The sequence below is a fragment of the Paenibacillus sp. GM2FR genome (genome assembly GCF_002803325.1).
Taxonomy (GTDB): domain Bacteria; phylum Bacillota; class Bacilli; order Paenibacillales; family Paenibacillaceae; genus Paenibacillus_AQ; species Paenibacillus_AQ lautus.
On sequence record NZ_MKZM01000008.1, the window covers coordinates 230,686 to 288,356 of the forward strand.

A 57,671-nucleotide genomic window follows, 5' to 3' on the forward strand; every position below is an offset into this window, starting at 1 on the left:
GCGGGACAGGCCAAATCGGTGACTCTGGTTGACGTATCGCCAGGAGGAGCCCCCGTGATCGAGGAGCTGTTTCTTAGCAGCGGCCGCCCGCTTGTTCGCTGGAAGGCCAAGGGCGGCTTGGAAGAAGTGTATCGTTGGCTTGATGAGGGGCGTGATCCCGAAGCCTTCATAGATCTGGAGGTATCCCTAACGGATGCCATGGGGCTTGCCGACATTCAGCGACTCCGAAAGAGCAGGGACGGCATTGTTCACATCCGTCCGGTATACCCGGAGATGGAGGCGCTGGAGCTGGAGAGCGAGCGCTCCCGACTGCCGCTGCCGGATCTGTTCCGAAAGTTCTACCAGCGGCAAACCGGCGGGGCGGAGCCCGAGGATCATCTGGTCGATTTGTTTCTGGAGCTTGTAGAGGAAGAGGAGTCTGACGGGATGGAGGTGAAGTCGTAGATGAAACCAATCTTGTTGAAGTTATCCGGACTGCAGAGTTACCGAGATACGCAGGAGATTGATTTTGAGACGTTGTGCGAAACCGGACTCTTCGGTATTTTCGGACCGACGGGAAGCGGGAAATCCACGCTGCTGGATGCTATTACCTTAGCCATGTACGGAAAGGTGGAGCGTGCGGTTAACGGAACCCAGGGCATCATGAACCATTCAGAGGACAGTTTGTCCGTTTCCTTTACGTTTGAGTTGTCTTCCGCTGCCGGGCTGGAGCGATACCGGGTAGAGCGCCGATTCAAACGGGTCAACGAGCTCTCTATAAGCAATACAATAAGCCGTTTTATCCACGTTACTCCCGATGGGGATCAAGTGATGGCGGATAAACTGGCCGAGGTCACCCGCTGCGTAGAAGAGAAAATCGGACTGAAAATGGATGATTTTACCCGCGCGGTTGTCCTTCCTCAAGGAAAGTTCGCCGAATTCCTCTCTCTGAAGGGGAGTGAGCGTCGGCAGATGCTTCAGCGGCTGTTTCATTTGGAACGGTACGGAGACCAGCTCGCAATCAAGCTCAGCCGGCGTGTTAAGGATACAGAGGGTTCGCTGAAATCCGTCGAAGCTGAACAGCAGGGGTTGGGCAGTGCAGGGAAAGAAGCTTTGGCGGAAGCCACTATGGTGCTGGAAGATGCCAAGAATCACGCGGCGTCATCCCGGAATCTTCTCCGGGCCGCCATGGAAGCCCATGAAGCTATGGGGAAAATCCGTGAGCTGGATATGGAAAAACGGCGGCTGCAGGGGAAGCTGGATGAACTCGCCCTTCATGAGGAAGAGATGAAGGAGCTGGAACGACGGCTTGAGCTGACAGGGGCGGCAGCCGCTGTTCTCCCTGCGCTTGAAGCATGGCGCGAATCCGGCAAGGCCTGGGATCATCGGCGGCAGATTGCCGAAGGACTCACCGCACAAGCTGCATCCGCTCAGCAGGCGGCGGAGCAGGCTGTAAAGGCGGATGAAGCAGCCCAGGCAGCCCTTCGGGCCGAGGAGCCGAAGCTGGTGCTTCGGGAGCAGCAGCTGGAGCAAGCTGTTTTATTGCAGCGGGAACGTGATGGATTACGGGACGAACTGATTAGACTCGACGCACAGCGAGTGAATGCCCGTAAAGAGCTTGATGGGGTAACTGCCCAACTGCAGAAGGAGCAGGAGCTGCTCGAACGAGGGCGAAAGCGGCAGGAGGAGCTGCAGGACAAGCTGAAAGGGCTTGAGACTAGCTCTGGTGATCGCCAGGTGCTTCATATGGCGATGCAGAAGGTTCAAGCGCTTGAGTCAGCCGGCAGACAGAAGCAAAAGGCTGAGCTCGAGTTAAAGTCGCAGGAGAGCAGGCTGAAGGAGCAAGAGGCTAGACGTGTTGCCCTGCAGAAGCAGGAGCAAGAATTGCAACGGCACTACATACAGCTCTCCGTGCAAGCTGACAGCTTGCAGCGTGATGCAGCCGAAGCCTCGTCGTTTGCCGATCGGATGGCAGCCGCGGCAGCTCATGTAAAACAGGCGATGAGCCAATCGCTTCGCGACAAACAGCTTCGTGCGCTGTCCCTTTCACTGGCCGCCGAGCTTCAGGAAGGAGCGCCTTGTCCGGTTTGCGGAAGTGAACATCATCCTCTCCCTGCCGCCTCATCAGGGCAGCCTGAAGATGATCTTGATGAGAGCATGGATCGGCTGACGCAGATCACTCATCAGATCCAGGAGGTCAGATTAACCCTGCGGGGGCAGCTTAACGAAGCGGAAGCGCTGGCAAGCCAAGCGCGTTCGCAAATTGAGCCGTACGCAGATGACGACCTGCTTGCCGTCAAACCCGACGGGCAGGAACAGGAACGCGGATGGATGGAAGCGGCAGTGTCAGCTATACCTGCCGATGATAAAGCGTACGATGTCGAAAGGCTTGCCTCCGATACGGCCCGGCTCATGAAAGCAGCCGAAACTCAGGCTGCTGCCATCGGGCAATGCCGTACGGAAGCGTCCAAGGTACAGCAGAGCCTCTTTACATGCCAGCAGGAGCTAATGAAACAGAACGCTGCGCTTGAGAATGGTCAAATGATATGGAACCAGCTGCGCGATCAGCTTGCAGGATTGGAAGCAGAAGCTGAGGGCATTCTGAATTCCTGGCAGGAAGGCAAGCCGGATTTCTCTCTGGAGGAGGCAGTCGGCCGTTTTCAGCTCATGCAGGAGAAGGATGCGGAATCCGAGTCGATTAAGGAAGGGCTTGAGCGCAGCGTACCATTTATTGAGGAGAAGAAGCAGGCCGTCCTTCGCTTGGAGCAGCAGCTTCGTGAGCTGGAGAAGCAGCTGATTCAATGGGACGCGCAGCGTGAAGGAAAGACGGAGGGGCTGAAGGATAAAGAAGAGCGGCTTCAGGCATGGATTGGTGACCGGTCGGCTGAGGAATTGCTGAGCGAATGCCGGACCAGGATGTCGATGCTGAAGGAATCCGCTGAACAAGCCAGAAGCGAGTGCAGGAAGGCGGAAGAGAAGGCTCAGCATGCAGCCAAGGAAGCGGCTCTTGCAGAACAGGCTGAGAGAGCTGCGCAGGAGCAGCATCAAGCCGCCAAGCTTGCTTGGGAGAACCAACTGGCAGCCTCACCGTTCGCTACGGAGCGTGCCGTCATGGAAGCCTGTTTAACCGCGGAAGAAATTGAACGTTGTGTCCAGTTAGTGAAAGCACACCGGGAAGGACAGCGGGAATGGACGCTGAGACTTCGCGACGTCGAACAGAAGCTTGGCGCCAGCCCTTTTCATGAAGAGGAGTGGGAACGGTGCTCAGCCGAGCTTCAGGCGGCCCGTACAGCCGATGAGGAGGCTCTTCAGGCGAGGGCCCGAGCCGAGCGGGACTTGGAAGACCTGAATAAACGTCACATCCGGTTTATGGAATTGGAAGAGCAGCGTCTTAGCCTTCAACGGGAGAGCGAGCGCTTGTCCAAACTGCAGTCCTGCTTGCGCGGAAACGCGTTTGTTGAATACATTGCGGAGGAACAGCTGATGCAGGTAAGTCAGTCGGCTTCCCAGCGTCTTCGCTACTTGACCAAGCAGCGCTACTCGCTTGAGGTGGATTCCGGTGGAGGATTCGTCATTCGGGACGATGCCAACGGCGGCGTCCGGCGACCGGTATCCACACTATCCGGCGGCGAGACATTCCTGACCTCATTAGCCTTGGCTTTGGCACTCTCGGCACAGATTCAGCTGCGCGGGCAATATCCGCTGCAGTTCTTTTTCCTCGACGAAGGCTTCGGTACGCTGGATCCGGAGCTGCTGGAGACGGTTATTACCGCGCTTGAGCGCCTCCATACGGATAAGCTGACCGTCGGCATCATCAGTCATGTGCCCGAGCTTCGGGCACGTCTGCCGCGCAAGCTGGTCGTACGGCCGGCAGAGCAAGCGGGTGCGGGCTCGAAGCTTGCAATCGAATCGATGTAGCAGCGAACCATGGATGATGTGATCTAAATCACGGAAACAGCAACATGGCCCTGTTATAGTACAGATAAGCCGACATATATAAGAAGCACCGGGCAGGCGCTTGATCATGAGAGATTCCTATCTTTTCCCTTGCTCTCGTGATGAAGCGCCTCCTTACTGGACAGCTGCGTTCCAGGGGTGCTTCTCTTTTTTTTGTGTCGTCCCTAATTGTCATCTATTGGACGCATTGCCTAATTTCTTATATGATAAAAGCATGTAAACGTATGAAAGGGGTAACCGTGATGGATTGTCTTTTTTGCAAAATCGTAGAGGGTGAGCTTCCTTCCACGAAGGTACTCGAAAATGATAAGGTGCTTGTATTTCAAAACATTAATCCGGAGGCGCCGGTTCATGTCCTGATTATTCCCAAGAAGCATATCGCATCCATGAACGATATTCAGGATGAAGATTTGCTGCTGATTGGCGAGATGCACAAAGCGGCTAAAGAAGCCGCTGCGAAGCTGGGCATTGCGGAGAGCGGTTACCGATTAATTAACAACTGCGGACCCGATGGGGAACAATCCGTGTTTCATGTGCACTATCACCTGATGGGCGGTCGCCGTTTAGGCGCTTTAACAGGCATTTCGCCCGCTCATACATAACATCGGGCCAATGAAGAAATAGATCAGCCTCGCTGTCCAATGTCGCAGCGGGGTTGTTCCAATTCTTTCGACTATCGTAAAATAGACGCCTAAGGTTGACACCTTATTTCCGTTTGCCCTATAATGAAGTTTGATGAACCGTGTTAATGCTCTTGGACGGTCTGGTCGGAGGGAGGGAAAACTGGTGTCTGAAACTAAAGTTCGCAAAAACGAGACAATTGATGCTGCACTTCGTCGCTTCAAGCGTTCCATTGCTAAAGATGGCGTATTGGCTGAAGTGAAGAAACGCAAGCATTATGAAAAGCCAAGCGTAAAGCGCAAGAAAAAGTCCGAGGCTGCTCGTAAGAGAAAGTTTTAGGAGGATCTGAACTAGCATGAATCTTAGCGAACGATTGAACGAAGATATGAAGCAAGCGATGAAGAGTAAGGACAAGTTCAAACTCTCAACGATTCGAATGGTTCGTTCGACGATAAAAAATCTTGAAATAGATTTGAAACGAAGTTTGGATGACAACGAAGTGCTTGATATTTTTAGTCGTGAAATCAAACAGCGCAAAGATGCCCTCCAAGAATTTGAAAAAGCGGGACGCGACGATCTTGCCGCCGATGCAAAAGCAGAAATTGAGCTCCTTAGCGCCTACCTCCCGGAACAGCTTACTGAAGAAGAAATTAAAGTCATTGTACAGCAGACCATCCAGGAAACCGGTGCTTCTTCAAAAGCCGAGATGGGTAAAGTAATGAGCGCTCTCATGCCGAAAGTTAAAGGGCGTGCAGATGGAAAGCTTGTCAATCAAGTTGTTCAACAATTTCTGTAACAACATAAGTGAAACACCCCTTGTTTTCTCAAGGGGTGTTTTTTCTTTTTATCCGAGGGATGTTTTCGAGAATCGCCTTTTCGCGATGGTTTTTTTTAAGGATGGGCATACTTTTTGAAACGAAATCGTTTCTGATTCGTAATAACTACCATATGAGGGCAAGTAGATACATATGCTTATGCAAAAGGCAGGTCGCTGAACCCTTTTTGTCGAAGTTAGGGTACAGATGGCTTAATACGTCGAAAAGGAGGGGAACAGATGAGCAGACCGTTTTGGATCCGCAAATTGCTGACATTCACGGCAGCAGCCATTATGATGCTGATATCGATCGGAATGTATGTAGGTCCGGTGAAATCCGCGGTGGCTGCGAACATCGGGTCGGTGTATGTCATTCCGGTCAAGCAGCAGATCGAGCGCGGCTTAACCAGCTTTATGGAGCGTGGATTTAAGGAAGCCGAGGAGATGGCGGCAGGACTGATCGTCCTGGAAATTGATACGCCGGGAGGTCTGGTTGACCAAGCGGGTAAAATTGCAGCCTTGATGAAGGGCAGCGATATTCCGGTTGTGGCTTACATCACGGGTAATGCCGCATCGGCCGGGAGTTACATTGCGCTGAACGCAGACAAGATTGCCATGTCGCCGGGCAGTATGATTGGCGCGGCTTATATGGTGGATGCCAGGGGGAATCCGATCGAGGATGCCAAGATGGTTTCCTGGTGGAAAACCAGCATGGCTAGTGCTGCTGAAGCTTCAGGCCGAAATCCGGAGATCGCCAAAGGAATGGCTGACCTCAATTTAAAGGTTGAAGTGCCTGAAATCGGTTTGACAAAGCAGCCAGGCGATATCATATCCTTGACGCATGATGAAGCGCTGAAGACGGGTTATGCGGATACGATTGCGAACAGCACGGAAGAAGTCATCACGTGGATGGACTACTCCACGCAGGACGTATTTCGGATGGAGCAGACCTTCTCAGAGAAGCTGGCTACCTTCCTCACGCATCCCGGTGTCATGGCGCTCCTGCTCTTCATCGGTATTGCAGGTGTCATTATCGAAGTGATCGTTCCGGGCTTTGGTGTGCCGGGAATTCTTGGTGTGGTTGCATTCGTACTGTATTTCTTCGGTAACCAGGTCGCCGGATTTGCCGGTTGGGAGAATTGGCTGCTGTTTGTGATCGGTATCGTGATGCTGGCGATGGAGCTGTTTGTGCCAAGCTTCGGGATACTGGGCATCATTGGATCAGCCAGCTTGATTGCCGGCGTTGTTATGGCGGCCTACAGCACGTCTCATGTGGCTCTATCCCTAGGTATTGGGGCGGCTTGTGCTCTGGTGGCTATCATCGTGGTCGCTCTCGTATTTAAGGAACGGGGAATATGGCGGAAGTTTATTCTCAGTGACAGCTTATCCAAAGAGCAGGGGTATATTCCGAATGAAGACCGGGATGTACTGATCGGTCTGGTCGGAACTTCGATTACGCCGCTTCGACCGGCTGGAACGATGGAGCTTGAGGGACGGCGGCTTGATGTGGTTACCCTCGGAGGATTCATCGATTCCGGTCGACCGGTCCGCGTCATCAAAACGGACGGCACCAGAATTGTGGTAGAGGAAGAAAAAGGGTGAACCTCGTCACGGAATTGTGTAGTATTAAAAGGGCTAGTGTTTAAACGATCCAAGTGATGAAGGCAAATATTTAATAATGGAGGGTAAACGAATATGGAATTGGATGGTTCATTGGTACCGATTCTTCTAATCGGTGTTGTCGCGATTATCGTGCTTAGCGTGTTTTTCAGTTTCTTCCCGTTAATGCTCTGGATTTCGGCGCTCGCTTCCGGCGTGCGCATCGGGATTATTACATTGGTGGCCATGCGCCTGCGGCGCGTAACCCCAAGCCGGATTGTGAATCCGCTCATCAAGGCAACCAAGGCAGGACTTGGCCTTAACATCAACCAGCTGGAGAGTCACTATCTCGCAGGCGGTAACGTAGACCGGGTGGTCAACGCCTTGATTGCAGCCCAACGCGCCAATATTCCGCTCGAGTTTGAAAGAGCTGCGGCGATTGACCTTGCCGGACGTGATGTTCTGCAGGCGGTGCAAATGAGCGTTAACCCTCGTGTTATCGAAACGCCGGTTGTAGCAGCCGTAGCCAAAGACGGTATTGAAGTCAAAGTTAAAGCCCGTGTAACCGTACGTGCCAACATTGACCGTTTGGTCGGGGGTGCTGGCGAAGAGACGATTATTGCTCGTGTCGGTGAAGGTATCGTAACGACGGTAGGTTCCAGTAATTCGCATAAAGATGTCCTTGAGAACCCGGACCTGATCTCCAGAACGGTCCTGTCCAAGGGACTCGACGCGGGAACAGCATTTGAAATTCTGTCCATCGATATCGCGGACGTGGATGTAGGTAAGAATATTGGTGCATACCTGCAAACAGAACAGGCGGAAGCCGACAAGCGCATTGCCCAGGCGAAGGCCGAAGAACGCCGCGCGATGGCGGTAGCCCAAGAGCAAGAGATGAAAGCTCGCGTCGTAGAGATGAGAGCGCGCGTTGTGGAATCGGAATCCCAAGTTCCATTGGCTATGGCTGAAGCCCTTCGCAGCGGTCAACTGGGCGTGATGGATTATATGAACCTGAAGAATATCGAAGCCGACACGCAAATGAGGGGTTCCTTCGGTAAGATGGGTGAAAATAATGACAATCCCGGAGACAACAAAAACAAGTAACGATGAGGTGAGCCTATAGTGAGCTGGTTAATCGAAAATTTTTACATTGTAGCTGTTATAGGCTTCTTCATCATCTCCGCCCTCGGAAGACGCGGCAAGAACCCTGAGGAGGGGAAAAATCCCCGTATGCCGTCCTTCGGCGGCGAAGGGGACCGTCCTGCAAGACCGGGGCAGCAGCGGCCTCAGCGGCCTGAAGTTAGACGGGTGCAGACGACTCCGCAAGTCTCCCGTCCGGCACCTGTTCAGGAAAGCACCCGGATCGAGCGGATGGATGAAGAAGAAATGGATACCGGGAACGGATACTCTCTGGAACATCAAGAGATTGATCGAGCGAGACGTGAGGAAGAGATGAGATCTCACCCCGATAGCATAGATCATAGAATCGAGATGATGGAGAGGGATTTGAACCGGATTCACTCGAATTTGAACCAGATGACTATCGCATTACCTGAAACGGTTGTCGAAAGCCGAGATGAAGATCGTGAACAGTCTAGGGGCAGTGGATCGTTTCTTGCAGAACAAGCTCGAAACGGCATTGTTTGGGCCGAAATTCTGGGAACTCCGCGTGCCAAGCGCCCCATGAATCCTCGCCGTTAAATTAGCGGATTCTTTCGAGCTCTTCGAGCCAAATTTCTTGTACAAGATCAACGTAAATTAGACTCAATTCATAGATTTATAGAAGCGGGAGACCGCCTCGTCAGATTTTTTTGACGGGGCGGTCTTTTTACTTTTGATCTCATAAAACAGCTTCTTGGGGCATAAGGTGTACAGTACAGGAAGGGGGAAAGTCTCCATATGTCCCGCATCAGCCGCAAGCTGCAGAAATGGACCCAAGAAATGCTTGATTTGCCACAGGACCTGTTATTTGATTTGCCGCGGTTGACCCTGATTGGCAATAAAGAGCTGCATATCGAAAATCATCGCGGAGTCCGGCATTTTTCCGAGGAACGACTTGTGTTGTCTTTAACGCAGGGTTCTTTGGAGATTTCGGGGACCGGACTTGCGATTCAGGCTATTCAAAGTCATGAAGTGACCATCATTGGCACCATTCATCATATTCAATACATAGGAACGGGGGAGAAACCGTGAAGATTCCGACGATGATCCATCTTCGAGGATATTTGAAGCTCGCTGTTCGCGGTGAGCATGTGGAAGCATTCATTAATTCATTGGCGGAGGCGGGGATTCCGGTTTGGGATGTAACACCGACAGGAGCCCACTCAGCAGAGCTTAAGCTGCTGCTGAAGGATTTCAGAGGGCTCCGTCCGCTGTTAAAACGGACAGGCTGCCGTACGCGTATCAAGGGGCGCTACGGATACCCCTTCAAAGCCCGCCGCCTGTTGAAACGCAAAGCGTTTGTTATTGGCGTTGTTGCGTTTTTTATGATTCTGTTGACGCTTTCCTCGATGGTGTGGAACGTAGAAGTCGAGGGGAATGAAACGATCGCTTCGGAAGATGTGCTTGATGCGGCGAAGCAGGAAGGCATCTACCCGTTTCAATGGATATTCAAGTTGCAATCGATGGACAAGCTGTCCGGGAATATGACCGCCCGCCTTCCGGGAACTTCATGGGTAGGGGTGGAACGCAATGGGACACGCATACGCATACAGATTGTGGAGGCGGCCGTACCGGAGAAACCGCCGCTCCAGAGTCCGAGGCATCTGATCAGTACGCAGGACGCTGTCATCACCTATATATACGCTGAGAAGGGGGTTCCCAAAGTAGGGATCAACAGCCGGGTGAAGAAGGGCGATATTCTGATCTCCGGTGTCCTTGGGGATGAGGAAAATTCGGAACAAATTGTAGCCAAAGGGGAAGTGAAAGGCCTTGTATGGCATGAATACGATATCGAAATCCCATTGGTAAAGACCCATAAGGTGTATACGGGGGAAGGGAAGAAGCGCTCCTATATCGTTTTTGGCGATCGGGCCGTTCAGTTGTGGGGCTACGGGGATATTCCGTTCTCCCAGCAGGAGACCTTGACCTTCTATGATCCGCTTACGTGGAGGACGCGCGTGCTTCCGCTGGGCTGGATGACCGAAAAGATTATGGAGGTTACCGAGGTCCAGCGGACCATAAGCGAGGAAGAAGCGAAAAAAGAGGGAATCGAGGGGGCACGCCGGGATATTTTGGCGAAATATGGAACAGATTCAAAATTCGTAAGCCAAAAAATTTTGCATGATAAGAAAGAGAATGGTAAAGTTTATATGAAAGTGCTTTTTGAGGTGGAAGAGACCATCGCAAAAGAACTTCCCATAGTATACGATCAAGGAGAATGAGGCTATTTGTCACAGCAAACGACCAGCATTCAAATTTTACTTCAAAGCGCGTCAGAGGGTCTGTCCTTATTCGGACCACAAGATACATTTCTTAAATTAATCGAAAAAGAAATTCCTGCGACGATTGATTCACGGGAAGCGGTCATCACGATTCGGGGACAACATCGAAATGTGGAGAGTCTTCAGCAGCTGTTTGAAGTGCTGCTCCAGCTTGTGCGCAACGGCTACATTTTGACCGAGCGTGATATTCTTTATGCTGTGGAACTCGCCAAGGATCTGAGGGCCGATCAGCTGCTGGATCTGTACAAGGGCGAGATTACGACAACCTTCAAGGGTAAGCCTATTCGTGTAAAAACCATCGGTCAGAAGCACTATGTGACCACCATCAAGAAGCGGGATATTGTATTCGGTATCGGTCCTGCAGGTACAGGGAAAACTTACCTGGCCGTCGTTTTGGCTGTTGCCGCACTAAAGGAAGGATCCGTCAAAAGGATCATTTTGACAAGGCCGGCTGTAGAGGCTGGAGAGAGCCTGGGCTTCCTGCCCGGAGACCTGCAGGAGAAGGTCGATCCTTATCTCAGACCATTGTACGATGCCTTATACGATGTGATGGGCCCGGATCAAACGGCCAAGGCGCTAGAGCGTGGCTTGATTGAAATCGCGCCGCTTGCTTACATGCGCGGGCGGACGCTGGATGATTCATTTATTATTTTGGATGAAGCACAGAACACCACGCCGGAACAGATGAAGATGTTTTTGACACGGCTTGGATTCGGCTCGAAGATGGTCATTACAGGGGACGTGACCCAGATTGACCTGCCGCGGGGCAAAAAATCAGGACTTATCGAAGCTAAAACGATATTAAGCGGAATTGAGGAAGTCGGCTTCGTCTATTTTGCCGAACAGGATGTTGTACGTCACTCTTTAGTACAAAAAATCATCGTCGCTTATGATAAAGCAGCAGAAAACCAAGATTAAAGGGGATTGTCGCAATGGCCTCCAAAGAACCATCGACGGACAAGTCCATATGGGGTAAAAACAGCGGATGGAAATATAGCGTGGCAACACGCTATATTCTGTTTTTGCTGCTTGCTTTACTCTTTTATATCAGTCTAGCATCCAAGCTTTTGCCGGAGCGGTATGACATACAGGTCAATACGAAAAGCGAAAAAAATATCGTAGCACCAGTACAAATTGAGGATAGCAAGGCAACGCTGAAGGCACAGGAGGCGGCTGCGGAGAACGTCCAGCCGATTTACCCTCTCGTTCCTCTGCGAAACGACGTTCTGGTCACGCAAATCCTTGACCGGATTGAACGTTTGAACCAGGACGTGGATATCAGCTCCGCCGAAAAAGTTGAAATTTATCGAAATGAAATTCCGAGAATGGCTAGAGAATTCGTGCAAAATTTCGTGTCGGCCAACAGCACGAACGAAGCCTATTCCAAAGAGCTGCTTCAGGAAATGCAGCGGGTCATCGAAGAACAAACCTATCGGATTCCAGAGGAAACATTCATTAAGATGCCGAGGTTGAATTCCGAAGATATTATTCAGATGAAGCCTGTAGCTCGCGAGATCGTATCCAGGCTGATGCTAAACGAGATCGTCGATGCCGATACGGCCCGTACCCGCGTGGCTGAGAGAGTGAACACAAGTTCGTTGAATGATCGGACCGCCAGGGAAGTCGTTCAGGAATTGGCGAGTTTAACGATTACGGCCAATAAGTTCTACGATGAGGTTGCCACGAAGAATGCGAAGGTTGAGGCCCGGGAGAATACCCCGCCCGTATTTATCAAACAAGGGGACATCCTCGTGGCGAAAGGCCAGCTTATCACACCGGAGCTGTATGAGCTGCTTGGTAAAAACGGCCTGCTGAAGGACGATATTAATTACTGGCCGGAGCTGGGCGTGCTGCTACTGTCCGTCTTGCTGTCTCTTGGCATACTGACTTTCATCCGGCAGTCGGAACCCGGCAAATTCAAATATAACAACTCGCAGCTGCTGATGCTGGTCTTGGTGTATGTGATCACGCTGATCACCATGCATTTGACCGCATTTCTGCAAAGCGATTCCCAGATGTATGTGGGATATCTTGCGCCGGTCGCGATTGGCGCGATTCTGGTTACCCTGCTGCTGGAAACCTCGTTGGCCTATTTCAGCGTCATCATTTTCAGCATCATGGCAAGTGTCATATTGAACGTCCAAGGCGAATTGTTTGACTTCAAATTCGGGTTATTCGCAGCCGTGACTTCCTGCGTGGCGATCTTCTCGATTCACCGCGCAAGCCAGCGGTCGACGATGTTGAAGGGCGGCATTATGGCGTCTCTCTTCGGCGCCTTGATCGTGTTCATTATGCTGCTGCTCAATAACGATACATGGACTACGAGCGAAACGCTGTATTCGATCGGTTTTGCCATCGCGGGCGGATTGTTAACGGCCATCCTGGTTATCGGGTTAATGCCGTTCTTCGAAGTCACCTTCGGTATTCTGTCGGCACTGAAGCTGGTGGAATTATCGAACCCGAACCATCCGCTGCTTCGTAAACTGCTGACGGAGACGCCAGGAACTTATCATCACAGTGTCATGGTCGGAAACTTGTCCGAAGCTGCGGCGGAAGCGATAGGCGCCAACGGACTGCTGTGCCGCGTCGGTTCCTACTATCATGATATCGGAAAAACCAAGCGGCCGATCTATTTTATCGAGAACCAGAACAATATGGAGAACCCGCATGATTCCATTGAACCGAAGCTGAGCAAATCCATTATCGTTGCTCACGCAAGGGATGGCGTGGAAATGCTCAAGGAGTACAAGCTCCCTAAACCGATACGGGATATCGCAGAGCAGCATCATGGTACAACGTTTTTACACTATTTTTATCATAAAGCGGTTCGCCAGGCTGAGGAGCAGGGCATCGAACCGGATTTCACTGAAGATGATTTCCGTTATCCAGGGCCGAAGGCTCAATCCAAGGAGTCTGCAATTGTCGGCATTGCCGACAGCGTGGAAGCGGCTGTCCGTTCATTGCGTAAACCGACGGTGGAACAGGTTGAATCGATGATCGAGAAGATTATCAAAGGCCGCCTGGATGACCATCAGTTTAATGATTGCGATTTAACGATGAAGGAATTGGATATTATCGCCAAGACGTTAAAGGAGACGGTGATGGGGATTTTCCATTCCCGGATCGAATACCCGGAAGATGTGAAGCGTCCCAAGCCGTCCGCCCCAAATGGCGATATATCGACTGCTTCCGAGACATCCGCAACGAGTGAGGAACAGAGAAGGAGCGTATAAGAATGAGCCTGCAGCTGGCATGGAATAATGAACAAGAGGATTTTCAGATTAGCGAGGAATTGATCGCCCTGCTTGAAGTGATTCTTCAGAAGGCCGGAGAGGCTGAAGGAGTAACCGATGGAGAGGTGGATCTGACCTTTGTCGATGATGAACAGATCCATGAATTGAACCGGGAGTACCGGGGAATCGATCGTCCGACCGACGTCCTCTCCTTTGCGATGAATGAAATTACGAACGATGAGCTCGAGATCATTTATGAGCTGGAAGAGGGAGAAGAACTGGAGAGCGTTCCGGATGTTCTGGGAGATATCATTATCTCGGTTCCTCGGGCCAAGCTGCAAAGCGAAGAATACGGCCATTCGTTGGAACGGGAACTCGGTTTTCTGTTTGTTCACGGATTTCTACATTTGCTCGGATATGATCATCAAGATGAGGCGAGCGAAGCGGAAATGATGGGCAAACAGGAGGCTGTACTTGCAGAAGTAGGATTGACAAGATAGTGAAGCCGCACAGACAATCGTTATACAGGGCATTTGGGTGCGCGATGCGAGGCATCTTGACGGCTGTACAAACGGAACGCAATATGAAAATCCACATTGCTGCTGCCTTGATTGTATTCATCGCAGCAGCTTTGCTGCAATTGGACCGAGTGAGTTGGTTGTTTTTGGTATTGGCGATTGCCCTCGTATTTATCGCGGAGCTGGTAAATACTGCGGTAGAGGCCGTTATCGATCTGATCTCGCCAGAAGAACATGTATTAGCTCGGGTGGCTAAGGATACAGCAGCCGGTGCAGCGTTAGTTGCAGCGGTGTTTGCCGTCGTGATCGGCATTCTGGTCTTCTATGAACCGGTATGGGAATGGATGCAATCAATGACAAGTTGAATAAATAGGAGGAACTAGACATGGAAGCAGGATTGTTAATGCAGGAAGCGATTAAAGCACGTACGCGGGCTTACATACCCTATTCAACATTTGGTGTGGGAGCAGCCCTGCTCGATTCGCGCGGAGAGGTACATCTTGGCTGTAATGTAGAGAATGCCGCATACGGTCCTACCAATTGTGCTGAGCGCACCGCATTGTTCCGTGCGATTGCCGACGGTCATGAAGCAGGGAGCTTCCAAGCCATTGCCATTGTTGCCGATACGGACGGCCCGTGCACGCCATGCGGGGTATGCCGGCAAGTGCTGGTGGAGCTGTGCAAGCCGGATATGAAGGTGATCATGGGCAATATGAAGGGTGATATCAAGGAGACGACCGTCAGCGAACTGCTGCCGGGAGCGTTCGGTCCATGGGATTTAAACAAGTAAGTCTGCAAATGAATAGGATCAAATCAAGGTTTACACAACACGTAGATACAGGAACAGTAGCGGAGGAATGGTATGCAAAAAAAACAATTTAAGTCCGGGTTTGTGGCTATTATCGGGAGACCGAACGTAGGAAAATCAACGCTGATGAATCAGGTGATCGGTCAGAAGATTGCCATCATGTCGGACAAACCGCAAACAACAAGAAATAAAATTCATGGCGTATATACGACCAACGATTCCCAAGTGGTTTTTCTGGATACGCCGGGGATTCATAAGCGTCAATCCAAGCTTGGGGATTACATGAATCAGACTGCTTTGAGCACGCTAGGTGAAGTGGAAGCCGCCTTATTTCTGGTAGACGCTTCGGAGGGCATCGGCGGGGGAGACCGTTACATCGCCGAGCAGCTGCAAAAGATCAAGACTCCGATCATCCTGGTGATGAATAAAATCGACAAGATTGAGCCGCCCGCACTGCTGCCTCTGATTGAGCAGTATCGGAAGCTGCATGATTTTGCAGAGATCGTCCCGATTTCCGCGAAGCTCGGCAGCAATGTTGACACGCTGCTAGAACAGATACAGAAGTATTTGCCTCCTGGCCCACAGTATTATCCTGAAGATCAGGTGACGGATCATCCGGAGCAGTTCGTGTGCGCAGAGCTGATTCGCGAGAAAATTTTGCACATGACAAGAGAGGAAATTCCTCATTCCATAGCGGTTACCATTGAGGATATGCGGGTGGAGGAGAACGGAACTGTATATATTTCAGCCGTTATTTTTGTTGAACGCGACTCCCAGAAGGGTATCATTATCGGCAAGCAGGGTGCTCTGCTAAAAGAAGTTGGCAGACAAGCCCGTCAGGATATTCAAAGGCTGCTCGGATCCAAGATTTTCTTGGAGCTCTGGGTTAAAGTTAAAAAAGATTGGCGCAATCAAGAACGCGTTCTTCGCGATCTCGGATTTCACCGCGGGGAGTAATAAAGCCGCAGTGCAAATCGGAGGCAAATCATACACGGTGCCGCCTGCCAACAATTGCATTTCATAAATCTGCTCTAGGCGCACATCCTAATTTTCGTAGATGCGAAACGTCATTTCCGAAGAGAGGATGAATACGAATGCGAGATTTTTCGTGGAAGTATTTTGCGATGACTGGAGATGTCGATGCGTATTTGCTGTATAAGGAAACCGAGGGTGAGTCGGTTCTTACAGCTGCATCCGTTGAAGATGAGGCGGCCCCGCATGAAGAAGACGAGTAATTATTGGTTGTTCCAGGAATGGTTGGGGGAAAGCGCATGCTATATCGGGCGGAAGGGATTGTCATCCGCAGCATGGACTACGGTGAAGGGAACAAAATCATTACACTTTGCACCAAAGAATCGGGCAAGGTAGGCGTGCTGGTCAGAGGAGCAAAGAAGGTGAAAAGCCGACATGCTGCTCTGACACAGCTATTTACCTATGGAGAGTATGTTTTCTTCCGAAATGGTACGGGGCTCGGCAACTTGAATGCCGGTGAGATCATGGAGTCTCACCACGGGCTCAGGGAGGATCTTGTGAAAGCGGCCTATGCTTCTTATGCCTGCGAGCTCTTGGATCGGGTGCTGCAGGATGAGGAGACGGGCGCTTTTTGGTTTCATCAGCTCAAAGCCTGTCTGGAGGCGCTTCAGGAGGATAAGGATCCTCAAATTATCATCAATCTGTACGAGATGAAAATTCTGCAGACTGCAGGGTACGGGCCGGAGCTGGATGTGTGCATATCGTGCAATCAGCCCAGAAAAGACGAGGATATGTTGGTGAGCCCCCGGCTTGGAGGGGTACTGTGCCGTTATTGCAAACATTTGGATCCGCCGGCGATGGCGATCTCACCCAGAACACTGAAGCTGCTGCGCCTGTTTGGACGGCTGGATTTAAGACGGCTGGGCAATGTGGATGTAAAGGACGAAACCAAGGCCGAGCTCAAAAAAGTCATGCGGGCCTTAATGGATATGCAGCTTGGGCTGCGTCTGAAATCGCAAAACTTTTTGGACCAAATGGACAAGTACAATATTTGACGTAAGATATAGAATGAGGTATTATATTTATCAGTTTATTAGTTTTTTGAATACTGACATGCATTGAACGGGAAAGTAGTGAATGATCATCCGCGAAATAGCGAGCCGGGGGCGGTGGAAGCCTGGTGGGAGATATTCATGAACAGGGCACCCGGGAGCATGGTGAAACGATAAAGTGGGTTTTGCTTATCGCTGAAGACTGAATTGTGTCGGCGAATCAGCAGGACCAAGTAGGGTGGAACCGCGGGAAGCTACAGCTCTCGTCCCTATGTCTGTACAACAGGCGTAGGGCGAGAGCTTTTTGTTGTACAGAGAATGGAAAAGTATGGTGGAATGAATTTGAAAAAGAATGTAAAGGAGCTAAAATCATGAACTTCCAGCAGATGATTTTGACGCTGCAGCAATTTTGGGCAGAACAGAATTGCATCATCGTGCAGCCGTACGACACGGAAAAAGGTGCCGGTACGATGAACCCGATGACGTATTTGCGTTCGATCGGACCCGAGCCTTGGAACGTAGCGTATGTAGAGCCTTCCCGTCGGCCTGCTGACGGCCGCTATGGAGAGAACCCGAACCGTCTCTATCAGCATCACCAATTTCAGGTTATTTTGAAACCTTCGCCGGACAATATTCAAGAGCTGTATTTGGAGAGCTTGAAGCGTCTTGGCATTAATCCGCTCGATCATGACATCCGTTTTGTTGAGGACAATTGGGAAGCGCCGACGCTTGGTGCATGGGGCCTAGGCTGGGAAGTATGGCTGGATGGTATGGAAATTACGCAGTTTACGTACTTCCAGCAGGTTGGCGGCATCGACGCAAGCCCAGTCGCTGTAGAGATTACCTATGGCATGGAGCGTCTTGCATCCTATATCCAGGATAAAGAGAATGTGTTCGATCTGGAGTGGGTAGACGGCATCACCTACGGAGATGTATTCCATCAGCCGGAATTCGAGCATTCGAAGTACACCTTTGAGGTGTCCGACGTTAAGATGCTGTTTACGCTGTTTAACATGTATGAAGAAGAAGCGAACAAAGCAATGAGCCAAAGTTTGGTATTCCCGGCATACGACTATGTTTTAAAATGCTCCCACACGTTTAACCTGCTGGATGCCAGAGGGGCGATCAGTGTAACGGAGAGAACGGGGTACATTATGCGCGTGCGAAACCTGGCTCGTCAGGTTGCAGCTACGTATTTGGAGGAGCGCGAGAAGCTGGGCTTCCCGCTGATTAAGAAAGGGGGCGCAGACCATGTCTAAGGATTTATTGTTTGAAATCGGTCTGGAAGAGGTCCCGGCGAGATTTCTGCGCGCCGCGATGGAACAGCTTCAGGACAAATTAGTCAAATGGCTGGAAACTTCCAGAATCGGACATGGAGAAGTGACGGCATATGCTACGCCGCGCCGCTTGGCGGTATGGGTACAGAACGTTGCGGATAAACAAGAGGATGTCAGCGAGGAAGTGAAAGGGCCTTCCCGCAAGATCGCGTTGGATGATAGCGGACAGTGGAGCAAGGCTGCGCTTGGTTTTGCAAAAAGCCAGGGCGTGGATCCCGAGAGTTTTACGTTCAAGGAGCTCGGCGGAGTAGAGTATATCTATGTGACGAAGAACAGCGTCGGCGTGGATACGAAGTCGATCCTGTCCGAAGGACTCCTTGGCATTTTGACTTCGATGACCTTCCCGAAAAATATGCGCTGGGGGGCGCACGAATTTAAATTCGTCCGTCCGATTAAGTGGATGGTCGCTTTGCTCGGCAGTGAGACGATTGATCTGGAAATTACGGGCGTGAAGGCCGGTAACGTGACCCGTGGACACCGTTTCCTTGGCGGAGAAGCCGTTATTCCAGAGGCATCGGCATACCGCGACGTATTGCGTGAACAGCATGTCATCGTGGATGTGAATGAACGCCAAGAGATGATTGTATCGCAGATCCAGGCATTGGCCCAAGAGAAAGATTGGAATATCGCCATCAAGGATGATTTGCTCGAAGAGGTATTGTTCCTGGTTGAGACCCCAACCGTGCTGTACGGAGCATTCGACTCCTCATTCCTTCATATTCCGCAGGAAGTATTGATTACTTCAATGCGAGAGCATCAGCGGTATTTCCCTGTGCTGGATAAGCAGGGACAATTGCTTCCGTTCTTCGTAACCGTGCGCAGCGGGGACAGCCGTTCCCTGGACGTTATCGCAAGAGGGAATGAAAAGGTGCTGCGGGCTCGTTTGTCGGACGCGAAATTCTTCTATGAGGAGGATCAGAAGCTTCAGATTAAAGACGCTTTATCGAAGCTGGAGAGCATCGTTTTCCATGAGGAGCTGGGGACCATCGGCGATAAAGTCCGCAGAATCCGCCGGATTTCCGATCAGTTGTCCGCGAAGCTTAGCATTTCGGCTGACGAAGCAGATTCTGTAAGCCGTGCAGCCGATATTTGCAAATTCGATCTGGTGACCCAGATGGTTTATGAATTCCCTGAATTGCAGGGTGTTATGGGAGAGGATTATGCAAGAAAAGCCGGTGAGAAGGAGCAGGTGGCCAAAGCGGTGTTTGAGCATTACCAGCCTCGCTTCGCCGGTGACGCGGTGCCTTCCACCTCGGTGGGATCCATCGTAAGCATCGCGGATAAAATCGACACGATCGTGGGATGCTTCTCCATCGGCATCATTCCGACAGGCTCCCAGGATCCTTATGCACTGCGCCGTCAGGCTGCGGGCATCGTTCAGATCATCTTGGAGCACAAACTCCCGGTGACGCTATCGGATGTCTTCGGTGTGGCCCTGGAGGTTCACGAGAACATTCGCGTTTTGAAGCGCTCGACGGACGAAATCCGCAAGGACCTTAAAGAATTCTTCGGACTTCGCGTGAAGAAGCTCCTGTCCGAAGATCAGCGCTATGATGTGGTGGATGCCGTCATTACCGCTGGATTTGATCATGTGGTGTCGGTTGTGTCCCGCGGTCATGCGCTGATGAATGCTGTGGATCATGTCCAGGATTTCAAAACAACGGTAGAATCCTTCAACCGGGTCAGCAATTTGGCAGCCAAGGCCGGCAAGGCTGCTGTCAATCCTGAACTGTTCACGGAAACGGAAGAAGGCAAGCTTTATGAAGCTTGGAACGCGATTCGCGAAGATTACCATGCTGCGCTGGAAGCTGCTGACGGCGAACGCTCTTTGTCCTTGCTGGGTGGACTCAAAGAACCGATTACCGGGTTCTTCGACTCCGTTATGGTCATGGCAGAGGACGAAGCGGTTCGGGCCAATCGTCTCGCACTGCTCTCCGGTATCGATGGAGATTTGAAGCGTTACGCCGATTTCACAAAATTGGTGTGGTAGTAGTGACAGCATGATTTTACAAATGTTATAATGCATTGTTCAGTGAAAGCGACAGCCCGCGGTTATGCACGGGATGGCGCTTTCGCTATGAACGGCCTGAATCAAGCAAGGGCAGGGTCATTGTTTATTTGATGAGATAAGAAAGTATAAGCTTCAGAGGCTTACCATCCTTATCTCGCAAGAATAACTTCCGCTATACGCGGTCTGTCTTCTGTGAAAGTACGTCGACAGACGTTTTTCTTAGAAGAAGGATTTTAATCTGCCAAAGACGTATATAATAATATACAGCATAAAGATGAATCCAAGACTAACGATAAGAGCCGGTGATGCGAATGAACGAAAGCAACTCCATTTCGATCGTGGTTGACGGTGATGCATGTCCAGTCAAGAAGGAAATCGCAGAGACTGCTCGTACATTTCGTGTGCCGGTACTGCTTGTTTCTTCCTATGATCATCTGCAGCAGGCAGAAGATGGGGTTACGACGGTCCAGGTGGATCGGAGTGATCAAAGTGCGGACCTATACATCGCTAACCACATATCCAGGGGGGATATCGTGGTGACGCAGGATTATGGACTGGCTGCACTTGCGCTTGCCAAATCATGCCATGTGATCTCCTTTCGCGGTCGTATTTTTCATAATACGGATATCGATTTCATGCTGGATTCCCGTCACCATCAGGCGAAGGCGAGGAAGCAGGGAAAGTATGGCAAAGGGCCCAAAAAGCTGCTTGACGAGGACCGGAGTTTTTTTCAACATAAACTGACAAAACTTTTGCATGAATTGCAGGAGAATGTCCACCCGTAGCGAATACTATTTACGTGCCAAAAGAGATGAAGGTGGTTTGGATGAGTACCGGACAAGGTAATATTCCGGATGATGTCATTGAGGAAGTACTGGCCAAAAGCGATATTGTGGACACGGTCAGCAAATACGTGCATCTTACCAAACAGGGGAAATACCTGAAGGGCTTGTGCCCGTTTCACTCAGAGAAAACTCCTTCCTTTACGGTTACACCGGAACGCCAAATCTTTTACTGCTATGGCTGCGGTAAGGGCGGAAACGCCATTAAATTTAGAATGGAAATCGAAGGATTTTCTTTTCCCGAAGCCGTCAAGACAATGGCAGAAGAGAATGATATCTCGTTGCCGGAAGGTCAAGGAGTTCCCGTAATTCCTCGTAATCCGGAAAAAGAACGTTTGATTGAAGCCTATGAGCTTAGCGCCAAGCTGTACCATTTTCTGTTGAAGAATACGGAGCATGGTACGGAAGCCATGAAGTATTTACGATCCCGCGGAATGAGCGACAAAATGATTGACCAGTTCCAAATCGGTTATGCGCCAGATCGTTGGGACACGCTCGTTCAGTTCCTGACGAAGCGATCCTTTGACTTGAAAGAGATGGAAAAGGGCGGTTTATTATCCGCAAGACATGAACAAGAAGGCTATCTCGACCGTTTCCGCGGACGAATCATGTTTCCGATACATGACCGCAGCGGCAAGGTCATCGCGTTTGCTGGCAGAATACTGGGGGACGGTCAACCGAAGTACCTGAATTCCCCGGAGACACTTCTATTTAATAAGAGCCGCACATTGTACAACCTGCACCAGGCGAAGACATCCATACGCAAATTGCGTCAAATTCTGTTATTCGAAGGTTACGGCGATGTAATTTCGTCATGGGAAGCAGGACTTCACAACGGTGTGGCAACCATGGGGACCTCTCTAACGGAAAACCAAGTGGCAATCATGAAATCGGTGGCTGAAGAAGTTGTTGTTGTCTATGACGGTGATAAAGCCGGTATGGCTGCTGCGTTAAAAGTCATTCCAATGCTCGAAGGCGTTGGTCTCAGAGTACGAATCGCTTTGGTGAACGAAGGAATGGATCCGGATGATTACATCCGTAAATTCGGTGCCGAGCGTTTCAGGCATGTCGTAGAGACAGCTGTTTCAACAACAAAATTTAAACTTATATATCTGAAGAAAAACCATATACTGCTAGAAGAAGATGGTAAGATTGCGTACGCCAAAGAGGCATTGCCCATTATCGCCGTACTGAATTCCTCGACTGAACGAGAAGTTTACTTGAGGGAATTGTCCTCCGAGCTCCATCTTTCCTATGAAAGTCTTAAGCAGGATTGCAATCTGCTTCGGCAATCGATGCAAAAAAAGATGGGTGATGGGGATAATAAGGAAAAAAGGTGGAATAATGGTAGGCATAAAAAAGGGCGCCAGCCCGCCCCGGTACTTCTGCCTGCTTACCATGCCGCAGAGCGGCGGCTGCTGTCGCTGATGCTGCAGGATGCGGAGGCCGCGCGATACGTAGGCGATCGCCTGGGAGAAGCGTTTAATATTGAAGATCATGCGGCAATTGCTGCTTATCTATATGCTTTTTACGCACAGGGTAAATCTCCGGATATCAGCCGTTTCATGTCATCGCTCCACGACGATCGTTTGGAAATGACGGTCAGCTCGATCATGATGATGGAAGCACCAGCCGAGTGGAATGTTCAAGTGCTCGATGATTGCATACGTGAGGTGCTGAAATTTCCGCAGCAGAGAGAGATCGACCAGAAAAAAGAAGAAATGATAAAAGCGGAGCGCTCAGGTGATTTTTTGCGAGCCGCGCAAATTGCAAGTGAGATTATCGCCCTAGAAAGACAATGAAGCCCCGCACATTGCTGTTTCTAGGGAGGAGGGAGTCGAATGATGGCGAATGATCAGCATACTGAACTAGAAACGGAATTTACGCTGGATCAAGTCAAGGATCAGTTGATTGAACAGGGTAAAAAGAGATCCGTATTAAGCTATAAAGACATTATGGAGAAATTATCGCCATTTGATCAGGACACGGAGCAGATGGAAGAGTTCTACGAGCAGCTGGCCGACCTGGGTATCGATGTGGTAAATGAGAATGACGAAGAGGGTACTCACCGGCAATCGGGAGATTCCGAATCCCATGATAATGAGGATTTTGGGTTTGACGACGATCTTTCACTGCCTCCTGGGATCAAGATTAACGACCCGGTACGGATGTATCTGAAGGAAATTGGCCGGGTTCCGCTGTTGTCAGCGGATGATGAGATTGAACTTGCCAACCGGATTGAACAGGGGGATGAGGAAGCCAAGCGCCGTCTGGCCGAAGCCAACCTGCGTCTCGTTGTAAGTATCGCGAAGCGTTATGTCGGACGAGGAATGCTGTTCCTGGATTTGATTCAGGAGGGCAACATGGGTTTGATCAAAGCCGTAGAGAAGTTCGATTACAAAAAGGGTTTCAAATTCAGTACGTATGCGACATGGTGGATTCGCCAAGCAATCACGCGCGCTATTGCTGACCAGGCCCGTACCATCCGAATTCCTGTGCATATGGTGGAGACCATCAACAAACTGATTCGTGTATCCAGACAGCTTCTCCAGGAGCTCGGACGTGAGCCTTCGCCGGAGGAAATTGCTGCCGAGATGGAACTCAGTGTTGAGAAAGTCCGGGAGATTATGAAGATTGCTCAGGAGCCGGTTTCGCTGGAAACGCCGATCGGTGAGGAAGATGATTCCCATCTCGGAGATTTCATCGAGGATCAGGAAGCACTCGCTCCTGCCGATGCGGCTGCTTACGAGCTTCTGAAGGAACAGCTCGAAGATGTGCTGGATACGCTGACAGAGCGCGAGGAGAACGTACTACGTCTTCGTTTCGGACTCGATGATGGCCGCACGAGAACACTGGAAGAGGTCGGCAAAGTGTTCGGTGTTACACGCGAACGGATTCGACAGATTGAAGCGAAAGCGCTCCGTAAGCTTCGTCACCCGAGCCGCAGCAAGCGGTTAAAGGATTTCCTCGAATAGCTTAATCCACGGACCTTCTGCAGTAATCGCAGCAGGTCCTTTTTTTCGAATTCATGCATGGCATGTATAAGTTTCTTGGTTATGGAATTTCTTCCTGCATTTGTTTTATTGGTCTTTATTTTAGCTCTTTTTCGGACCCATTGCAAATGACGAGGCACAACTTATGTTCACCGGATTTGCCGGTTTGCAGTTTGGTATCGTCTCTGTTAGGGTAAGGAATAGGTCGTGATTTGGACGAAAATATGGAATGGTAAGGTGTGTCGACCGTGAAATTATCAAGAAGATTAACACAAATACTGGAGAAGATTCCGCGCGGCAGCCGACTTGCAGATATCGGTTCCGACCATGCCCTGCTGCCTGTGGCTGCCGTAGAGAGCGGAGCGGCCATTCAAGCGATCGCCGGTGAAGTCAATCCCGGCCCTTATGATGCTGCCGTCAAGCAGGTCATCGAATCAGGGATGACGAATGTCATCAGCGTGCGAAGAGGAGACGGTTTGAACGTACTCTCAGCCGGTGAGGCCGACGTCATTACGATTGCCGGTATGGGCGGCAGCTTGATTGCAGCGATTTTGGACCGCGGCATCGATAAGCTGGCAGGCGTCCGCAGGCTGGTCCTGCAGCCGAATGTGGGAGAAGATATCTTGCGTAGATGGCTATATTCCCATGGCTGGGTGCTGATCGAGGAAATGATCCTGGAGGAAGACGGCAAAATTTACGAAGTGCTGGTCGCCGAGCCTTTGCATTTAACAGACCTGACGAATGAGCAGGTTTACACGGAAAGGGCGATTGGAGACGGTGTCCGGTTATCTACGGACTGGCTTTTCCGTATGGGACCTTGGCTGACACAGTCCCCGAATCCGGTTTTCAGTGAGAAATGGAAGTCGGAGATGGAGAAGATGGGGTATATTCTTCAATCGCTTTCGCGTTCAGATCTCACCACGGCCGCCGATAAGGCGAGTGAGATTCGATCGGATATCGAGTTTATTCAGGAGGTGCTGGCATGCTTGCCAAAGGACAAACCGTAATTCAATATATGGAGCAATTGGCCCCGAAGCACGTGGCCGAACCCGATGACCGGATCGGACTCCAGCTTGGAACATTGCAAAAGGACATTCGCACGGTGCTGATTGCATTGGATGTTAATGATGAAGTGGTGGATGAAGCCATTGAGCTTGGGGCTGACCTGATTATCGCGCATCATGCGATTATATACCGTCCGCTGAAACAACTGCAGACGGATACGCCGATGGGCAAGGTATACGAAAAGCTGATCAAACACGACATTGCAGTATATATAAGTCATACCAATCTGGACGTAACCGAAGGCGGGATGAACGATTGGATGGCGGAGGCCTTGGGAATCGAGAATACGTCGCCTATTCATGACATGCATAATGAACAGTTGTCCAAGCTGGTAGTATTTGTCCCGAAGAGCCATCATCAAGAGGTGCTGGATGCCGTGCTCGGCGCCGGTGCAGGCTGGATCGGAAATTACAGCCACTGCAGCTTCAACATCGAGGGCTTTGGCACCTTTGTCCCGCGAGAAGGCAGCAACCCTTTTCAAGGTCAGGAAGGCAAGATGGAACGTGCAAATGAGGTTCGAATCGAGACGATTGTTCCTCATGCCATCCGAAATAAAGTGATCCAGGCGATGCTAAAGGCACATCCTTATGAAGAGGTTGCTTATGATCTGTATGCCATGGACCTAAAGGGGAGATCCCTTGGTCTTGGCCGGGTTGGAAAGCTAAAAGAGCCTAAGACGTTGGCTGAGCTGGTAGACGTGGTAAAAGAGAAGCTGGAGGTCCCTCATGTTCGGGTCGTGGGAGAACTCGACCGCACGATCCGCAAGGCGGCCGTCATAGGGGGTTCCGGAGGACGCTACATGATGAAAGCACTGTTCCGTGGAGCCGATGTGCTGGTAACGGGAGATGTGGATTATCATACGGCACAGGATGCGCTCGCAGCGGGACTTACGATCATTGATCCGGGTCATAATGCCGAGAAGATCATGAAGGTCAAAGTTGCCGAGTGGATGGAGCAGAAGCTGCAGGAACATAAGTACGAAACCCGGGTGGTGGCTTCTCGTATCAATACAGAGCCGTTCCAGTTCGTTTGAAGAACAGAATCGTGAGGCAAGGAAAAGAGTCTCTTTTTGACACCGTTGGCCAGGAAGAGTACCTCATCCATGCTGGGAAATTAATCAGCTATTGTTAATGTTTAATGGGTTGTGTACCGCTTCAAATCACTGTATAATATATAATGTTGTCCGGAAAGTTTGACAGACAATCGCTGGCGGCGTCAAAGCCGCGAGAGGAAAGTCCGGGCTCCATAGGGCAGGGTGCTGGATAACGTCCAGTCAGCGCGAGTTGAAGGATAGTGCCACAGAAATGGACCGCCGATGGCCGCCTAAGGGCGGCACAGGCAAGGATGGAACCGAGGTGTAAGAGACCCCGAGGAACGCTGGTGACTTCGTTCCTGGTAAACCCCACCTGGAGCAAGACCTAATGGGACGCAGTCTCCTTCGAGGAGACAGCCTTAGCCCGAGGCGCGTCCGGGTTGGTCGCTTGAGTCGATTAGTAATGATCGGCCTAGATAGATGATTGTCGCTCATGGTGGCAGGGTAGTTCCCGCTATGACCACGAAGAGCACAGAACCCGGCTTACGGAAAGCTTTCCCAACTGAACAACATATTGCTTTACGGATACCGTAATGGTACAAACGCGCATTTTCTTTACATTCCTCGTCAGGTGTGTAAAGGGAATGCGCGTTTTTTCAAGATATCAGAAAGTATAAACTTCGAAGCTTGGGTCTTCCTGATATCGCAAGAAAAACTTCCTCTAACCGCGGTCTGTCTTCTGAGAATGTACGTCGATAGACGTTTTTCTTATGGTTTTGTGAAAATATTGGGAGTTCATCTGCCCTTTAAGGATAATCGTCCATACCAAATAGCCCCCGGGATAATAAGCTGTAATCATCAAGGGAAAGGAGATGCAAAAAACATGTCTTGTCATAACGAAAACCCATGTCCTCCTGTGTCACCGATTGTATGCGAACCGATCGTTGTTGTTAGAGACCATTATGTACCGCAAATCGTGCCTGTTATTCATCCGATAAAAGTGGTCGATAAGATTCACTGCGTACCGGTAGAAAAACATCTGTACACTTACAGCGAAGAAGAAGTTGTAGAGGGCCCTGGAGGCTATGGCGGAGTTACGGTATCCGGCAAGCGTTCGAAGAAAGCTGCAGTACGTACTAGCCGTTCCCGCCGGAAGAAATAAATGTAACGGGCTCTTTGCCTCCGATTATGAATAAAGCAGCTAACGCTGGAGGCGAAAGCTGCTTTATTTCGTGAATTTTATTCGTTTGATCCTGAGCCGTTTAACTTGCGAAGCTCCTTCTCCAGATTCTGCAGCGTTTGACCTGGCCACATCTGGAGAGGGACGTCGGGGGATCCAACAGCTTTCAAGGCTTGGAAAATATCAATCTGACCATGACCGTAATATTTATCTTTTCCTTTATCCCCAAGATCGACTGCTTGGTTTATCATGACGTCCATGACTTCCTGATTGGTCAGGTCAGGGTTAAGGGAACGAATGAGACCCGCCATGGCGGCTGCGTGGGGGCTGGCCATGGAGGTTCCGGATAGAGCCGCATATTGATTGCCTGGAAAGGTGCTCGCGATATTGGTCCCTGGTGCAGCCACATCGATGTAGTCGCCGTAATTGGAATATTCTGCCCGCTTCTGATTGGAGTCCGTTGCGGCGACGGCCAGCACCTCCGGATAGGCGGCAGGATAACCGGGGCGCTCCGTGTTGTCATTACCTGAGGCGGCAACAAGGACTACATCGCGATCATAGGCATATTTCACGGCATCATGCAGGAACTGGGAGTCCGCATAGTTGCCGAGACTCATATTGATCACCTTGGCTCCGTGATCCGTGGCCCAAATAATGCCTTCCGCGACGGCATAGGTTGTTCCGGATCCGGATCCGTCAAGCGCCTTGACCGGCATGATTTTGTTGTACCAGCTAACTCCCGCAACGCCTTCACCGTTGTTAACAAGGGCACCGATGATCCCGGCTACATGCGTCCCGTGGCCCACATCATCCAGCGGCTGCTTGTCTTTCTCTACGATGTTGTACCCTTCCACCAACTGCCCATCCAAATCGGAATGCTGAAGATCCACTCCCGTATCCACGACGGCAATGATCACATCTTCACTGCCCTTGGACAGATCCCAGCCCCGGTTCGTCTCAATGACGGGCAAATTCCATTGATATTGGGAAAACAGCAAATCATTCGGGATATTGACCTGCGCGTTGGCTCCATCCGGTAAGGAATCCGAGTTTACCCTGGATTGAGGAGGGCGGTCATTGGTTAAATAGATATAGTGAGGCTCGGTATATTTGGTTTTCCACTTCTGCTGGAAATAGGAGCGGAGTTTAAGGTAATCCATATCCTTGGAACGAAAAACATAGGCATAGCCAAGTTTCCTTGGAGTTTCACACGATATTTCCTTAGAGATATCGAGGAGCTGCTGCTTTGACGGCTCATTTTGAAAGGACACCACAATTTCATTTTCGTAAAAGTGACTGGCTTTTTCATTATCATGTCCGGTTTTGACGGTGATGTCGGAGAGGGTATCCGCATGAATGGATTCGACCTGGAATTTTCCTTCCTTCGGGTACGGAATCAAGCGAAGATTCCGCTTCTGGTGATTGCTTACTTCATGCAGTACGCCTTGATTAACCAATGCGGCCGCGCCATATTTACCATCCTTTGACGGCTCGGCAACAACAAAATAAGGCTGCCCCGCGACATTGAACTTGGGTGAATCATAAGTTTCTCCCCGTTTCAGCTTCTGCTGCGCCATTTGAAAATGATGCGTAATCAGATTTTTATCTTTTTTGTTCATTTTGGGAAGCAGACCCTGGATATCCGTCATTTTGTTTTGTTTAAGGTTATACCACCGTACTTGCTGAAAATGCTTGTGCAGCTTTTGTTCTTTTTGCGTATAGGCTTTTATTTGACCCGGGCTGCGCAAAGCGTTATTGTTCAGCATCTTCCGCAGGTGACCTTTTGCATCAAGACGGTTGAGTTGATCCGTTGCATGGATATCGCTTAACATGGTAAAGTGCTTGGCCTTGTTCTCCTGCTGGGGCCTTAAAGGCTGTGTTGGTTCAGCCGTTGGAGCCGGCTGTTTCGAGCCGGGGATGAACAGTAAGATCAGAAGCGCGCCAAGAACTGACGCGGCACCTAGGATGCTCCACAGAGTACGAGATTTCACAAATTTTCCTCCTCGCCGCATTTCATGATTTAAGTAGTCTTAGCGTGGGAAGAGTGAATCCTTTTTATGCGTTTAATTCGTGAGGAAAACGGATGTTCATGGGCAAAATGAAATGTGCTAAAAATAACCTTGTAAGTGTATTCATGATAGGGATTTCGTTATCCCAAAATTTGTGTTAGGATAGTACATATTATAACGACCATCAGGCTGTATAACCTGTAGGGTCACGACCATTTAAGGGGGATCTATCGTAATGCCAGCAGACAATCTTCAGAAATTATGCTCAGAGTCCAGAGAAAAGTTGAAATCTGCTATTTCGATTATGGAAACGTTTTTGAATGAACATGCTTTATCCCAATTGGTAACGGAACAGGACGATGAAACCGTTCATTTTTACAAAGGATTTCTGTCGGATGTTCGCCATTTGCTTGTATTTTCTGAAGTTTCCTATGAGAAGCTAGGTGTTGTACAGCGTCGCCCTAATTTTGATATCGATTTTGCCGAGAAGGCTTTGTATAATTTGTATCACCGCTGTGTTAACAGTTTCTTCTATCCCAAAAATGAAAGTTATTCCGAAGATGGTCGTTACGCCTATACTGGACAGGATGCGATTCGTTTCCGGAAGAAGCCGGTTCGTCCTGCCCGTGATGTCATTATGAACATTACCAAGATTTATGAAGAGCTCCGTGATGATCTTGCTTACTACGAAAGCGATTATTTAACGGAACGTCGGATGCAATCAGAGAAAAGCCACGCCTAGCATATAAAGGAATACGTAAGAGATGCCAACCATTGGCATCTCTTTTTGCGTTTCGCTCCTTAGGCACCAACTGACAATCGTTCTTGTGCATACCGGCAGTAAACTAAGGAAAAAATGTTGACGAGGTGATGCTAAAATGGCCAACGAAGCCAAACCATTAGTGAAGTGCAGTGTCAGCAATTGCCATTACTGGGGAGAACAGAACTTATGTCATGCCGAGATGATCATGATTGAAATTGACCGTCATGCGAATGTGAAACTCAATGAAGAGTATGGAGCAGAGCCTTATGTAGACGACCATCAGGATGTTGCTGACAAGTCTTCCGAGACCTGCTGTTTGACCTTCAAGCCGAAGGGCTGACGGGAAATAAGCCGGATAAAGTCCGGGTGCTGGGCACTTTAGGATGATGGAAATGGAGGAAGCTAGTTTATGGATAAAAAACATCGCAAGCATAAAATGAAGGTTGTTGAAGGCAAGCGAAACAGGGTAGACTTCCCGCGCAAAGATCACCGTGAAGAATATGCAGCCGAGGTTGCTCCCCCTATGGATGCCTCGGCACGAAGAGTAGACGAGGATAAGGCAGACGTGTCTACGGGTCGCACCGTCGGATATGTGGGCTTGGTATTAGGCATTGCCTCGTTGTTCATGTGGTCGGTAATTCTGGGGCCAATCGCAGCCGTTGTTGGATATTACGCTTACAGCAAAGGCAGCAGAACGACAGGCGCGTGGTCGATCGGACTCGGCATATTGGCAACGCTCAGTTATTTTATCTTGATTCCTTTCAGTAGATAATTCATTTTGTAATGATGAAAATATGGGCGGGTCAACTAGTGAGAACGGTTGATTCGCCTTATTTTTTTGCCAAATAGGTATAGCAGATTGTTCCAGTTCCATGATAAAATAAAGGACAAGTTTGAAATTTTGCTGCAGAAAGTGAGTTAAACGATGCAAATAGATCCGATATCATGGAAGCAAATGACGGATATACCACAGATGAATACGAATTCCACCGAGTCGGCAACCGGATTTGTCAATGTGCTAAGCAGCCTGCTTACCGAAGATTCCGCCTCCAAGCCGGTTGAACGTTCGATTACCCAGCTTGCGCCTGGCGTAACCTTTAAGGATGGACTGTTATGGCAGCAGCTGGGTGCTGTGGATGAGTCCGCTTCGTCTTTACCAATCGAGGGGGCCGTGCATGACACGGGGGCAACAAAGCCAACGACCTTTGAGGATTTAATTACGGCGGCCGGGGAACGATATGGAGTGCCGGTATCGCTGATCAAAGCGGTCATTGATGCGGAATCTTCCTTTAATCCGAATGCCGTGTCCTCCGCGGGAGCCAAGGGGCTGATGCAGCTGATGGACGGAACAGCAAGGGGACTTGGGGTAAGCAACCCTTTTGATCCGGCTCAGAACATCGAAGGCGGTACTAAATATCTGTCCAATCTGATTCAACGGTTTGGCGGAGAAATGGCTATGGTACTTGCAGCGTATAATGCAGGTCCAACCCGTATCGCGAATATGGGTGTATCCAGTGATGAAGAGCTGATGTCTCTTGCTCATGAATTACCCGAGGAAACCCAGGCATACATTGGTAAAGTCATGAATGCACGATCCAAATACACTTTATAAACCCGCAAGGGGATAAATAGTAACCTGATAGAGGATCAAACGATAAACGCCACTTTGTCCGATCTAAAGATGGAGTGCGGCTTTACCGTTTGGTCTTTTTGTGTAAATATAAAGGTCTGGACTAAGTTTTAAAACGTGCGATGCGTATGATGGAAAGGGGAAATTACCTTGATATATTGGGACCACGCTGCAACGACCCCTCCCTATGATGAAGTAGTGGACACGATGGCGGAAGTGATGAAGATGCATTATGCGAATCCGTCAGCACTTCATCGTTCAGGCGAGGCTGCCGCTAAACTGCTGAAAAAAGCAAGAGAGGTGAGTGCAGCCGCGCTGGACGTTCAGCCGACGGAGATCGTATTCACATCCGGGGCAACCGAAGGCAATAACATGGCGATAAAAGGGGCTGCGATGCAGTATAGCAGCCGGGGCCGGCATATCATCACAACGGGGACAGAGCATCCTTCCGTATATGAATGCTGCAAGCAGCTGGAAACACTCGGATGGGAAGTGACCTATCTGCCGGTTGATCACGCCGGCGTGGTGGATCTGGCTGCCCTGGCGGATGCTGTGCGCAAAGATACCGTGCTTGTCAGCATCATGCATGTCAATAATGAGACAGGGGCCGTTCAGCCGCTGACTGAAGTGGGGCGTATCGTCAAGGAGCGGAATTCAAGAACGCTGCTCCATATCGATGGCGTACAGGGATTTGGAAAGCTGCCGGTGACACTTTCCCAGTGGCAGGCCGACTTATACAGCCTGTCTGCACATAAATTCAACGGTCCGAGAGGAATGGGCGTGCTGTACGTCAAGCAAGGCGTGCAGTTGTTCCCGTTGGTATCGGGCGGATCGCAGGAGAATGGGCACCGGGCAGGAACGGAGAATGTTGCCGGAGCAGTAGCGATGTCGAAGGCCATGCGATTATCCAGAGAACGTCAGCCCGAGCATTATGCAAGGATGACGGAATTAAGGGAGCTTTTGCTTCAGGGCATCGAAAAAATTCCGGGATTGGTCTTAAACAGCAGCGAGCAGAATGCACCTCATATCATCCATTTTTCGTATCCGGGATTAAAACCCGAGGTGATGGTCCATGCTCTGGAAGAGATGGGGATGCTCGTATCGACCAAATCCGCTTGCTCCTCTAAATTAAGCGAACCGAGCCGGGTCCTGTTAGCGATGGGGAAGGACATGAACGTTGCTTCCTCCGGAATCCGCATCAGTCTTGGCAAAGAGCATCAGCTGGGCGATGCAGCGCGACTCGTCGAAGTCTTGGCTAAAGTTTGCGGGAACCTGCGTCCCATTATAGAAAGAGAGGGTAACCGAAGATGATGACTTACGATAAACTGCTGCTTCGCTTTGGCGAATTTACCCTAAAAGGCAAAAACCGCAACCGATTCGAGAGATCGGTATTGAATCATATTCGAAGCGTGCTAAAACCGTTTCCGGGAGCGAAAATCGTTAAGGAGTACGGCCGCTTGTACGTCGAGCTTAACGGGGAGTCTCCCGAGGCTCTGATCCATGTCCTTAAAAAAGTATTTGGCCTTGTGTCCATCAGTCCGGTACGCGTATGTCCTTCCGAGCTTGACCGCATTATCGAAACAGCGGTTGATTTTATGGGGCAGAAGGAACTAGCAGACCCGTCGACCTTCAAAGTCAACGCGAGAAGGGTGTGGAAACAATTCCCTCACTCCTCGCAGGAGATGAACCATTTAGTCGGATCGCCATTGCTGCGAACCTATCCCCAGCTTAAAGTAAAGGTAAAGCAGCCCGATATGGAGCTTCGTGTGGAAATTCGGGAGAACGAGACTTATCTGTATTATGAAGTGATTCCCGGCGCCGGCGGGTACCCGATTGGTACGAATGGGAAGGCAATGCTGCTCCTCTCGGGCGGGATTGACAGTCCTGTAGCGGGCTGGTCGGCTATGCGCAGAGGGCTTGAAATTGAGTGTGTTCACTTCTACAGCTTCCCTTACACCAGCCAACTAGCGAAGGAAAAGGTAATGGAGTTAACAAGGCTGTTATCGGGCTACACGGGCAAAATCAAGCTGCACCTCGTTCCGTTTACCGATGTACAGACTTCATTTGTCGGCATCGGCCAGGATAATCTGATCATTACGTTTATGCGCAGAGCGATGTTACGGATTGCTTCCTCGCTTGCTGAGCGGGAAGGGGCATTGGCGATCGTGACGGGGGACAGTCTCGGACAAGTCGCCAGTCAGACGCTGCCGAGCATGAATGTGATCGGCAGAGCTACCGAGCTGCCGCTGCTGCGGCCGCTCGTCATGATGGATAAGAACGACATCATCAATATCGCGATGGACATCGGCACATTCGAGACATCGATTTTGCCGTATGAGGATTGCTGTACGTTGTTTGTGCCTAAATCGCCCACCACGAATCCGAATTTGAAGATCATCGAGAAGGTGGAGGCTTCCATTACGGAGCTTCCTGCACGGATCCAGGCAGCGATTGAAGGTACGGAGACCGTGATCATAACCCCGGATAGTACAATCGGTGAGCTTGGCGAGAAGCATGCGGAGCCCGTGGTAAACGAAGACTGGTTTTAATCGAGTATCGAACGAAGGTCAACATGATGTTGCGGCGAAGCGAACGAGTGTGCACCGTTCGATGATCTGCTAACTTAAAACACCCCAAGGCTTCTCAGAAGCCTTGGGGTGTTTTGTTCTACTCATAGATTTTGGTTATGACTGGCTGGATGACTGACGGCGCCCAGCGGATCTTTTTTTCAGATGTCCTGCAGTCAGAACACCGATAATGATGGCAGCAATGAAGAGATATTTAATGATCTGGTGCGCTTCGAAATATCCCAGAAAGTGCTTTTCCTCGGTAATCATGGAGGACGCCGTGTACGCAAGTACCGCAGAACCTACATAGATAATCCATGGGAAACGGTTGATCAGTTTGATAAACAGCGTGCTGCCCCATACCACGATAGGTACGCTGATGAGCAGGCCCAGCGTTACAAGGATCATATTGTGTTTGGCTGCGCCGGCGACGGCAATGACATTGTCCAGGCCCATAGCGGCATCCGCTACAATGATGGTACGAATGGCAGCACCGAGGCTTTTGCCGGCCTTTATATTGCCGTGATCTTCATTGTCGTCGGTCATCAGCTTGTAGGCAATGCCGATCAGGAGTACGCCTCCCACAAGCAGCAGCCAAGGGATGTTAAGCAGCCAGACAACGAGGATGGTGGCAATGATACGAAGAATAACAGCTCCGGCAGTGCCGTAGATAATTGCTTTTTTCTGGGTTTCCTTCGGAAGATTGCGTGCTGCAAGACCGATTACAATGGCGTTGTCCCCGGCCAGGATCAGATCCAAGAATACAATGTTGATTAATGCAAGAAAAAATTCAGCGGTTGTGGTTTCCATGAATGTCACTCCTCTTAGAATACGGTTCCACCACTTAAACAAAGTGGATTTATTATAGGCCTATTTTTCCCGATGTGCAAGCATAGCCTGGACAATTACCACATATGTGTAGAGTGGGGGTGTTGTTCTGGTGGAGACGATTTTTTTGTTGGGACAGATCTTGATGATCAATCTTGTGCTCAGTGGCGACAATGCCTTGGTCATCGCGATGGCCAGCAAAGACCTTCCGGAAATACACCGCAGACGGGCGGTCTGGATCGGGACTGCAGGGGCTGTTCTCTTACGGTGTATTCTGACTTTTTTGGCGGTTTTGCTGCTAAAAATCCCTTTCTTACAGGCTGGCGGCGCCTTACTGTTGATCTGGATCGCAGTCAAACTCATGATGCAAAAGGAACATGACCATGCAAACTTGGCCAAAGCTTCAACGATATGGGCCGCAGTCAATACGATATTGATTGCCGATTTCGTGATGAGCCTGGATAATGTCTTGGCCATTGCGGGGCTGGCAAAAGGCGATCTCGCCTTAATTGTCATCGGAATATTATTAAGCATTCCCATCGTTGTATGGGGAAGCGGAATGATCTCCAGCCTGCTTCGCAAGTTTCCGGTGCTGCTTTACATAGGTGCCGGTATTCTAGCTTTTACAGCAGGCGAAATGCTCATACAGGATTCCCGCGTAGGGCTGCTTCTGGCTTACTGGATGCCTTATGCCCACAGTCTGCTGCCGATTGTCATTGCAGGAGCTGTCGTTCTCATTGGCGGATTACAGACGGTAAGACGGCCTAGCACGTAACGGGGTTTTATTTAAACAACCCATTGGCGTAAGGGAGTGCGTGGAAAGATGGATGACTGTTTCGTGCAGTTGTCCATTTTTTGTTGGGTTCAGGCAGGTATATGGGACGGGCCAAGGTTATTTCAAGTGGAACAAGCTCGGGATATGGTTTTTTTTGTCGGTTTGGGCTAAAATTAACGTAACTGCTTCTTTTAGAAACCGCTATTTTTGGTGATACATATATTGAAGAGAGAGGGTGATCAAATGTCCTCCAGAAAAGATTTGGCGCTGGGTATTTTCATCGTTGCTGCTGGAGTTGTTATTTTGCTCGGTAAGCTTGGTGTGTTTGGATTTCTGGGAAGAACGTTATGGCCGCTCGTCCTGCTGCTGCCGGGTATTTTTTTGCATATCATGTTTTTTGGTCGCCGTGCCTCTGCCGCAATTCTCATTCCAGGCGGAATTCTGACGGTATATGGCCTTCTGTTCTTCATATGTAATATTGGGGGATGGGGGCTGATGGCTTCTTTATGGCCTGTCTTGATTCTTGGCGTGGCTGTCGGCTTGTATGAATATTATCTGTACGAGAGCCCGCGACCTGGCGCAGTTCTGCCGGTTGCGCTTGGACTGACGGTGCTTTCCGTTTTGATTTTCATCTTTACCTGGCTGGAGACTGGGGCGTTCTACATTATTGCCCTGATCTTGATCGCAGCGGGCATTTGGATGATCTTCGGCCGCAATCGTTCCGGGCGCAATAATAAATGGAGCAGAGGTTGGTAATTGGTAAGAGGTAAAAGTTGCTGGAAGTTTTCTGAAAAGACTTGATTTTCCCGCTCGTTTACCTATATTATAGGATGTATGTTGAAGCGTCGGCATGTCGTCCGGCGCTTTCTTTGTGGCTCATTCGAACAGAAGGGATTTGAGATATATTTATGCAATCAAGAGATCAGATTCGCAACATTGCCATTATTGCTCACGTTGACCATGGCAAAACAACACTTGTAGACCAACTGCTGCAGCAGTCCGGTATTTTCCGGGAGCATGAGACACTGCAGGAACGCGCGATGGACTCCAATGATTTGGAGCGCGAACGCGGAATTACCATCCTAGCCAAGAATACGGCTATTACGTATAAAGATTTCTTGATTAACATTGTAGATACGCCTGGACACGCCGATTTCGGTGGTGAAGTTGAGCGTATTATGAAAATGGTCGACGGCGTTCTGCTCGTTGTTGACGCTTATGAAGGATGTATGCCTCAGACCAAGTTTGTGCTTGGTAAAGCACTTGCACATAACTTGACTCCAATCGTCGTTGTGAACAAGATTGACCGTCCGGCCGCCCGCCCAGCAGAAGTGATCGATGAAGTGCTTGATCTGTTCATTGAACTTGGAGCGAATGACGACCAATTGGACTTCCCCGTTGTATATGCATCAGCCTTAAACGGTACTTCAAGTATGGATCCAGAGAAGCAAGATGATAACATGCTTGCTCTTTATGAAACCATTATTGACCATATCCCTTCCCCTACTGAGAAAGTGGACGAGCCTCTCCAGTTCCTCGTTACCTTGATGGATTACAATGAATATCTGGGCCGTATCGCCGTCGGCCGCGTGAACCGCGGTGTAATTAAGCAAGGCCAACCGGTAACCGTTATGCTTCGTGACGGCTCCACCAAGAATGCCCGTATCGAGAAGCTGTTCGGCTTCCAGGGACTGAAGCGGATCGAGGTTGCCGAAGCAGGCGCCGGCGACATCGTGGCTATCGCAGGGATCAAAGATATCAACATTGGAGAGACCATTGCGGATCCACAGCATCCGGAGGCACTCCCTGTCCTTAAAATTGACGAACCAACCCTGCAAATGACGTTCCTTGTTAACAACAGTCCTTTTGCCGGACGCGAAGGCAAATGGGTAACATCCCGTAAGCTGCGTGACCGTCTCTTCAAAGAACTGGAAACGGACGTAAGTTTGAGAGTGGATGAGACGGACAGCCCTGATGCTTATATCGTATCGGGACGCGGTGAGCTTCACCTCAGTATTTTGATTGAGAATATGCGTCGTGAAGGCTATGAGCTTCAAGTATCCAAGCCGGAAGTTATCGTTAGAGAAATTGATGGCGTCAAAATGGAGCCGATCGAACGTCTTATGATCGATGTACCAGAAGAAAGCATGGGTTCGGTTATGGAAAGCCTCGGAACACGCAAGGCTGAAATGGTGAACATGGTGAATAACGGAAATGGACAAGTGCGTTTGGAATTCCTGATTCCTGCTCGTGGACTTATCGGTTACCGTACCCATTTCCTGACTCTGACACGCGGTTATGGCATTATGAACCACGCATTCGACAGCTACGGTCCGCTTATCGGCGGTCAAGTGGGTGGACGTCACCAAGGCGTGCTGGTTTCCACGGAGAACGGATCTTCAACGTTCTATGGCATGATGTCGGTGGAAGACCGCGGAACCCTGTTCCTGGAACCGGGGACTGAGATTTATGAAGGCATGATCGTCGGGGAGCATACCCGCGATAACGATATCGTCGTTAATATTTGTAAAGAGAAGCAATTGACCAACGTTCGTTCGGCAACGAAGGACGACACGGTTAAATTGAAAACACCGGTTATTTTCTCACTGGAGCAAGCACTTGAATACTTGAACGATGACGAGTATTGTGAGATTACGCCGAAGTCCGTTCGTCTCCGCAAGAAGATTTTGAACAAGAGTGAGCGCGAACGTGCAGAAAAACATCGTAAAATGGCGCAAGCAAATCTATAATAGATAGAGATCTACTTGTCCAAAAGGAGTGAACCTATCATGCAAGAATGGTTTGCCGCGCACCCACTCATCTCTTATATCGTGATTTTTGTGCTGATCACCTACGTTTACAACAAGGTATTCCGGGTGAAGCAGAAGCTTCCTCTGTTGAAGGAGATTCTCCTGTATATCTTGATGGCCTTGGGTTCGGCGATACTGCTTGTGTTTCAGATTGATAAGCTGCCGATTATCCAGTGCTTGTTAGTAGCTGTGGCATTGATGCTGATGGTGCGTATTCGATATTTTGTTGAAGATCGTCAGAAGAAGAAGGCTCAAGCCGAGCCGAAGTCATAAGCTTTGTAGAATTTTAGCAGCTCAGGTAACAACAATACGGCAACTTTTTGTCAGTCCCCATCGTTTATAAGAGAGAGAAGTCAACCATGGTCCGGTAAATGCTTCGAAATTTGAAGCGTTTATCGGACATTCATCTAATTTGAATGAAATCAGGTGTTATGATATGAATCCTACTCATACCAATCTCCCTCCGAGAGCCAAAAGTGGGGGGAAGGGCAAGAAACAGCCAGTTCCAAAAAAGAAAAAAAGCGCATGGAAATCATTTTTTAAATTCATTCTGATCGTCTTGTTAATCGCAGTTCTGGCTGCAGCAGGTTATGCCGGATACTTGTACATCAAGGGCAATGAGATCATTGAAAAAAGCGGGATCGACAAACCTGTAGCTCCAGGGCAATCCGCTAAGGAAAAACCGATTACGGTGCTTCTCTTGGGAACGGATCATCGCCCGGAAACGGGGACTTACTTGACGGATGTGGTCATGGTCGCCACCATGCATCCGGAAACCAATACGTCGACGCTGGTTTCTCTGCCGCGGGATACGCTCATTGAACTCGATGGATATAAAGCGACGAAGCTGAACGCTTATTACCCAAGGTTTAAAGCGGCCTACAATGCTGCCGAGAAAAAGGAACCGGGCAGCGGCATTCCGGCTGAAGAAGAAATGAAAGTCATGATGAGCAAGTACCTTGGCGTTAATATCGACTATGTAACGGTAATCGATTTCCAGGGATTCCGTGACGTTGTGGACACCTTCGGGGGAGTGGATGTTAACGTTCAATACAATATGTGTTACCGCGATACTGCGGACAAGACCGACATTAACCTCACTGTGGGTCCTCAGAAGCTGGATGGCAAGAAGGCGCTGGATTATGTTCGTTACCGTAAATCCAGTGACAGCTGTTCGCCGAGAACGAAGGAATCAAGCGATTTTGAGCGTAATGCCCGCCAAAGCGAAGTATTGCATTCCCTCCTCGATAAGATGAAATCGCTCGGGGGCGTTGCGAAGGTAGGCAATGCTCTGGATGCGGTCAGCGATAACATGACCACCGATTTCGAGCAGGAGCAGATCCGAAATTTGCTTGCGACTTATTATGATATTGGAAAAGATGACGTCAAATTCATGCCGGTCACAGGCAATTGGAAGAGTCCTTATGTGTATATAAGCAGCAGCGAGCTGGACGCGGCCAAACAAGCGCTGCAAGACGAGCTTGCCGGCAAGCATAACGCTGGCGGGCAGGGGACAGAAGCGGAATCTGCAACAACTCCGTGACAATTGAAGGCAAGTTTTATTGTATGCTATAATACAATGTATCAGATGGAGATCATTGTACAGGAGGCCGAAGGCATGTCCTACCTTATGATGCATACGACACACCCATTGATCTGTAATCGGCAGACGGATTACCTTGCCCATGCATTTGTGCGAGCAGATTCCATTTGGGGATGGGAGCCTTTCAGATGTCATCCTTCTGATTCCATGTCTTCTCAGGCGTGTTCATTCGACATGGGTGTCCATTTCACACCAAACAGACAACAAAACTCTGAATATGATAGGGGTCATGTCTCTGACGAAGCAGAAATGCTCGCTAGTGGCGTTGTTATGACCTTAAAAAAAGCCCAGTGTGCTTCACTGGGCTTTTTTTGTATGAAATTTGGAGATGGGTGACGGACAAACTCGGGTTATGACCGGATTTGTCTTCCGCTTATAGGCGGGTTTACGCTCAACATGGGTCTATTTATTATGGTGTGGATTGGCTGGTGCGTTGCTTCGGTTATTCGGCTTTACTGTTTGTGCACCGTTATCTTGTGCATTACGATCTCGAGGTGTTACATCTTTAGGCAGCTGAGGAATGATGCGGCCCACGATGTCAGCGAGTTCACTGGCAAGTCCTGAAATGGGGTTTCCTTCCTGAATATGCCGGCCAAGATCGGCAATCCGGTTTGTAACGTCTAAATCAGCCGTAACAAGTGCATTGGCACCTGCCGGATCGGATTGAAGGGCTTCAGCGACTGTGTATTTAATGGTTCCGACTTCTGCCCGATCTAAATTTCCATCTACATTAAGTCCAACAACAGCCGTATTTCCCATGACAACACAGTTGGCGTTTTTTACGCCGGGCACACTCTCGGCTAGTGATTTTAGGTGATTTGCGGTTGTAGCGTCAACTTGTCCGTTGTTATCATTTGCGTTGCCGACTCGTCCCGTATTCGCATTATCCGGAGCCCAACCGTCTACATTGTTAGTGGTATAACCTCTGTTCCCATTCATGTTGGGAACATTGTTAGCAGTAGTTCCATTGGTTTGATTACGAGGAGAGGGTGATGCATTCTGATTGGCGGTCCCGCAGCCTGCGAGCAACAACACCGCTAGTATTATGGATAGAGCAGCTCTCATGGATTGATCTGTCCTTTCGTAGTAGAGTTCACTAAATTACTCCAGTCGCTACGCTTATTATGTCCGGGACGGAAAGGTTTATGTGTGTACCTGATGAAGAAGCAGTGGAGGGATAAGATGAAAAAAATATTTGTGCTGGATACGAACGTATTGCTGCATGATCCTCAGTCGATCTATGCATTCGAGGAGCATGAAGTCATCATTCCTGCGGTGGTTCTTGAAGAGATTGACTCAAAGAAGCGAAATGCTGATGAAATCGGCCGCAACGCCCGAACGGTCTCCCGATTGCTCGATGGGCTAAGAGAACATGGTCATCTTCATGACGGGGTTCTTCTGGAGAATGGCGGGACATTGAAGGTAGAGCTTAATCATCGCAGCTTCGTCAAGGTACAGGAGTTATTTAGCGAAGCATCCAACGACAACCGAATTTTGGCTGTCGCGTTAAATTATAAATTGGAGGAGGAGCCGAAGGAGGACGGAAGCCGCGTCGTTCTGGTCAGCAAGGATGTGCTTGTTCGAATTAAAGCGGATGTGCTCGGACTCACAACACAGGATTATTTATCGGACCGTACAGCCGATCCAAGTGAATTGTATCCTGGATTCTCTACAGTAAAGGTACATCCTTCGGTGATCGATGAATTTTACAGCTATCGTTACTTGCCGATTAAACCTCTTCAATTGCCTTATCCGCTTTATCCGCATGAATTTGTTATTCTGAAGGATGAGATGGGGACAGGAAAGTCAGCTCTCCTTCATGTGAATGAGGATGCAACTAGATTGGAGCCCCTCCATTTAAGCAATGAACCTGTATGGGGCATCAGCGCCCGTAACGCCCAACAGCGCATGGCGATTGAACTTCTTCTGAATGACGATATTCCGCTTGTCACCATTACCGGGAAAGCCGGAACGGGAAAAACCTTGTTGGCGTTGGCAGCAGGCCTCTCCAAGGTGGAGGATGAGCATAAATACAAAAAACTGCTGATTGCCCGTCCGGTTGTTCCGATGGGGAAGGATATCGGTTATTTGCCTGGCGAAAAGGAAGAGAAATTAAGACCATGGATGCAGCCGATATATGACAATCTGGAGTATTTGTTCGACACCAAAAAATCGGGTGATATTGATAAAATATTGATGGGACTCGGCAGCATCCAGGTGGAAGCACTGACTTATATCCGGGGCCGCTCGATACCAGGTCAGTTCATCATTGTGGATGAGGCGCAAAACTTATCCCGTCATGAGGTTAAGACGATTGTATCCCGGGCGGGAGAAGGGAGTAAGGTGATCCTGATGGGAGACCCGGAGCAGATTGACCATCCCTACCTGGATGCTGTGAGCAATGGGTTGACCTATGTGGTTGAACGCTTCAAGCAGGAAAATCTGAGCGGGCATATTACGCTGACAAAAGGGGAACGATCCAAGCTGGCTCAGCTGGCTGCAGACTTGTTATAATCATATATTTCCCGAGAAATGATTACGGCAAAATAACTTGCAGGATAAAGACTGTTCAAGATTCATAGGACAGTCTTTTTTCCTTCCTAGCGTTATTAGTAAAATCTGGACTAGATTATTAACAAAAAAGATAGGACAAGAGCACTAGAAGTTTGGTAAAATAAGGACATGCGACTATTTGAAGGAGTGAAGATGGGATATGAAGCGGAAGAAGTATTGGTTCTTATTTGCCATTTTACTGTTGTCTTTATCCAGTTTATCTCCCAGCTTTGACTTCACTCACCATACTAGACGAGAGCCCCCGGGGGATGAACCTAGTCCTCCGTTGCAAAGGCCGGAGGTACCGGAGACCGATCTGGGTCCGATCAAGGTCGGTGTTCAGTTAAACCCGGATGAACTGAGACAACTAAAAGCTCTTAATGAGCGTTATATGGAAGAGACCGGTGCTGAGATTGAAATTACGCCTCTGGAGATCAGTGAAACACACAAAGAGTCGTTTCTGCTCGAGATGTCTCTTGGTGAAGGTCCTGATATTGTATTAACGGATTCACACTTTATTAAAGCGCTTGCAATGAATGGATGCTTACTGCCCGTTGATTCTTCCCAGGGCACGATGCCGGGTGAAGACATCTTAAATGGCCTTCTGCCACCGCTGCAGTGGAACGGATATCAATGGGGAATGCCGTTTGATATAGACCCCTATATTATGACCTGGAAGACCAAGGGGAAGGACGGCGAACCATTTAAAGTGCCGGAGAGCCGTCAGGCATGGCAGGAGTATTTGAAGCTGAATAAGGTAAGCCCTGCCCTCTCATTTGATTGGAATGATCCTTACGCGTTCGGTGCGGCGGTTCATTTGCTCGAAGGTGATCCCTCCAAGCCGGATCATGAGGTGCTTGATATGCTGATTCGTAATCACGGAACACGGGCAGAATCCGTGCAAGACGCGACGGATGCAGAGGATAACGGCCAAGCGTCGACCACCTCCGGTAAGGCGGAAGCAGCCGTGGTGATTGAGCCGTATTCGAGCTTTTCAGATCAAGACACCGATGGAGTGTCGCTTGCATTGGCGATGGGGAAGGCGCAACTGGATACGCCCGTTGTCCGAACCCGAAGTTTTGCGGTAGCCGCACACACGGAATCATCGTCGCTTGCCATGAAATGGATTACGTATATGACTGGCAAAGAAATGCAGCGCGAATGGAGCAGAGCGGCAGGAACGCTTCCCGTTATTTCTGAGTTGTATGTCACGGGTACCAACCTAAGTGAGCGGGGCATTTGGCAAAAAGCAGCCGTTCCAGCCCAAGTGCTGCTCTCTCGAAACGAGCCGGCAGCATTGGATTTCGGCGATTCGGAAGGCTTTCAAACGTACAGCGAAGCAGCGAATCGATTGCTGCATGGCGAAATCACGATAGAAGAATATAGAGAATTGTACAAGTCTGCTCAACCATGAAAGAAAAAGCTGCCCAGCGAGGGGCAGCCTTTTTTCTATAAATCCAGCTCCATTTTGACCACTAATCGTTGTTCTTGGCTGGAGACCTGCGTTGCTTTTAAGAAAGACACCAACTGCTTAGGATAAAAGTTCATGTCGAATTCTTCCTGCAGCGCCTTGCGTGTGGTGTCAGGCAATTCCAGCCGATTGAACACAAGTTTGTCGACTTGAAACATGATGGCATTCTCCGGTTCGTTAATCACGGTGTATTTTCCTTCAATCAGCAGCGACAGATTTCCGCTCTCACCTGAAGCTATTACTTTTCCATTGTCAAAATGGAAAGCAAAGCTGTTAAAGATTTCATCTTCAGATCTTAAAAATGCGTTGAGATCATCCTCATGGATATCGATGGTGTACTCCTTGCCGTTTGTTTTCAACATATTCTTGCTTCCTTGGACGAATTGCGGCAGATTTTCCATGGCGCTAGCCAGAGCCTGGAAGTGACGCTTTACTTCGTACAGCCCCACGTTCTCCCAGTAGAGGGTGAATTCCTCAATCAACTTCTTCATAGCATCCGGGTTGCCGCTGGCTGTCAGTGCTCCGTTAACCTGCTGTTCAAGCGCCAGCACCCGTTCACGCTGCTTGACAAGGCTGTCTTTCACTTCGGCGAGCTGAGCTGTATTGCGTTCCGCTTCAGCCTGAGCGGAGGCAAGTGAGCGGTACTGATTGTTATATACCGCAAGGGTATCCCGGTCGTTTTGAATGATCATATCGTAAAAGTCCATGACCCGGAAAAAACCGGCTACGTCTTTTGCAGACAACAGCATGAAGAATAAATGATCCCGTTCACCCATGTAATAAGACCGAAGAACAGCTCCCGCCCGATCGCGGCGGTCTTCGATACGCAAGCCCATATCCTGAATTTTGATTTGCAGTTCGCTCTGGAGAAGCTGCAATTCGGCGATGCGTTTGGTTATCCGTTCGATTTCATGATCAATCTCGACGATGGAGAGGCTGTCCTCCAGAAGTTTGCGGGCCTCTTCCGAATCAGGCATAACCGGGCTTAGTTCCTGCTCGGAATATACGGAAGCGGGCGTCCCTATGAAGCAGAACAACAGGGTTATACACAGCATGACCGGGAGGAGAGGTTTTTTTACTCGTACATTCAAACGGGAGTCCTCCTTGAATGGTTGTTAGTCGAAAGGAATCCAACCGCTGTTTGTCCCTTCATTTTAACCAATATATGACGTATACGACTCAATTATCAACCTTTAGGCATTAAAAAAGCGATCCGGCAGCTAAAGCACCTGATCGCTCTTTTAAGTACTCTCGTTCTCTAATTGCAAGGAAAAACCACCAGCGTTCCTCAGTTTGTCCAAGTTGAGCCGGCGGATTTCAAGCATCGCTTGCATGGTTTACCTATTAGAGTGGTTTGCCCATAATGAAGACCGTCCAATAGCTAAAGCCTGTGAAGGTCACGATCATATAAGCCCAGAAGAGAAGAATATAGGTTCTCTCCGTGAATTTCAAATATCCCAGGATCACGAAAAATGCAGTCTGCAGGAAGAAAAGCAGTGCCATTTCAATATGATCTCCGGCAAAGGCCATCAACCCGATGGTCAGGGTAAAAAAGCCAAGGACTCGAAACATCCGTGCCACGATTATATCCTCCTCTCGTATGTACGCACATAATGCTGCTATGAACATTATAGCGTTATGGGAAAAACGTGTAAACGCCTAACTCGAGAAAACCCTTTATTTTTTATTATTAACCAGAAACATGACATTGAATTCGCGAATAAATTTGGACGAATCTTCCCTTTTCCCTTCGTAAGAGTATGATCTGTAATCAAAATGGAAATACATTTTAGTATCAAATAGATTCTATGAACTCTATGAGAGGCATAGAAATGAATTAAGCAGTTTTTATACCCTATTCAGCAGCCGATTTACGGTATTGAAGACGGTTATTTTAGGATGTCGTTAGGAGGGTTTTATGGTATGTCAGCAGTGAGACAGGATGCATGGAGTGCAGAGGACGACCTGATATTGGCGGAGGTGACCCTTCGTCATATTCGTGAGGGCAGCACCCAATTGGCTGCCTTTGAGGAAGTGGGAGAAAGAATCGGCCGGACATCGGCAGCTTGTGGGTTTCGTTGGAATAGCTGCGTTCGCAAGAAATATGAGGATGCTATCAGCTTGGCGAAATCTCAGCGTCAAAAGAGAAGTTATTATAAAAAACAGCCTTCGGTAAGCGGACCGCAGGTTGCCGGCTTGGCTGCTCAGGAACTGGAGCACGATGTCTATAAGAATGATGGTGCAAGTGAAGAGACACTGTCCATCGATGCCGTTATCCGTTTCCTTCGGCAGTGGAAGGGCGGGCTTCAGGAAAGTTCACGTCAGTATAAATTGCTCGAGAAGAATTTGCGTGAAAAAGAGGAGGAGCTTTCAAGGCTCCGCAGTGAGAATCAACGGTTATTGAAGGAAGTCAGCGAAGTGAAAACGGACTATCATGTGGTCAATGACGATTATAAGGCACTGATTCAGATTATGGATCGGGCACGCAGGCTTGCTTTCTTAAATGAAGAAGACGAGGAACTGAAGACGCGCTTCAAAATGGACGCAAACGGTAATCTGGAACGAATTGAATAGGTAAAGGTTATCTTGCTCTAGCCGTAACCCGCATTAGTGCATTTCATGCGCTTTGGCGGGTTATTTGTGCGTATAGGAGATTGTTCTGATATATACTAGGACTAGTACTTCGTGTTCGATTACAATAATGGGGGATTATCATGAATATCCATATTATCGGAGCTGGCTCATTGGGGCTATTATATGCGGGCAAACTTGCGGCGTCAGGCTGCCGTGTCACGTTATGGTGCCGCAGCGAGGAGCAGGCGGACAAGCTTCGGGCTTCCGGCATAACCATCGAGGACATGGGTCAACACCAGGTCGTTGACGCCCATACTTTCTCGATCTGCTCATGGTCATCCTTTTCCGAGTCGGGTGGCGCGGCGGATGCGGATTATCTTTTCCTCATGATGAAGCAGCAAGGGATCGAAGAGATGGCAACGGAGATGCTGGCTCTATTTGGGCAAGATCACCGCAGACTCCTATGTTTTCAGAACGGTACAGGCCATTTGGAGCGGCTTCAAGGCCTGCTGCCGATGTGGACGATCTACGCAGCCATTACTACGGAAGGGGCCAAGCGTACAAGCAGCGTCTCTGTTTTGCACGCCGGTCAGGGAACGACGACAATCGGCAAAATGAAACCTGCCGGGAGCCCATTCGATGCTTTCTCTCAAGAAGATCATGAAATTGAGCTTGTTAAACAGCTGAATAGAGCAGGATTTGAAGCTTTTTTGTCGAATGAAATGGAGGAGATGATTTATCGCAAACTGCTGATGAACGCAGTCATTAATCCTTTGACTGCATTGTGGCGGATTCCTAACGGAGAGCTGTTATCTTCCCCTGAACGAGTCAGGCTTATGAGGCAGTTATATAATGAAGGGATCGCCGTATATGACGCGGGTGGAATTCCTTATGGAAGCGGGCTGTGGGAATGGATTGTATCTGTCTGCCAATCGACTTCAGGTAACACGTCTTCCATGCTTAAGGATGTAATGGACGGCAGAACGACGGAAGTTGCCTGGATTAACGGCAGTATTGTCCGTTTGGGTCAAAAATATGGCGTTTCAGTGCCAACACACGAGCTGATAACGCAGCTCATCGAGGGGATGAATACATAGGGGGTCTTAGCATGGGTTTCTTGCAGGGGCTGTTTCACACATTAAGTCTTTTTCCGTTCATTCCGTTTTTACTGGTTTATTTCATTGTCTTGCAACGAAATAAAAATCGAAAGCAAGCGCTGGAGCTGGCCATGGATGTCACCACATTTTTTATGCTGTTTTCGGTCTCCGCCTTGTTTAATAATACATTCCAGTCCAAATTCGGTTTCTATCTCATTCTCCTCATGCTGCTCATTGCAGCGGGGCTGATCGGCAGTGCGCAGAACCGCTGGAAAGGCAAGGTTAACGGTAAAAGACTGCTGCGCGCCGTGTGGCGTCTCGGGTTTGTCAGCATGAGCTTCGGGTACATAGTATTCACATTTTTTGGCATCCTCTCCTACATAATTAAGATGATGTAAGAACAATCTAATAACTAGAATTATATGATAAATCTGTTTGATCATTGGGTCAGGCAGATTTTTCAATTTATTGATTTCTGGATTTTTTTGACCACTGGTTGTATAATCGATAAGCATATACCTAAAATCTATGAGGGGGATACCGCAAGATGAAGAAACAAAAGAAATTACTGCTTCTCATGACGCTAATTCTTGCTTTCAGCTCAGTTTTGGCCGCGTGTGGAGCTGACAAGAACGAAGGCGCCAATAACGGCGGAACGGCGGACAAGCCTAAAGAGCAAGTCTTCCGGATGAACCTTGCTTCCGACCCTCCTACATTGGATCCGGGCTTGGCTCAGGATAACACGTCGAACACGGTAATCAGTGCTGTGTTTGAAGGTTTGGTTCGCAAGGGTGCAGATGGTTCTGAAGAGGCCGGCGTAGCCGAAAAATGGGATATTTCTGAAGATGGATTGAAATATGTCTTCACCCTTCGCAAAGATGCCAAATGGAGTAACGGCGATGCAGTAACGGCAAAAGATTTTGAGTATGCATGGAAACGCGTACTTGATCCGAACTTTACTCCTGCATCACCATATGCGTATCAGCTCTATTACATCAAAAACGCTGAAGCTTACAATCTTGGAGAGATCAAAGACGCCAATGAAGTCGGCGTAAAAGCAACCGATGATTATACGCTCGAAGTTACGCTGGCAAACCCAACGCCATACTTCCTCAGCTTGATGTCATTCCAAACTTATTTCCCGATTCACAGCTCCGTTGAAGGTAATGCTTCTTGGGCAACCAAACCGGAAACGTTGATCGGCAATGGTCCGTTCAAAGTTTCACAAATGACCAAAGGTCAAAAGATCGAGCTTGTGAAGAACGACCAATATTGGGATAAGGATTCAATCAAACTTGAAAAAGTTCAAATGAGTATCGTGAACAGCTCTGCAACGGAACTTTCAAGCTACCGTAACGATGAATTGGATTATGCAGGACATCCAACAGGAAATATTCCGACGGATCAGCTGAATGCGATCAAGAAGGAATTGGGCGATGAACTGATGATCAAAGGGATTTCATCGACGTATTTCTATATCTTTAACACAACAGAAGAACCATTTGACAATGTGAACATCCGTAAAGCATTTGCCATGGCGATTGATCGTAAGGCGATCGTAGAGAAAATCACGCAAGGTGGACAGCTTCCTGCCTTTGGATTTGTTCCTCCTGGCATCAAGGGTGAGTCCGACGAGTACCGTAAAGAGGTAGCGGATTCTTACTTCGATGAAAATCTTGAAGAAGCTAAGAAACTGCTCGAGCAAGGTATGAAGGAAAAAGGCTATACCACATTACCGGAAGTTACTCTGATCCATAACTCCGATGACAACCACAAGAAAATTGCGCTTGCTATTGCTGATATGTGGAAGAATAACCTCGGTGTTACTGTGAAGGTACAAAACCAAGAGTGGGGCGTATTCCTGAAGAACCGTACGGATTTGAACTATCAAATTGCCCGTTCCGGTTGGGGAGCAGATTATAACGACCCGATGACTTATATCGATATGTGGACATCCAACGGTGGTAACAACGATACTGGCTTCAAGAACGAAGAATATGACAAACTTGTGAAGGATGCTTATGCAACTAGCGATAACGCTAAACGCATGGAGCTGATGTCCAAAGCTGAGAAAATTCTCGTTGAAGACAACCAAGTTGTAATGCCGATCTACTATTACTCTAGCGTGTCCCTGGTTAAACCATGGGTGAAGAACCTTCATCTGGATTATAAGGGTGATATCGATTTCACACGTGCATATATCGAGTAGTCTTTTGTAAGCCATTTATAAAAGGTTACGGTTCGGGATATATATGTGGGGCATTTAAACCTCATATATATCCCGATTTTTTTGTATGAGCACAAGGTTTCCAAATCTTGTGTCCGTTGGTGAAAGTTAAGGGATGCCAGTTCCGTTCTAGAATAATACAATTATATAGACGGCTTGGTTTAGAACAACTGATCAGGAGGCTAGCGAAATGCTGAGGTATGTGGCGAGTAAGTTTTTTTATATGCTTGTATCGTTGTTCATACTGATCTCAGCCACTTTTTTTCTTATGAAAGCCATACCGGGCGATCCGTTTATGGGAGAGAAAAAGCCATCGCCTGAAATTTTGGCGAGGCTGATGGAGCAGTATGATTTAGATAAACCGGTATTTCAGCAATATACGAAATACTTGGGCAATATCGTTCAGGGTGACTTTGGTTTGTCTATGAAGAAACAGGGGCAATCCGTCACTGATATTATTGTTGATACATTTGGCCCTTCACTCCGATTGGGTCTTATCGCGATCGTAGTATCCGTTATCGTGGGTGTCCTGCTGGGGATGCTTGCAGCTCTGTATCACCGCAAGCTGATTGACAACATCGCCATGATTATCTCGGTTCTCGGCATCGCAGTACCGAGTTTTGTACTCGCGTCATTGTTGCAATTCGTTCTCGCAGAGAAAGCGGGCATTTTCAATGTCATGGGTTTTGAAGGACCGCTAGACTATGTGCTTCCTGTAATGGCCCTATCTGCTCAACCGATTGCATTTATCGCGCGATTAACGCGATCCAGCATGCTGGAAGTACTGCATTCGGATTATATCAAGACGGCGAAGGCCAAGGGTCTTAACTGGTTCGCCATTATGTTCCGTCACGTTATCCGTAACGGCATCTTGCCGGTCGTAACGTATGTCGGCCCAATGACAGCGAACATCATTACCGGTTCGGTCGTTATTGAACAGATCTTCGGTATTGGCGGCATAGGCAAGCAGTTCGTTGAAAGTATCACAAACCGCGATTATACAGTCATTATGGGGATTACCATATTCTACGGCATCTTGCTGATGCTGGCGCGTTTCGTTACAGATATCGTGTATGTATTTGTGGATCCACGCATTAAATTGACCGGCGGAAAGGAGAGGTAGACATGGAGAAAGAACAACGTATGCCTCATCCTGCGGCACTCAACTTGAAGCCTGAAGATTTTCAGAAGATTGGTCCTGATGAGAAACAATCCGAGGTAATACAGCGTGAAAGTTTGTCCTCCTGGAGAGATTCCTGGGAAAGATTGCGCAAGAACAAGCTTGCTATGGCGGGCTTGGTTATTATGATTCTGATTGTCATCATGGCCATTATCGGCCCGATGATCTCTAACTATGATTATGAAACGAATGATTTGATGAATACGAATATGCCGCCTTCATCAGAACATTGGTTTGGAACCGACGATCTGGGCCGCGACGTTTTTGTACGTACCTGGATGGGAGCTCGGATTTCCTTGACCGTTGGTCTTGCAGCAGCTGCGATTGACTTGATGATTGGTGTAATATATGGCGGCATCATGGGTTATTTCGGTGGCCGTGTCGATGAGTTCATGAATAAGTTTGCAGAAATTTTGTATTCCATTCCTTATCTGCTCGTTACGATTTTGCTTCTGGTTGTATTTGAACCAAGTTTAGGAACGATCATACTCGCCTTAACCATCACCGGGTGGATTAACATGTCCTGGATTGTGCGGGGCGAGATTATGCAGCTTAAGAGCAGAGAATATGTCCTCGCTTCACGTTCGATGGGTGCGGGCACTGCGCGTCTATTGTTCCGGCATTTGATTCCGAATGCAATGGGGCCGATTATCGTTACATTGACCCTGTCGGTTCCAAGTGCGATCTTTGCCGAGGCTTTCCTGAGCTTCCTTGGTCTTGGAGTTCAGGCACCGGTTGCTTCATGGGGCTCCATGATTAATGATGCCCTGTCCGGATGGATGTACTATCCATGGCGGATGTTATTCCCTGCTCTATTTATCAGCTTGACGATGTTAGCATTTAACATTTTCGGTGATGGATTGCGTGATGCCCTTGATCCGAAATTGAAAAAATAGGAGGTGGGAAGGTATGGAACCGATCTTGCAGGTGAAGGACCTCAACGTATCGTTTCGTGTTCGCGGCGGTGAAGTAAAGGCAGTCCGCGGCATGAATTTTGAAGTCGGCAAGGGGGAGACGGTTGCCATCGTCGGTGAGTCCGGAAGCGGTAAAAGTGTTACCGCCCAGACCATTATGCGATTGATTCCGTCCCCGCCCTCAGAAATAAAAAAGGGTGAGGTCATTTTCCAAGGACAAGACCTTCTCAAAAAAACGAATAAACAGATGGAAGCGATTCGCGGTAAGGATATTGGGATGATTTTTCAGGATCCGATGACGTCGCTGAATCCGACCATTAGAATAGGTAAACAAATCACGGAGGTGCTGATTAAGCACCAGGGGATGTCTTTCTCCGAAGCCAAAAAGCACGCCATTGAAATGCTGAAGCTGGTAGGTATCAAAAATGCGGAGGAGCGCTTCAATCAGTATCCGCATGAATTCTCCGGCGGTATGCGGCAGCGTGCGATGATTGCCATTGCGCTTGCATGTAAGCCGACCCTGCTGATTGCGGACGAACCGACGACAGCACTCGACGTGACCATTCAGGCACAGATTATGGATGTTATGAAGGAAATGCAGGAACGCTTGGGCACCTCGATCATTCTGATCACGCATGATCTCGGCGTTGTGGCCGGCATGTGTGACCGTGTCATCGTGATGTATGCAGGTGAAGTGGTGGAAACGGGAACGAAATGGGAGATTTTCAAAAATCCGCAGCATCCTTACACCAAAGGATTGCTTCGTTCCATGCCGCGTCTGGATCAGAAGAAAGACGAACCGCTGATTCCGATTATCGGAACACCTCCGGACCTTATTAAACCGCCTGTAGGCTGTCCGTTCGCCGCCCGCTGTGATGAAGCTATGCGAATTTGTGAACGAGTGGATCCGGGCGCAACAGAATTCAGCGACACGCACATGGCGCGCTGCTGGAATCTGCATCCGATGGCGAAGGAGGCGCAAGGTTCATGAAGGATAACCACTTGATTGAGGTAAAGGGCCTGAAGAAGTATTTCAACGTAGGCAAAGGCCAGGTTCTTAAAGCGGTTGACGATCTGAACTTCTATATTCGTGAAGGCGAAACGCTTGGCATGGTGGGTGAGTCGGGTTGTGGTAAATCAACAGCAGGACGGACGATTCTCCGTCTCTATGAACCCACGGCTGGAAGCGTTAATTTTAACGGAACGGATATTTACAAGCTGTCTCCGGGCAAGATGAAGGCGATGCGCCGCGATATGCAGATGATCTTCCAGGATCCGTATGCCTCGCTGAATCCAAGATTTACGGTGTCGGATATTATCGGAGAAGCTTTGGATATTCACGGAATGGCCGGCAGCCGGGCTGAACGCAAGAAGCGGATTGAGGAACTGCTGGATATGGTCGGCTTGAATAGTGACCACTCCACACGTTACCCGCATGAATTCTCGGGCGGTCAGCGTCAACGGATCGGGATTGCACGTGCTCTTGCGGTAAACCCTAAATTTATCATATGTGACGAGCCGATCTCGGCGCTTGACGTTTCGATTCAGGCGCAGGTGGTCAACCTGCTCAAGGATTTGCAGGATCGTCTTGGCCTGACCTATCTCTTCATTGCGCATGACCTGTCCATGGTCAAGCATATCAGTGACCGGGTAGCGGTTATGTACTTGGGCAAAATGGTGGAACTGGCAGACAGTGAAGAGCTGTATGCGAATCCGATCCATCCTTACACTAAAACCTTGCTGTCCGCGATTCCGATTCCGGATCCGGAAATTGAGGCTAACAAAAAGCGTCTCAAGCTGGAAGACGATACGCAGGGTCCGATCTCGGCCGCCAAAGGCGAAGACGGAACGGTTCAACTGGACGTGAAGGATTCGGAATTGGTTGAAGTGTCCAAAGGACACTGGGTTGCAAAAGCCTACGCTTGAGTAAACGAACCTCAATATGAGGAAGCTGCTTCAAGAATAGCCGCTGGCATCGTGCCGGCGGCTATTCTTTTCCTTTGACGCAGAATGCCAACATTCGGTACAATCAAGAAAGGCAAAATGATATAGAAGAAATTAAATTCCATGCACAATCTAGATTTGGTTGCGACGTAGAATAGGAGGCATACCTCATGAATATCGTTCCGGAACCATTATCCCTCGCTTCGCGTCTCGCTCAGGATTATATTCATCATTTCGACCGGGTAAGCGGGTTCTACGGTGAAGATTACCGCGGCGAGCACAGCTATGCAGAACGGGTACAATGGCTGGATCTTTCGGAAGACAAACGAATTCAGCGTAAAGCGCTGGCGGATTGTCTTCGGACGTACAATCAGAAACACAATGATCATCCCGCTGTACATAAATCCCTTCAACTTCTGGAGCAGCCAGGAACGGTTACCATGGTTGGTGGACAACAAAGCGGTTTGTTCACCGGACCACTGCTTGTCATATATAAAGCAATTACCGTCATTCAAGCGGCCCGCGAAGCGGAAGAGCGCTTGAATCGTCCTGTCGTGCCTGTATTTTGGATCGCCGGGGAGGACCATGATTGGGATGAAGTCAACCATACGTACTTTCTGAGTCAGGATCAGCAGCTGTCCAAGATCAAGCTTGATGCCAAGGACGGACTCAGGACGTCGGTTAGTTATACCGACGTTGCTGCGGAAGATTGGAATGCGATGCTGGCAGCACTCCAGACCCAGTTGGCAGACAGCGAATATAAGGCCGATCTGCTGAAAATGGCGAAGGAATCGCTTCACGGTTCGGCTGGGCTCAGCGAGGCATTCGCTAAACTAATCAGCTGTATGTTCGGCAAATATGGGCTAATACTCCTGGATTCCGCCGACCCGGGACTTCGGGCGTTGGAAGTGCCCATATTCGAATCGCTGATTACCCGCAACGAAACCCTGGGACTTTCGTACCAGCAGGCGGCAAGGGATATCGCGGGACGGGGTTACGAAGTCCAGGCTGATGTATCCGAGAATGGGGCCAACTTGTTCTACTTGCATGAAGGCAGACGCTTGCTGCTTTACCGAGAAGGACATGTATTCTCAGACCGGAAAGGCATCGTTAAGCTGACGGAAGAAGAACTGCTTCAGGATTTGCATCAGCATCCTGAACGCTTCAGCAACAATGTGCTGACCCGTCCGATCATGCAGGATTCGCTGCTGCCCGTTCTCGGGACGATACTCGGTCCAGGCGAGATTTCCTATTGGGCGATTACACGCTATGCATTTACCGACTTGGGTTTGCAGATGCCGTTGATCATCCCGAGAATGTCATTCTCCATCGTAGATGGAACCGTCCATAAGCTTATGGAGAAATACGGATTGTCCTTCGAGGATGTTCAGCTTCGCTTGTCTGAAAAGCGTGAGGCTTGGCTTGCCAGCAAGGATGAGTTGAATCTGGAAGAACGATTCAGTCAAACCCGGGAACAATTTGAAGCATTGTATCAGCCTTTAATAGAAGATCTTGGCAAAATGCAAAGTGGACTGTTAAAATTAGGTCTAACCAATAAAGATAAAATATTGGAGCAGATGGATTACCTGTTAAGTAAATCCCGGAATGCCTTGGAACAGCAGCATGAGGCCGCACTGGCACAGTGGAAGCGCATTGAACAGACACTGCTGCCGGAAGGGAAACCTCAGGAGAGGGTGTACAACATCCTGGAATACATGAATCGTTATGGATTGAATCTGGTGGATCGCCTGATGGAAATCCCTTACGAAGCTTCGGGCATTCACAGGGTCATTTACGTATAACGATCAGGAATTCAATCATCAGATCATAGGAGGCTGTTAAATGAGCTCATCATCAATACAAACCAGCAATATTACCGACTTGAAACTGGCACCGGAAGGTCATCTGAAAATTGATTGGGTCCAGGCACATATGCCGGTACTGAACCGGGTGCGTGAACAATTCGAGAAAGAACAGCCATTCAAAGGATTGAAAGTCGCCATCTCCTTGCATCTGGAAGCCAAGACCGCATATCTGGCGAAAGTCATTCAGGCTGGCGGAGCCGAAGTGACGATTACGGGCAGTAATCCGTTGTCCACTCAAGATGATGTATGTGCCGCTTTGGTAGAAGACGGGATCACGGTGTTTGCCAAATATAACCCGGATCCTGAGGAATACAAGCAGCACCTCATTTCAACACTGGAAACCAGACCGGATCTGATCATCGACGATGGCGGGGATCTCGTAACGATCCTGCACTCCGAGCGTACGGATCTGCTTGAAGGAATTCGAGGCGGAGCGGAAGAGACAACGACAGGCATCCTGCGCCTGAAATCTTTGGAGAAAGAAGGCTCTCTGAAATTTCCGATGGTTGCCGTGAATGATGCATATTGCAAATACTTGTTTGATAACCGTTACGGTACCGGACAATCAGTCTGGGATGGAATTAACCGGACGACCAACCTGGTGGTTGCAGGCAAGACGGTCGTTGTCGTAGGGTATGGCTGGTGCGGCAAGGGCGTGGCCATGCGTGCCAAAGGCCTTGGAGCCAACGTCATTGTGACCGAGATTGATGCGATTAAGGCCGTTGAGGCTTATATGGACGGCTTCCGCGTTATGCCAATGCGCGAAGCAGCCAAATTGGGAGACTTCTTTGTGACCGTCACGGGTAACCGCGATGTCATCAGTGGGGAAGACTTTGATGTCATGAAGGACGGTGCCATTTTATCCAATGCCGGTCACTTCGACGTGGAAGTCAATAAACCGGATTTATCAGAACGTTCTCAATCGGTTCGGACGGTTCGGCGCAATATCGAAGAATATCATCTGAAAGATGGCCGTAAGATTTATTTGCTTGCCGAAGGCCGTTTGGTAAATCTGGCGGCAGGTGACGGACATCCGGCAGAAATTATGGATATGACGTTTGCGCTTCAGGCCTTGTCGCTCAAACACGTGAATGATCAGTACAAGAGCATCGGTAACCGCGTAGTTAATGTTCCTTACGAATTGGATGAACAGGTTGCCTTATACAAACTGGAAAGTCTAGGTATTGCCATCGACAGCCTGAGCGCTGAACAGAAGTCGTACTTGGACAGCTGGGCTCAGCACTAAACAGCAGCAGCTTTAGATCATTTCCAAACCTCCTTTCCATCCCCGAGCGGGATGAAAGGAGGTTTTTTATGCGATTGTTCTGAGAGAAAGTTCCAAAAAAACAACTAGTCGTTAGAAGGTATTTGATTCTTGACGCCGAATCTATTATCCTAAAGTGG

55 protein-coding genes and 1 other RNA gene (1 of these 56 running past the window's edge) are annotated in these 57,671 nt (G+C 49.2%); 51 read left to right on the forward strand and 5 right to left on the reverse strand.

The window, feature by feature from the left end; genetic code table 11:
* The 27 genes from PAEVO_RS01095 to PAEVO_RS01225 all read left to right on the forward strand — a co-directional run.
* Window positions 1-444 carry the 3' end of an exonuclease SbcCD subunit D gene (locus PAEVO_RS01095; RefSeq protein WP_100535908.1) on the forward strand. 735 nt of this gene lie to the left of the window's left edge, so only the last 444 of its 1,179 coding nucleotides appear in the window; its start codon lies beyond the left edge, outside the window; its stop codon occupies window positions 442-444.
* Complete coding sequence (locus PAEVO_RS01100; RefSeq protein WP_100535909.1) at window positions 445-3,897, forward strand: AAA family ATPase; 3,453 nt, start codon at window positions 445-447, stop codon at window positions 3,895-3,897. It begins immediately after the preceding gene.
* Between the two features lie 281 nt (window positions 3,898-4,178).
* Window positions 4,179-4,538 carry a histidine triad nucleotide-binding protein gene (locus PAEVO_RS01105; protein ID WP_071222932.1) on the forward strand — a complete coding sequence of 120 codons (360 nt, stop codon included), beginning with the start codon at window positions 4,179-4,181 and terminating at the stop codon, window positions 4,536-4,538.
* Between the two features lie 184 nt (window positions 4,539-4,722).
* Window positions 4,723-4,896, forward strand: a complete 174-nt coding sequence (rpsU, locus tag PAEVO_RS01110) for a 30S ribosomal protein S21 (protein ID WP_005547957.1) — start codon at window positions 4,723-4,725, stop codon at window positions 4,894-4,896.
* A 16-nt stretch (window positions 4,897-4,912) separates the two neighbouring features.
* Window positions 4,913-5,353 (forward strand): GatB/YqeY domain-containing protein, encoded by a 441-nt coding sequence (locus PAEVO_RS01115; protein WP_006209020.1) that lies wholly within the window; start codon window positions 4,913-4,915, stop codon window positions 5,351-5,353.
* A 258-nt stretch (window positions 5,354-5,611) separates the two neighbouring features.
* Window positions 5,612-6,973, forward strand: a complete 1,362-nt coding sequence (locus PAEVO_RS01120; RefSeq protein WP_100535910.1) for an NfeD family protein — start codon at window positions 5,612-5,614, stop codon at window positions 6,971-6,973.
* Window positions 6,974-7,066: 93 nt separating this feature from the next.
* A complete protein-coding gene (floA, locus tag PAEVO_RS01125) occupies window positions 7,067-8,074 on the forward strand; it encodes a flotillin-like protein FloA (RefSeq protein ID WP_100535911.1) in 1,008 nt (335 codons plus the stop codon).
* Window positions 8,075-8,092: 18 nt separating this feature from the next.
* Window positions 8,093-8,671, forward strand: a complete 579-nt coding sequence (locus PAEVO_RS01130; protein WP_100535912.1) for a hypothetical protein — start codon at window positions 8,093-8,095, stop codon at window positions 8,669-8,671.
* A gap of 198 nt (window positions 8,672-8,869) precedes the next feature.
* On the forward strand, window positions 8,870-9,163 hold the full coding sequence (yqfC, locus tag PAEVO_RS01135; protein WP_071222936.1) for a sporulation protein YqfC: 294 nt from the start codon (window positions 8,870-8,872) through the stop codon (window positions 9,161-9,163).
* Window positions 9,160-10,353 carry a sporulation protein YqfD gene (gene yqfD / locus PAEVO_RS01140; protein WP_100535913.1) on the forward strand — a complete coding sequence of 398 codons (1,194 nt, stop codon included), beginning with the start codon at window positions 9,160-9,162 and terminating at the stop codon, window positions 10,351-10,353. Before yqfC ends, yqfD begins: the two co-directional genes overlap by 4 nt.
* 6 nt (window positions 10,354-10,359) lie before the next feature.
* Window positions 10,360-11,331 (forward strand): PhoH family protein, encoded by a 972-nt coding sequence (locus PAEVO_RS01145; protein WP_009590792.1) that lies wholly within the window; start codon window positions 10,360-10,362, stop codon window positions 11,329-11,331.
* Between the two features lie 14 nt (window positions 11,332-11,345).
* A complete protein-coding gene (locus PAEVO_RS01150; protein WP_100535914.1) occupies window positions 11,346-13,646 on the forward strand; it encodes an HD family phosphohydrolase in 2,301 nt (766 codons plus the stop codon).
* 2 nt (window positions 13,647-13,648) lie between these two features.
* Window positions 13,649-14,146 (forward strand): rRNA maturation RNase YbeY, encoded by a 498-nt coding sequence (ybeY, locus tag PAEVO_RS01155; RefSeq protein WP_100535915.1) that lies wholly within the window; start codon window positions 13,649-13,651, stop codon window positions 14,144-14,146.
* Window positions 14,146-14,529 (forward strand): diacylglycerol kinase family protein, encoded by a 384-nt coding sequence (locus PAEVO_RS01160; RefSeq protein ID WP_481856478.1) that lies wholly within the window; start codon window positions 14,146-14,148, stop codon window positions 14,527-14,529. The genes ybeY and PAEVO_RS01160 overlap by 1 nt, the downstream gene beginning before the upstream one ends.
* Window positions 14,530-14,549: 20 nt before the next feature.
* The gene (gene cdd, locus PAEVO_RS01165) at window positions 14,550-14,954 is read left to right on the forward strand and encodes a cytidine deaminase (protein ID WP_100535916.1); all 405 of its coding nucleotides are present in this window, start codon (window positions 14,550-14,552) and stop codon (window positions 14,952-14,954) included.
* A gap of 72 nt (window positions 14,955-15,026) precedes the next feature.
* Window positions 15,027-15,929 (forward strand): GTPase Era, encoded by a 903-nt coding sequence (gene era / locus PAEVO_RS01170; RefSeq protein ID WP_100535917.1) that lies wholly within the window; start codon window positions 15,027-15,029, stop codon window positions 15,927-15,929.
* A 137-nt stretch (window positions 15,930-16,066) separates the two neighbouring features.
* Window positions 16,067-16,207, forward strand: coding sequence for a YqzL family protein (locus tag PAEVO_RS01175; RefSeq protein ID WP_074961956.1), 141 nt, complete (start codon window positions 16,067-16,069; stop codon window positions 16,205-16,207).
* Window positions 16,208-16,243: 36 nt separating this feature from the next.
* On the forward strand, window positions 16,244-16,999 hold the full coding sequence (gene recO, locus PAEVO_RS01180) for a DNA repair protein RecO (protein WP_100535918.1): 756 nt from the start codon (window positions 16,244-16,246) through the stop codon (window positions 16,997-16,999).
* A 368-nt stretch (window positions 17,000-17,367) separates the two neighbouring features.
* Window positions 17,368-18,255, forward strand: a complete 888-nt coding sequence (gene glyQ / locus PAEVO_RS01185; RefSeq protein WP_100535919.1) for a glycine--tRNA ligase subunit alpha — start codon at window positions 17,368-17,370, stop codon at window positions 18,253-18,255.
* Window positions 18,248-20,323, forward strand: coding sequence for a glycine--tRNA ligase subunit beta (gene glyS / locus PAEVO_RS01190; RefSeq protein ID WP_100535920.1), 2,076 nt, complete (start codon window positions 18,248-18,250; stop codon window positions 20,321-20,323). The genes glyQ and glyS overlap by 8 nt, the downstream gene beginning before the upstream one ends.
* A 326-nt stretch (window positions 20,324-20,649) precedes the next feature.
* Window positions 20,650-21,129, forward strand: a complete 480-nt coding sequence (locus tag PAEVO_RS01195; protein WP_100535921.1) for a YaiI/YqxD family protein — start codon at window positions 20,650-20,652, stop codon at window positions 21,127-21,129.
* Window positions 21,130-21,170: 41 nt separating this feature from the next.
* The gene (gene dnaG, locus PAEVO_RS01200) at window positions 21,171-22,988 is read left to right on the forward strand and encodes a DNA primase (protein ID WP_100535922.1); all 1,818 of its coding nucleotides are present in this window, start codon (window positions 21,171-21,173) and stop codon (window positions 22,986-22,988) included.
* 42 nt (window positions 22,989-23,030) lie between these two features.
* Window positions 23,031-24,161: an RNA polymerase sigma factor RpoD gene (gene rpoD, locus PAEVO_RS01205; protein ID WP_076321292.1), complete on the forward strand. Its 1,131-nt coding sequence runs from the start codon at window positions 23,031-23,033 to the stop codon at window positions 24,159-24,161.
* A 266-nt stretch (window positions 24,162-24,427) separates the two neighbouring features.
* On the forward strand, window positions 24,428-25,186 hold the full coding sequence (locus tag PAEVO_RS01210; RefSeq protein WP_100535923.1) for a tRNA (adenine(22)-N(1))-methyltransferase: 759 nt from the start codon (window positions 24,428-24,430) through the stop codon (window positions 25,184-25,186).
* On the forward strand, window positions 25,162-26,277 hold the full coding sequence (locus tag PAEVO_RS01215; protein ID WP_100535924.1) for a Nif3-like dinuclear metal center hexameric protein: 1,116 nt from the start codon (window positions 25,162-25,164) through the stop codon (window positions 26,275-26,277). Before PAEVO_RS01210 ends, PAEVO_RS01215 begins: the two co-directional genes overlap by 25 nt.
* A 154-nt stretch (window positions 26,278-26,431) precedes the next feature.
* Window positions 26,432-26,838, forward strand: an RNA gene (gene rnpB / locus PAEVO_RS01220) — RNase P RNA component class A.
* A gap of 355 nt (window positions 26,839-27,193) precedes the next feature.
* Window positions 27,194-27,439 (forward strand): hypothetical protein, encoded by a 246-nt coding sequence (locus PAEVO_RS01225; RefSeq protein WP_243390606.1) that lies wholly within the window; start codon window positions 27,194-27,196, stop codon window positions 27,437-27,439.
* Between the two features lie 77 nt (window positions 27,440-27,516).
* Here the strand turns inward: PAEVO_RS01225 and PAEVO_RS01230 are convergent, their stop codons facing one another.
* Entirely contained in the window at window positions 27,517-29,448 is a 1,932-nt protein-coding gene (locus PAEVO_RS01230; RefSeq protein WP_100535926.1) for a S8 family peptidase, read from the reverse strand.
* A gap of 253 nt (window positions 29,449-29,701) precedes the next feature.
* Between PAEVO_RS01230 and PAEVO_RS01235 the strand changes: the two genes are divergently transcribed.
* From PAEVO_RS01235 to thiI, 6 genes are all read left to right on the forward strand, one after another.
* Window positions 29,702-30,208, forward strand: coding sequence for a YpuI family protein (locus PAEVO_RS01235; protein WP_100535927.1), 507 nt, complete (start codon window positions 29,702-29,704; stop codon window positions 30,206-30,208).
* A 136-nt stretch (window positions 30,209-30,344) separates the two neighbouring features.
* Complete coding sequence (locus PAEVO_RS01240; protein ID WP_006209042.1) at window positions 30,345-30,569, forward strand: DUF1540 domain-containing protein; 225 nt, start codon at window positions 30,345-30,347, stop codon at window positions 30,567-30,569.
* Between the two features lie 69 nt (window positions 30,570-30,638).
* Entirely contained in the window at window positions 30,639-31,001 is a 363-nt protein-coding gene (locus PAEVO_RS01245) for a hypothetical protein (RefSeq protein WP_100535928.1), read from the forward strand.
* Between the two features lie 153 nt (window positions 31,002-31,154).
* Complete coding sequence (locus tag PAEVO_RS01250) at window positions 31,155-31,841, forward strand: lytic transglycosylase domain-containing protein (protein ID WP_100535929.1); 687 nt, start codon at window positions 31,155-31,157, stop codon at window positions 31,839-31,841.
* Between the two features lie 168 nt (window positions 31,842-32,009).
* A complete protein-coding gene (locus PAEVO_RS01255) occupies window positions 32,010-33,170 on the forward strand; it encodes a cysteine desulfurase family protein (RefSeq protein WP_100535930.1) in 1,161 nt (386 codons plus the stop codon).
* The gene (gene thiI / locus PAEVO_RS01260; protein ID WP_100539285.1) at window positions 33,170-34,408 is read left to right on the forward strand and encodes a tRNA uracil 4-sulfurtransferase ThiI; all 1,239 of its coding nucleotides are present in this window, start codon (window positions 33,170-33,172) and stop codon (window positions 34,406-34,408) included. Before PAEVO_RS01255 ends, thiI begins: the two co-directional genes overlap by 1 nt.
* 135 nt (window positions 34,409-34,543) lie before the next feature.
* On the opposite strand, the gene PAEVO_RS01265 is transcribed toward thiI, so the two are convergent.
* Window positions 34,544-35,236, reverse strand: coding sequence for a TerC family protein (locus PAEVO_RS01265; RefSeq protein WP_100535931.1), 693 nt, complete (start codon window positions 35,234-35,236; stop codon window positions 34,544-34,546).
* A 130-nt stretch (window positions 35,237-35,366) separates the two neighbouring features.
* Here PAEVO_RS01265 and PAEVO_RS01270 point away from each other — a divergent pair, with 130 nt between their 5' ends.
* From PAEVO_RS01270 to PAEVO_RS33605, 6 genes are all read left to right on the forward strand, one after another.
* Window positions 35,367-36,029: a TerC family protein gene (locus PAEVO_RS01270; protein WP_100535932.1), complete on the forward strand. Its 663-nt coding sequence runs from the start codon at window positions 35,367-35,369 to the stop codon at window positions 36,027-36,029.
* Window positions 36,030-36,272: 243 nt separating this feature from the next.
* Entirely contained in the window at window positions 36,273-36,785 is a 513-nt protein-coding gene (locus tag PAEVO_RS01275) for a hypothetical protein (RefSeq protein ID WP_100535933.1), read from the forward strand.
* Window positions 36,786-36,937: 152 nt separating this feature from the next.
* Window positions 36,938-38,779: a translational GTPase TypA gene (gene typA, locus PAEVO_RS01280; RefSeq protein WP_071222960.1), complete on the forward strand. Its 1,842-nt coding sequence runs from the start codon at window positions 36,938-36,940 to the stop codon at window positions 38,777-38,779.
* Between the two features lie 39 nt (window positions 38,780-38,818).
* Entirely contained in the window at window positions 38,819-39,112 is a 294-nt protein-coding gene (locus tag PAEVO_RS01285; RefSeq protein WP_100535934.1) for a YlaH-like family protein, read from the forward strand.
* 163 nt (window positions 39,113-39,275) lie between these two features.
* Window positions 39,276-40,382 (forward strand): LCP family protein, encoded by a 1,107-nt coding sequence (locus PAEVO_RS01290; protein ID WP_100535935.1) that lies wholly within the window; start codon window positions 39,276-39,278, stop codon window positions 40,380-40,382.
* A gap of 45 nt (window positions 40,383-40,427) precedes the next feature.
* Window positions 40,428-40,778, forward strand: coding sequence for a hypothetical protein (locus tag PAEVO_RS33605; RefSeq protein ID WP_165789599.1), 351 nt, complete (start codon window positions 40,428-40,430; stop codon window positions 40,776-40,778).
* Window positions 40,779-40,844: 66 nt separating this feature from the next.
* Here the strand turns inward: PAEVO_RS33605 and PAEVO_RS01300 are convergent, their stop codons facing one another.
* Window positions 40,845-41,507, reverse strand: a complete 663-nt coding sequence (locus PAEVO_RS01300; RefSeq protein ID WP_100535937.1) for a YhcN/YlaJ family sporulation lipoprotein — start codon at window positions 41,505-41,507, stop codon at window positions 40,845-40,847.
* A 117-nt stretch (window positions 41,508-41,624) separates the two neighbouring features.
* Here PAEVO_RS01300 and PAEVO_RS01305 point away from each other — a divergent pair, with 117 nt between their 5' ends.
* Both PAEVO_RS01305 and PAEVO_RS01310 read left to right on the forward strand, forming a co-directional pair.
* The gene (locus PAEVO_RS01305; RefSeq protein ID WP_100535938.1) at window positions 41,625-42,956 is read left to right on the forward strand and encodes a PhoH family protein; all 1,332 of its coding nucleotides are present in this window, start codon (window positions 41,625-41,627) and stop codon (window positions 42,954-42,956) included.
* 199 nt (window positions 42,957-43,155) lie between these two features.
* Window positions 43,156-44,409, forward strand: a complete 1,254-nt coding sequence (locus PAEVO_RS01310) for an extracellular solute-binding protein (RefSeq protein WP_100535939.1) — start codon at window positions 43,156-43,158, stop codon at window positions 44,407-44,409.
* Window positions 44,410-44,444: 35 nt separating this feature from the next.
* Here PAEVO_RS01310 and PAEVO_RS01315 read toward each other — a convergent pair whose 3' ends face one another.
* Together PAEVO_RS01315 and PAEVO_RS01320 are read right to left on the reverse strand one after the other, a co-directional pair.
* A complete protein-coding gene (locus PAEVO_RS01315; protein WP_100535940.1) occupies window positions 44,445-45,557 on the reverse strand; it encodes a coiled-coil domain-containing protein in 1,113 nt (370 codons plus the stop codon).
* Window positions 45,558-45,810: 253 nt separating this feature from the next.
* Window positions 45,811-46,047 carry a DUF2626 domain-containing protein gene (locus PAEVO_RS01320; protein WP_006209059.1) on the reverse strand — a complete coding sequence of 79 codons (237 nt, stop codon included), beginning with the start codon at window positions 46,045-46,047 and terminating at the stop codon, window positions 45,811-45,813.
* 342 nt (window positions 46,048-46,389) lie between these two features.
* Between PAEVO_RS01320 and PAEVO_RS01325 the strand changes: the two genes are divergently transcribed.
* The 10 genes from PAEVO_RS01325 (at window position 46,390) to PAEVO_RS01370 (ending at window position 57,513) form a co-directional block, all read left to right on the forward strand.
* Window positions 46,390-47,040 (forward strand): RsfA family transcriptional regulator, encoded by a 651-nt coding sequence (locus PAEVO_RS01325; protein ID WP_100535941.1) that lies wholly within the window; start codon window positions 46,390-46,392, stop codon window positions 47,038-47,040.
* Window positions 47,041-47,180: 140 nt separating this feature from the next.
* Entirely contained in the window at window positions 47,181-48,137 is a 957-nt protein-coding gene (locus PAEVO_RS01330) for a ketopantoate reductase family protein (RefSeq protein ID WP_100535942.1), read from the forward strand.
* A gap of 11 nt (window positions 48,138-48,148) precedes the next feature.
* Entirely contained in the window at window positions 48,149-48,535 is a 387-nt protein-coding gene (locus PAEVO_RS01335) for a DUF3397 domain-containing protein (protein ID WP_100535943.1), read from the forward strand.
* A gap of 149 nt (window positions 48,536-48,684) precedes the next feature.
* Window positions 48,685-50,346 (forward strand): peptide ABC transporter substrate-binding protein, encoded by a 1,662-nt coding sequence (locus PAEVO_RS01340; RefSeq protein ID WP_100535944.1) that lies wholly within the window; start codon window positions 48,685-48,687, stop codon window positions 50,344-50,346.
* Window positions 50,347-50,554: 208 nt separating this feature from the next.
* The gene (locus PAEVO_RS01345; RefSeq protein WP_100535945.1) at window positions 50,555-51,487 is read left to right on the forward strand and encodes an ABC transporter permease; all 933 of its coding nucleotides are present in this window, start codon (window positions 50,555-50,557) and stop codon (window positions 51,485-51,487) included.
* Between the two features lie 2 nt (window positions 51,488-51,489).
* Window positions 51,490-52,440: an ABC transporter permease gene (locus PAEVO_RS01350; RefSeq protein ID WP_100535946.1), complete on the forward strand. Its 951-nt coding sequence runs from the start codon at window positions 51,490-51,492 to the stop codon at window positions 52,438-52,440.
* A gap of 13 nt (window positions 52,441-52,453) precedes the next feature.
* Window positions 52,454-53,449, forward strand: a complete 996-nt coding sequence (locus PAEVO_RS01355) for an ABC transporter ATP-binding protein (RefSeq protein ID WP_076320625.1) — start codon at window positions 52,454-52,456, stop codon at window positions 53,447-53,449.
* Window positions 53,446-54,384, forward strand: a complete 939-nt coding sequence (locus tag PAEVO_RS01360) for an ABC transporter ATP-binding protein (protein WP_100535947.1) — start codon at window positions 53,446-53,448, stop codon at window positions 54,382-54,384. The genes PAEVO_RS01355 and PAEVO_RS01360 overlap by 4 nt, the downstream gene beginning before the upstream one ends.
* Window positions 54,385-54,572: 188 nt before the next feature.
* On the forward strand, window positions 54,573-56,204 hold the full coding sequence (gene bshC / locus PAEVO_RS01365) for a bacillithiol biosynthesis cysteine-adding enzyme BshC (RefSeq protein WP_100535948.1): 1,632 nt from the start codon (window positions 54,573-54,575) through the stop codon (window positions 56,202-56,204).
* Window positions 56,205-56,244: 40 nt separating this feature from the next.
* A complete protein-coding gene (locus PAEVO_RS01370; protein ID WP_100535949.1) occupies window positions 56,245-57,513 on the forward strand; it encodes an adenosylhomocysteinase in 1,269 nt (422 codons plus the stop codon).
* The last annotated feature ends 158 nt before the right edge of the window (window positions 57,514-57,671 follow it).

Excerpts from the sequence above, each read along its gene's own strand:
- PAEVO_RS01100 (WP_100535909.1), top strand. The coding sequence starts at position 445 with ATGAAACCAATCTTGTTGAAGTTATCCGGACTGCAGAGTTACCGAGAT.
- PAEVO_RS01105 (WP_071222932.1), top strand. The coding sequence starts at position 4,179 with ATGGATTGTCTTTTTTGCAAAATCGTAGAGGGTGAGCTTCCTTCCACG.
- PAEVO_RS01115 (WP_006209020.1), top strand. The coding sequence starts at position 4,913 with ATGAATCTTAGCGAACGATTGAACGAAGATATGAAGCAAGCGATGAAG.
- PAEVO_RS01120 (WP_100535910.1), top strand. The coding sequence starts at position 5,612 with ATGAGCAGACCGTTTTGGATCCGCAAATTGCTGACATTCACGGCAGCA.
- floA (WP_100535911.1), top strand. The coding sequence starts at position 7,067 with ATGGAATTGGATGGTTCATTGGTACCGATTCTTCTAATCGGTGTTGTC.
- yqfC (WP_071222936.1), top strand. The coding sequence starts at position 8,870 with ATGTCCCGCATCAGCCGCAAGCTGCAGAAATGGACCCAAGAAATGCTT.
- PAEVO_RS01150 (WP_100535914.1), top strand. The coding sequence starts at position 11,346 with ATGGCCTCCAAAGAACCATCGACGGACAAGTCCATATGGGGTAAAAAC.
- ybeY (WP_100535915.1), top strand. The coding sequence starts at position 13,649 with ATGAGCCTGCAGCTGGCATGGAATAATGAACAAGAGGATTTTCAGATT.
- cdd (WP_100535916.1), top strand. The coding sequence starts at position 14,550 with ATGGAAGCAGGATTGTTAATGCAGGAAGCGATTAAAGCACGTACGCGG.
- era (WP_100535917.1), top strand. The coding sequence starts at position 15,027 with ATGCAAAAAAAACAATTTAAGTCCGGGTTTGTGGCTATTATCGGGAGA.
- PAEVO_RS01175 (WP_074961956.1), top strand. The coding sequence starts at position 16,067 with ATGCGAGATTTTTCGTGGAAGTATTTTGCGATGACTGGAGATGTCGAT.
- recO (WP_100535918.1), top strand. The coding sequence starts at position 16,244 with ATGCTATATCGGGCGGAAGGGATTGTCATCCGCAGCATGGACTACGGT.
- glyQ (WP_100535919.1), top strand. The coding sequence starts at position 17,368 with ATGAACTTCCAGCAGATGATTTTGACGCTGCAGCAATTTTGGGCAGAA.
- glyS (WP_100535920.1), top strand. The coding sequence starts at position 18,248 with ATGTCTAAGGATTTATTGTTTGAAATCGGTCTGGAAGAGGTCCCGGCG.
- PAEVO_RS01195 (WP_100535921.1), top strand. The coding sequence starts at position 20,650 with ATGCGAATGAACGAAAGCAACTCCATTTCGATCGTGGTTGACGGTGAT.
- dnaG (WP_100535922.1), top strand. The coding sequence starts at position 21,171 with ATGAGTACCGGACAAGGTAATATTCCGGATGATGTCATTGAGGAAGTA.
- rpoD (WP_076321292.1), top strand. The coding sequence starts at position 23,031 with ATGGCGAATGATCAGCATACTGAACTAGAAACGGAATTTACGCTGGAT.
- PAEVO_RS01215 (WP_100535924.1), top strand. The coding sequence starts at position 25,162 with ATGCTTGCCAAAGGACAAACCGTAATTCAATATATGGAGCAATTGGCC.
- PAEVO_RS01235 (WP_100535927.1), top strand. The coding sequence starts at position 29,702 with ATGCCAGCAGACAATCTTCAGAAATTATGCTCAGAGTCCAGAGAAAAG.
- PAEVO_RS01240 (WP_006209042.1), top strand. The coding sequence starts at position 30,345 with ATGGCCAACGAAGCCAAACCATTAGTGAAGTGCAGTGTCAGCAATTGC.
- PAEVO_RS01245 (WP_100535928.1), top strand. The coding sequence starts at position 30,639 with ATGGATAAAAAACATCGCAAGCATAAAATGAAGGTTGTTGAAGGCAAG.
- PAEVO_RS01250 (WP_100535929.1), top strand. The coding sequence starts at position 31,155 with ATGCAAATAGATCCGATATCATGGAAGCAAATGACGGATATACCACAG.
- thiI (WP_100539285.1), top strand. The coding sequence starts at position 33,170 with ATGACTTACGATAAACTGCTGCTTCGCTTTGGCGAATTTACCCTAAAA.
- PAEVO_RS01265 (WP_100535931.1), bottom strand. The coding sequence starts at position 35,236 with ATGGAAACCACAACCGCTGAATTTTTTCTTGCATTAATCAACATTGTA.
- PAEVO_RS01275 (WP_100535933.1), top strand. The coding sequence starts at position 36,273 with ATGTCCTCCAGAAAAGATTTGGCGCTGGGTATTTTCATCGTTGCTGCT.
- typA (WP_071222960.1), top strand. The coding sequence starts at position 36,938 with ATGCAATCAAGAGATCAGATTCGCAACATTGCCATTATTGCTCACGTT.
- PAEVO_RS01285 (WP_100535934.1), top strand. The coding sequence starts at position 38,819 with ATGCAAGAATGGTTTGCCGCGCACCCACTCATCTCTTATATCGTGATT.
- PAEVO_RS01290 (WP_100535935.1), top strand. The coding sequence starts at position 39,276 with ATGAATCCTACTCATACCAATCTCCCTCCGAGAGCCAAAAGTGGGGGG.
- PAEVO_RS33605 (WP_165789599.1), top strand. The coding sequence starts at position 40,428 with ATGGAGATCATTGTACAGGAGGCCGAAGGCATGTCCTACCTTATGATG.
- PAEVO_RS01300 (WP_100535937.1), bottom strand. The coding sequence starts at position 41,507 with ATGAGAGCTGCTCTATCCATAATACTAGCGGTGTTGTTGCTCGCAGGC.
- PAEVO_RS01305 (WP_100535938.1), top strand. The coding sequence starts at position 41,625 with ATGAAAAAAATATTTGTGCTGGATACGAACGTATTGCTGCATGATCCT.
- PAEVO_RS01310 (WP_100535939.1), top strand. The coding sequence starts at position 43,156 with ATGAAGCGGAAGAAGTATTGGTTCTTATTTGCCATTTTACTGTTGTCT.
- PAEVO_RS01325 (WP_100535941.1), top strand. The coding sequence starts at position 46,390 with ATGTCAGCAGTGAGACAGGATGCATGGAGTGCAGAGGACGACCTGATA.
- PAEVO_RS01330 (WP_100535942.1), top strand. The coding sequence starts at position 47,181 with ATGAATATCCATATTATCGGAGCTGGCTCATTGGGGCTATTATATGCG.
- PAEVO_RS01335 (WP_100535943.1), top strand. The coding sequence starts at position 48,149 with ATGGGTTTCTTGCAGGGGCTGTTTCACACATTAAGTCTTTTTCCGTTC.
- PAEVO_RS01340 (WP_100535944.1), top strand. The coding sequence starts at position 48,685 with ATGAAGAAACAAAAGAAATTACTGCTTCTCATGACGCTAATTCTTGCT.
- PAEVO_RS01345 (WP_100535945.1), top strand. The coding sequence starts at position 50,555 with ATGCTGAGGTATGTGGCGAGTAAGTTTTTTTATATGCTTGTATCGTTG.
- PAEVO_RS01350 (WP_100535946.1), top strand. The coding sequence starts at position 51,490 with ATGGAGAAAGAACAACGTATGCCTCATCCTGCGGCACTCAACTTGAAG.
- PAEVO_RS01355 (WP_076320625.1), top strand. The coding sequence starts at position 52,454 with ATGGAACCGATCTTGCAGGTGAAGGACCTCAACGTATCGTTTCGTGTT.
- PAEVO_RS01360 (WP_100535947.1), top strand. The coding sequence starts at position 53,446 with ATGAAGGATAACCACTTGATTGAGGTAAAGGGCCTGAAGAAGTATTTC.
- bshC (WP_100535948.1), top strand. The coding sequence starts at position 54,573 with ATGAATATCGTTCCGGAACCATTATCCCTCGCTTCGCGTCTCGCTCAG.
- PAEVO_RS01370 (WP_100535949.1), top strand. The coding sequence starts at position 56,245 with ATGAGCTCATCATCAATACAAACCAGCAATATTACCGACTTGAAACTG.